At 35.9% G+C, this 57,671-nt stretch carries 57 protein-coding genes, 2 pseudogenes and 1 other annotated feature (1 of these 60 cut by a window edge); of the genes and pseudogenes, 9 read left to right on the top strand and 50 right to left on the bottom strand.

The features are described from left to right. From CYK55_RS01730 to CYK55_RS01620, 23 genes and pseudogenes are all read right to left on the bottom strand, one after another. Positions 1-165 carry the beginning of a hypothetical protein gene (locus tag CYK55_RS01730; RefSeq protein WP_034689937.1) on the bottom strand. It extends 228 nt beyond the left edge of the window, so only the first 165 of its 393 coding nucleotides appear in the window; the start codon lies at positions 163-165; its stop codon lies beyond the left edge, outside the window. Positions 166-184: 19 nt separating this feature from the next. Next, positions 185-1,404: pseudogene (locus tag CYK55_RS01725) on the bottom strand (PTS sugar transporter subunit IIC). Positions 1,405-1,498: 94 nt separating this feature from the next. Continuing rightward, positions 1,499-1,801, bottom strand: a complete 303-nt coding sequence (locus tag CYK55_RS01720) for a PTS sugar transporter subunit IIB (RefSeq protein ID WP_010736508.1) — start codon at positions 1,799-1,801, stop codon at positions 1,499-1,501. Between the two features lie 18 nt (positions 1,802-1,819). Then, positions 1,820-3,901 carry a BglG family transcription antiterminator gene (locus tag CYK55_RS01715; RefSeq protein WP_034689941.1) on the bottom strand — a complete coding sequence of 694 codons (2,082 nt, stop codon included), beginning with the start codon at positions 3,899-3,901 and terminating at the stop codon, positions 1,820-1,822. A gap of 276 nt (positions 3,902-4,177) precedes the next feature. Continuing rightward, complete coding sequence (locus CYK55_RS01710; protein ID WP_034689942.1) at positions 4,178-4,822, bottom strand: DUF998 domain-containing protein; 645 nt, start codon at positions 4,820-4,822, stop codon at positions 4,178-4,180. A 191-nt stretch (positions 4,823-5,013) separates the two neighbouring features. Further along, a pseudogene (locus CYK55_RS01705) lies at positions 5,014-5,226 on the bottom strand (hypothetical protein); the annotation flags it as partial. 23 nt (positions 5,227-5,249) lie between these two features. Then, positions 5,250-6,485 carry a serine/threonine transporter SstT gene (gene sstT, locus CYK55_RS01700; protein WP_034689946.1) on the bottom strand — a complete coding sequence of 412 codons (1,236 nt, stop codon included), beginning with the start codon at positions 6,483-6,485 and terminating at the stop codon, positions 5,250-5,252. Positions 6,486-6,750: 265 nt separating this feature from the next. Beyond that, positions 6,751-7,464, bottom strand: coding sequence for a TIM44-like domain-containing protein (locus tag CYK55_RS01695; protein WP_034689949.1), 714 nt, complete (start codon positions 7,462-7,464; stop codon positions 6,751-6,753). A 263-nt stretch (positions 7,465-7,727) separates the two neighbouring features. After that, complete coding sequence (locus CYK55_RS01690; RefSeq protein WP_235186362.1) at positions 7,728-8,453, bottom strand: hypothetical protein; 726 nt, start codon at positions 8,451-8,453, stop codon at positions 7,728-7,730. Between the two features lie 207 nt (positions 8,454-8,660). Next, positions 8,661-9,047 carry a DUF4176 domain-containing protein gene (locus tag CYK55_RS01685; RefSeq protein ID WP_051536270.1) on the bottom strand — a complete coding sequence of 129 codons (387 nt, stop codon included), beginning with the start codon at positions 9,045-9,047 and terminating at the stop codon, positions 8,661-8,663. A gap of 556 nt (positions 9,048-9,603) precedes the next feature. Continuing rightward, positions 9,604-9,834, bottom strand: coding sequence for a hypothetical protein (locus tag CYK55_RS13655; protein WP_235186364.1), 231 nt, complete (start codon positions 9,832-9,834; stop codon positions 9,604-9,606). Between the two features lie 81 nt (positions 9,835-9,915). Beyond that, positions 9,916-10,641: a hypothetical protein gene (locus tag CYK55_RS01675; protein WP_051536272.1), complete on the bottom strand. Its 726-nt coding sequence runs from the start codon at positions 10,639-10,641 to the stop codon at positions 9,916-9,918. Then, entirely contained in the window at positions 10,631-11,080 is a 450-nt protein-coding gene (locus CYK55_RS01670) for a hypothetical protein (protein ID WP_126133840.1), read from the bottom strand. Before CYK55_RS01670 ends, CYK55_RS01675 begins: the two co-directional genes overlap by 11 nt. 20 nt (positions 11,081-11,100) lie before the next feature. Continuing rightward, positions 11,101-11,628 carry a hypothetical protein gene (locus tag CYK55_RS01665; protein WP_126133839.1) on the bottom strand — a complete coding sequence of 176 codons (528 nt, stop codon included), beginning with the start codon at positions 11,626-11,628 and terminating at the stop codon, positions 11,101-11,103. Next, positions 11,629-11,916, bottom strand: a complete 288-nt coding sequence (locus CYK55_RS01660) for a hypothetical protein (protein WP_051536279.1) — start codon at positions 11,914-11,916, stop codon at positions 11,629-11,631. It lies immediately after the preceding gene. After that, positions 11,907-12,245 carry a hypothetical protein gene (locus tag CYK55_RS01655; protein ID WP_235186366.1) on the bottom strand — a complete coding sequence of 113 codons (339 nt, stop codon included), beginning with the start codon at positions 12,243-12,245 and terminating at the stop codon, positions 11,907-11,909. The genes CYK55_RS01660 and CYK55_RS01655 overlap by 10 nt, the downstream gene beginning before the upstream one ends. Before the next feature lie 503 nt (positions 12,246-12,748). After that, positions 12,749-14,140, bottom strand: a complete 1,392-nt coding sequence (locus CYK55_RS01650; protein WP_126133838.1) for a restriction endonuclease subunit S — start codon at positions 14,138-14,140, stop codon at positions 12,749-12,751. Further along, on the bottom strand, positions 14,137-15,576 hold the full coding sequence (locus CYK55_RS01645; protein WP_126133837.1) for an N-6 DNA methylase: 1,440 nt from the start codon (positions 15,574-15,576) through the stop codon (positions 14,137-14,139). Before CYK55_RS01645 ends, CYK55_RS01650 begins: the two co-directional genes overlap by 4 nt. 89 nt (positions 15,577-15,665) lie before the next feature. Beyond that, positions 15,666-18,884, bottom strand: coding sequence for a type I restriction-modification system endonuclease (hsdR, locus tag CYK55_RS01640; protein ID WP_241234785.1), 3,219 nt, complete (start codon positions 18,882-18,884; stop codon positions 15,666-15,668). Positions 18,885-19,342: 458 nt separating this feature from the next. Continuing rightward, complete coding sequence (locus CYK55_RS01635) at positions 19,343-20,980, bottom strand: recombinase family protein (RefSeq protein WP_126133835.1); 1,638 nt, start codon at positions 20,978-20,980, stop codon at positions 19,343-19,345. 3 nt (positions 20,981-20,983) lie between these two features. Next, positions 20,984-22,357, bottom strand: a complete 1,374-nt coding sequence (locus CYK55_RS01630) for a recombinase family protein (protein WP_126133834.1) — start codon at positions 22,355-22,357, stop codon at positions 20,984-20,986. A gap of 15 nt (positions 22,358-22,372) precedes the next feature. Beyond that, positions 22,373-22,612, bottom strand: a complete 240-nt coding sequence (locus CYK55_RS01625; protein WP_010721772.1) for a hypothetical protein — start codon at positions 22,610-22,612, stop codon at positions 22,373-22,375. A 181-nt stretch (positions 22,613-22,793) separates the two neighbouring features. Beyond that, positions 22,794-25,469 carry a DUF927 domain-containing protein gene (locus tag CYK55_RS01620; protein ID WP_010728029.1) on the bottom strand — a complete coding sequence of 892 codons (2,676 nt, stop codon included), beginning with the start codon at positions 25,467-25,469 and terminating at the stop codon, positions 22,794-22,796. A 240-nt stretch (positions 25,470-25,709) separates the two neighbouring features. On the opposite strand from CYK55_RS01620, the gene CYK55_RS01615 reads away from it, so the two are divergent. Beyond that, positions 25,710-27,155: an IS1182-like element ISEfa7 family transposase gene (locus CYK55_RS01615; protein ID WP_002288571.1), complete on the top strand. Its 1,446-nt coding sequence runs from the start codon at positions 25,710-25,712 to the stop codon at positions 27,153-27,155. A 57-nt stretch (positions 27,156-27,212) separates the two neighbouring features. Here the strand turns inward: CYK55_RS01615 and CYK55_RS01610 are convergent, their stop codons facing one another. The 12 genes from CYK55_RS01610 to rlmH all read right to left on the bottom strand — a co-directional run bounded on the left by CYK55_RS01610 (position 27,213) and on the right by rlmH (position 35,938). After that, the gene (locus CYK55_RS01610; RefSeq protein ID WP_126133833.1) at positions 27,213-28,136 is read right to left on the bottom strand and encodes a hypothetical protein; all 924 of its coding nucleotides are present in this window, start codon (positions 28,134-28,136) and stop codon (positions 27,213-27,215) included. Positions 28,137-28,657: 521 nt separating this feature from the next. Next, on the bottom strand, positions 28,658-29,665 hold the full coding sequence (locus tag CYK55_RS01605) for a DUF4767 domain-containing protein (protein WP_126133832.1): 1,008 nt from the start codon (positions 29,663-29,665) through the stop codon (positions 28,658-28,660). Positions 29,666-29,746: 81 nt separating this feature from the next. Next, on the bottom strand, positions 29,747-30,637 hold the full coding sequence (locus CYK55_RS01600) for an EcsC family protein (protein WP_126133831.1): 891 nt from the start codon (positions 30,635-30,637) through the stop codon (positions 29,747-29,749). 37 nt (positions 30,638-30,674) lie between these two features. After that, positions 30,675-30,926 (bottom strand): hypothetical protein, encoded by a 252-nt coding sequence (locus CYK55_RS01595; protein WP_126133830.1) that lies wholly within the window; start codon positions 30,924-30,926, stop codon positions 30,675-30,677. 145 nt (positions 30,927-31,071) lie between these two features. After that, a complete protein-coding gene (locus CYK55_RS01590; protein ID WP_126133829.1) occupies positions 31,072-31,623 on the bottom strand; it encodes a DUF1643 domain-containing protein in 552 nt (183 codons plus the stop codon). A 173-nt stretch (positions 31,624-31,796) separates the two neighbouring features. Continuing rightward, positions 31,797-32,096: a 4'-phosphopantetheinyl transferase gene (locus CYK55_RS01585; RefSeq protein WP_126133828.1), complete on the bottom strand. Its 300-nt coding sequence runs from the start codon at positions 32,094-32,096 to the stop codon at positions 31,797-31,799. 26 nt (positions 32,097-32,122) lie between these two features. Continuing rightward, on the bottom strand, positions 32,123-32,431 hold the full coding sequence (locus CYK55_RS01580; RefSeq protein WP_126134422.1) for a DUF960 domain-containing protein: 309 nt from the start codon (positions 32,429-32,431) through the stop codon (positions 32,123-32,125). 320 nt (positions 32,432-32,751) lie between these two features. Further along, entirely contained in the window at positions 32,752-32,982 is a 231-nt protein-coding gene (locus tag CYK55_RS01575; RefSeq protein ID WP_010728023.1) for a hypothetical protein, read from the bottom strand. A 310-nt stretch (positions 32,983-33,292) separates the two neighbouring features. Next, entirely contained in the window at positions 33,293-33,700 is a 408-nt protein-coding gene (locus tag CYK55_RS01570) for a hypothetical protein (protein WP_126133827.1), read from the bottom strand. 56 nt (positions 33,701-33,756) lie between these two features. Then, positions 33,757-33,879 carry a hypothetical protein gene (locus CYK55_RS13925; protein WP_277600565.1) on the bottom strand — a complete coding sequence of 41 codons (123 nt, stop codon included), beginning with the start codon at positions 33,877-33,879 and terminating at the stop codon, positions 33,757-33,759. Positions 33,880-34,047: 168 nt separating this feature from the next. Beyond that, positions 34,048-35,256 carry a PD-(D/E)XK nuclease family protein gene (locus tag CYK55_RS01565; RefSeq protein ID WP_241234784.1) on the bottom strand — a complete coding sequence of 403 codons (1,209 nt, stop codon included), beginning with the start codon at positions 35,254-35,256 and terminating at the stop codon, positions 34,048-34,050. A 202-nt stretch (positions 35,257-35,458) separates the two neighbouring features. Beyond that, positions 35,459-35,938 carry a 23S rRNA (pseudouridine(1915)-N(3))-methyltransferase RlmH gene (rlmH, locus tag CYK55_RS01560; protein WP_034689953.1) on the bottom strand — a complete coding sequence of 160 codons (480 nt, stop codon included), beginning with the start codon at positions 35,936-35,938 and terminating at the stop codon, positions 35,459-35,461. Between the two features lie 428 nt (positions 35,939-36,366). On the opposite strand from rlmH, the gene CYK55_RS01555 reads away from it, so the two are divergent. Beyond that, on the top strand, positions 36,367-37,671 hold the full coding sequence (locus CYK55_RS01555; RefSeq protein WP_034689954.1) for a S1C family serine protease: 1,305 nt from the start codon (positions 36,367-36,369) through the stop codon (positions 37,669-37,671). A 47-nt stretch (positions 37,672-37,718) separates the two neighbouring features. Here CYK55_RS01555 and ytpR read toward each other — a convergent pair whose 3' ends face one another. The 4 genes from ytpR to pepA all read right to left on the bottom strand — a co-directional run bounded on the left by ytpR (position 37,719) and on the right by pepA (position 40,595). Further along, positions 37,719-38,324 carry a YtpR family tRNA-binding protein gene (ytpR, locus tag CYK55_RS01550; protein WP_034689956.1) on the bottom strand — a complete coding sequence of 202 codons (606 nt, stop codon included), beginning with the start codon at positions 38,322-38,324 and terminating at the stop codon, positions 37,719-37,721. A gap of 270 nt (positions 38,325-38,594) precedes the next feature. Beyond that, positions 38,595-39,050: a universal stress protein gene (locus CYK55_RS01545; RefSeq protein WP_034689132.1), complete on the bottom strand. Its 456-nt coding sequence runs from the start codon at positions 39,048-39,050 to the stop codon at positions 38,595-38,597. A gap of 21 nt (positions 39,051-39,071) precedes the next feature. Further along, entirely contained in the window at positions 39,072-39,392 is a 321-nt protein-coding gene (locus CYK55_RS01540; protein WP_034689135.1) for a thioredoxin family protein, read from the bottom strand. 123 nt (positions 39,393-39,515) lie between these two features. Further along, on the bottom strand, positions 39,516-40,595 hold the full coding sequence (gene pepA / locus CYK55_RS01535; protein WP_034689137.1) for a glutamyl aminopeptidase: 1,080 nt from the start codon (positions 40,593-40,595) through the stop codon (positions 39,516-39,518). A 201-nt stretch (positions 40,596-40,796) separates the two neighbouring features. Between pepA and CYK55_RS01530 the strand changes: the two genes are divergently transcribed. Both CYK55_RS01530 and CYK55_RS01525 read left to right on the top strand, forming a co-directional pair. Next, positions 40,797-41,147 carry a PepSY domain-containing protein gene (locus tag CYK55_RS01530; RefSeq protein WP_034689140.1) on the top strand — a complete coding sequence of 117 codons (351 nt, stop codon included), beginning with the start codon at positions 40,797-40,799 and terminating at the stop codon, positions 41,145-41,147. Between the two features lie 138 nt (positions 41,148-41,285). After that, positions 41,286-42,245 carry a glycosyltransferase family 2 protein gene (locus CYK55_RS01525; RefSeq protein ID WP_034689143.1) on the top strand — a complete coding sequence of 320 codons (960 nt, stop codon included), beginning with the start codon at positions 41,286-41,288 and terminating at the stop codon, positions 42,243-42,245. Between the two features lie 37 nt (positions 42,246-42,282). Here the strand turns inward: CYK55_RS01525 and CYK55_RS01520 are convergent, their stop codons facing one another. Beyond that, entirely contained in the window at positions 42,283-43,740 is a 1,458-nt protein-coding gene (locus tag CYK55_RS01520) for an NAD-dependent succinate-semialdehyde dehydrogenase (RefSeq protein WP_126133826.1), read from the bottom strand. 213 nt (positions 43,741-43,953) lie between these two features. On the opposite strand from CYK55_RS01520, the gene CYK55_RS01515 reads away from it, so the two are divergent. After that, positions 43,954-44,334, top strand: coding sequence for a PH domain-containing protein (locus CYK55_RS01515; RefSeq protein WP_010736533.1), 381 nt, complete (start codon positions 43,954-43,956; stop codon positions 44,332-44,334). A 114-nt stretch (positions 44,335-44,448) separates the two neighbouring features. Here the strand turns inward: CYK55_RS01515 and CYK55_RS01510 are convergent, their stop codons facing one another. The 3 genes from CYK55_RS01510 to pepV all read right to left on the bottom strand — a co-directional run bounded on the left by CYK55_RS01510 (position 44,449) and on the right by pepV (position 46,760). Further along, entirely contained in the window at positions 44,449-44,634 is a 186-nt protein-coding gene (locus tag CYK55_RS01510; RefSeq protein WP_034689148.1) for a hypothetical protein, read from the bottom strand. Between the two features lie 135 nt (positions 44,635-44,769). Continuing rightward, positions 44,770-44,928 carry a hypothetical protein gene (locus tag CYK55_RS13415; RefSeq protein WP_164546235.1) on the bottom strand — a complete coding sequence of 53 codons (159 nt, stop codon included), beginning with the start codon at positions 44,926-44,928 and terminating at the stop codon, positions 44,770-44,772. A 413-nt stretch (positions 44,929-45,341) separates the two neighbouring features. Continuing rightward, positions 45,342-46,760, bottom strand: a complete 1,419-nt coding sequence (pepV, locus tag CYK55_RS01505; protein ID WP_034689150.1) for a dipeptidase PepV — start codon at positions 46,758-46,760, stop codon at positions 45,342-45,344. A gap of 142 nt (positions 46,761-46,902) precedes the next feature. On the opposite strand from pepV, the gene CYK55_RS01500 reads away from it, so the two are divergent. The 4 genes from CYK55_RS01500 (at position 46,903) to CYK55_RS01490 (ending at position 49,305) form a co-directional block, all read left to right on the top strand. Then, a complete protein-coding gene (locus CYK55_RS01500) occupies positions 46,903-47,727 on the top strand; it encodes an NAD(P)H-hydrate dehydratase (RefSeq protein ID WP_034689151.1) in 825 nt (274 codons plus the stop codon). 17 nt (positions 47,728-47,744) lie between these two features. Further along, entirely contained in the window at positions 47,745-48,215 is a 471-nt protein-coding gene (locus CYK55_RS01495; protein ID WP_034689153.1) for an acyl-CoA thioesterase, read from the top strand. A gap of 64 nt (positions 48,216-48,279) precedes the next feature. Beyond that, entirely contained in the window at positions 48,280-48,447 is a 168-nt protein-coding gene (locus CYK55_RS13410; protein WP_019723404.1) for a hypothetical protein, read from the top strand. A gap of 183 nt (positions 48,448-48,630) precedes the next feature. After that, entirely contained in the window at positions 48,631-49,305 is a 675-nt protein-coding gene (locus CYK55_RS01490; RefSeq protein ID WP_126133825.1) for a GntR family transcriptional regulator, read from the top strand. A gap of 70 nt (positions 49,306-49,375) precedes the next feature. On the opposite strand, the gene CYK55_RS01485 is transcribed toward CYK55_RS01490, so the two are convergent. From CYK55_RS01485 to infC, 7 genes are all read right to left on the bottom strand, one after another. Then, entirely contained in the window at positions 49,376-50,020 is a 645-nt protein-coding gene (locus CYK55_RS01485) for a hypothetical protein (protein ID WP_034689158.1), read from the bottom strand. Next, complete coding sequence (locus tag CYK55_RS01480) at positions 49,995-52,124, bottom strand: hydantoinase/oxoprolinase family protein (protein WP_034689161.1); 2,130 nt, start codon at positions 52,122-52,124, stop codon at positions 49,995-49,997. The genes CYK55_RS01485 and CYK55_RS01480 overlap by 26 nt, the downstream gene beginning before the upstream one ends. Positions 52,125-52,156: 32 nt before the next feature. After that, complete coding sequence (locus tag CYK55_RS01475) at positions 52,157-53,497, bottom strand: hypothetical protein (RefSeq protein ID WP_034689163.1); 1,341 nt, start codon at positions 53,495-53,497, stop codon at positions 52,157-52,159. A gap of 359 nt (positions 53,498-53,856) precedes the next feature. Next, on the bottom strand, positions 53,857-55,677 hold the full coding sequence (locus CYK55_RS01470; protein ID WP_034689165.1) for a DUF3329 domain-containing protein: 1,821 nt from the start codon (positions 55,675-55,677) through the stop codon (positions 53,857-53,859). 469 nt (positions 55,678-56,146) lie between these two features. Next, the gene (gene rplT / locus CYK55_RS01465) at positions 56,147-56,506 is read right to left on the bottom strand and encodes a 50S ribosomal protein L20 (RefSeq protein ID WP_019723984.1); all 360 of its coding nucleotides are present in this window, start codon (positions 56,504-56,506) and stop codon (positions 56,147-56,149) included. 53 nt (positions 56,507-56,559) lie between these two features. Continuing rightward, entirely contained in the window at positions 56,560-56,760 is a 201-nt protein-coding gene (rpmI, locus tag CYK55_RS01460; RefSeq protein WP_010736566.1) for a 50S ribosomal protein L35, read from the bottom strand. Positions 56,761-56,831: 71 nt separating this feature from the next. Next, positions 56,832-57,356 (bottom strand): translation initiation factor IF-3, encoded by a 525-nt coding sequence (gene infC, locus CYK55_RS01455; RefSeq protein WP_010736567.1) that lies wholly within the window; start codon positions 57,354-57,356, stop codon positions 56,832-56,834. A gap of 43 nt (positions 57,357-57,399) precedes the next feature. Beyond that, positions 57,400-57,529, bottom strand: a sequence feature (ribosomal protein L20 leader region). Positions 57,530-57,671: the final 142 nt, after the last annotated feature.

Below are 57,671 nucleotides of genomic sequence, written 5' to 3'. Positions count from 1 at the left end.
TAGTCCTACTTGTTCAAAAAGAACAGCTCGTTGGTCTGCTTCTTCTGTCTGGTCGATATCTTTCTTTAGTCGTTCGATCGCTGTTTGAAGTTCTTCTTTTTCTTCGATGGAAAGCGTCTGTATTACTTCATGTTGCTCTTTTTTCTTTTTCAAAAAACCAAACATTATGATCCCTACTTTCACATTAGAATGCTTTTAAAATCGGACTTAAGATCCAAGCGTACAGTAGCGCTACCACTACTGTATCGACATCTGTCGCTGTTGCACTAACAAATCCCATTGAATTGAAAATCGTTACTAGTAATGCTGGCAACAAGGTAATAAAGAAGCCATGAGCGATTCCACCAATGATTGCTCCTCGTCGTCCCCCAACTGCATTACCAAAAATACCCGCTGTCCCCCAGCAAAGAAATTCGTCAACATCCCTGGCAGAATCATCGCTAATCCAAACATCGGCAACGTAAACATCGCAATGACCGTACCGATCGTTGTTGTGATGAACCCTAAAATCACTGCATTGGGACTATAAGGGAAGAACACCGGACAGTCTAACGCTGGAATCGCATCAGGAACTAGTTTCATCGCAATCCCACGAAACGCAGGAACGATCTCGCCTAGTAATAAGCGTACCCCTGAAAGTAATACGTATACACCAACAACAAACTGGATGGCTTGTAAAAAGGCAAACATGATATAGTTTTGCCCCCCTGATAGCTCAGCCGCAAACGTCTCTCCTGCAAACAACACAGTCACAATATAAAGTGGTACCATCACCACCATGACTGATAAATACGTATCTTGTAAAAATTCAAAGTGAGCAGGCAACTTAATGTCTTCAATCGATTTCTTGTTCTCGCCTCTTTCACCAAAGATTTTTGCTACCCCAGCTTCAAATAAATAACCGATCGTACAAAAATGCCCTAAAGCAATATCGTTTGAACCGGTGACCTTACGGATGATTGGTTGCGCCATCGCTGGCATCGCAATAGCAAACACTGCCCCAATGAAACCACCAACTAAAATCAAAACAAACCCACGTAACCCAGCAAAGTACCCAAATACAGTGGTCATCGTCGCCATCCATAAGATTGCTTGACCAGTCAAGAAGATATATTTCCACTTCGTAAAACGGGCAAGTAAGATATTAAAGATAAAAATAGCTAAAAATGTTAACGCGATATCTCTACCTAGACCAAGTTCATTCATTGCTTGACCATTGATTGCTTCAATTGACGGGATGATCCCTTCCATTTGGAACCCTTCGGTAAAAATTTGTCCAAAATACGTCAAACTACCGACGATGATACTCGAACCCGCACTTAAAACTTGAAAGCCTAGCAATGTTTTCAATGTACCCGAAATAATTTGACCCGTTGATTTCTTTTGCAGGATCAGCCCTAGCATCGCAATCAAAGCAATCGTGATCGATGCTTGAGTCAAAATATTTTCGATAATAAAATTGATAACGACCATGTTTTCTCCCCCTATTTTTTCTTGATTAGATAGCTCCCTTACTTTGTAAAACTGGTGTTAACTTCTCTTCGATCTCAACTTTTGAGACGATATTTTTCAAGTAAATCATGGCTGTTGTCGGATCAATGGTAAATTTTTCAAATTGTGAACGAAAATTCTCTGCGGTAATGATCACATCTGGCTTCATCGAAACGGCCGAAGAGATATCGCAGTGATCCAGCTTAGCTGTTACGCCTAATTTATTCAATACATCCTCGGCTGACATTTGAGCGGCAAAACTACTTCCTAGTCCTGCGCCACATACAAATAAAATATTCAATTTGTTCATTCCATTCTCTCCTTTTAGCTACTTAAATAGTAGTTTTTTAAATGAATCTACATTTGGACTTTCGATCAAACGAGTCAATTTCGTTTCGTCATTGATCAACTCGATCAACTCCTTCATGATGGTTAAATGGGAATATGAATCCACTGCTGCTAAGCAGAAAATGATTTTTACTGGGTCCATCTCTTCATTGCCAAAATCAACTGGCTGACGAATTGTCGCGACACTCACGCCTAACTTATTGACGCCATCTTCTGGTCTGGCATGGGCTAATGCCAGATGCTTGCCAATAACGATATAGGCGCCATACTCTTCTACTGCACGGACCATCGCATCAACATAACTTGACTCAACGATATTTTCTTTCAACAATGGTTTAGCCACTCGTTCAATCGCTTCTTGCCAATTGTCTACGTGTTCTTGGATCAATATATGATTATCTGTCAAAATGTCTTTTAGCATTGGTTGGATCTCCCTTTTATTGATTTCTAAATGATTTTGCTCAAATAATGTTTCTAATTTGGTGTAGATTGGCCGATCAATCTTGCCTCCACTTTCTTCCACGATCCGCAAAACGTCGGTAAACAATTCTGTTTGCCCACTCTCTGTCGGAATCAGTCGTTGGACCTTTTGGTGAGCATTTAAAAAATCTGCAATGATCGGACGATTCGCATCGGTTAAAATAGGCTCCAACACGAGCAACGGCTTGTTCTGATCTGATAATTGGAACGTACTGAAAATCAAGTCGACATCCAACTTATCCACCAACTCTGCTTCTTTAGAACTCAATACCGCGACAACTTCAATTTGTGGGAACTTCTCTTTTAAATTTTCTGCTAATAGATTGCCTGTCGCCAGTCCATGGTGACAAACCACCACTGATTTATACATGTACGTAACATTCTGTTTGATCGTGCTAGCAATCGTCGAAAAATGGATCACTAGAAAAGCAAGTTCATCTTCGATTATCTCTCCACCAATGACTTCCTCGATCGTTGGGACAAACAACTCAACGGCTTCATAAATTGGACGGTAATTAGCCCGAATATTTTCTTTCAAAGGATTCGTGACTTGGATTCGATGTTTCATGCGGATAATCAAAGCGGTCATATGTTTATAAAGATTTTCACACAGGATTTCTTCTTTTAAGTGAAATGGGATACGGGTCTGTTCCTCGACGAATTGGATCAGTTGGATCGTCAACAGTTGGGCTTGGACCCATTCCAATGAATTACTGATATCTTTTGAACTGAATGTCTCAATCGTAAAACGAAGGTAGTTTTTTTCAACCGGTGGAACGTCTGTCAAGCGAAACTCAACGATGACTTTTTCAATAAAATCAGTGAAACAGTCTTTTTTTTCGTTATTATTTTTCCAATTGATTGCTGAAATAAGTTCATGCTTTCTGACTCGCTGGACCCAGATCATTGTAAACAGCAACAGTTGATTTTTGTAGATATCATCTTCTTGTCTGATCATAGTATCTGTATAGATGGCTTCGAGCTTTACAATCTCCGAAGGTGAAAAATACTGTTGGAAAATTCTTTGAGCCGCAGTGATTTTCGCACCGTTTCTTGCTGAAAAATCAATTCTCCCTAGATTTTTATTAATCAAGTCATAAATCATCGTGCGGATGGAGCGCTCCGCTCCTTTATAGACCAATCCCTGTCTGCCAAAACTCACGATCTCGATACCGTATTTGATCAAATCCGCTCGCAAACGACGCATATCTTCATCCATCGTACTTTTCGAGATCATGAATGCTTCTTCCTTACGATTCAAATAAACTGGCTGTTGCTCATAAGCAATTGATAACACTAAATCAAAGGTCCTCTCGTCACGATTCAACAACTCCTCTTGATAAGTCACCAATGCTTCTGTCAGTCTTTTTTCTTCCTCATCGCTTAAACGCAACAGAAACCCTTGCTTACGAACCGTTTGGATCTCTGCTAATTGATTGGCTCGCAACCAACTATTGACATCCAGCACATCTTGACGAATCGTTCGTTGACTGACTTGATACTCTAACGCTAATTGTTCTGCTTTGATTGGATAATGATATGCTCTAAATCTTTGAAGTAACTCAATCGTTCTCGTTTTCATATGATTGATTTTCCTTTCTGAACCAAGTATATGTTTGCGCTTCCAAAATAAAAAGTAGAGATTTCTGCCAATTAAGTTGGCAGAAAAGTAAGAACACCTGTACTAATTTTTCAAGCAAGAAAGTAGCAGAAGTACCTACTTTCGAGAAATGAGCCGCACAAGTCGAAAATAGTCTCTCCTATTTTTGGCTTGCGCGGCTCATTTCTCGAAAAAATCCTCTTCAGGAAGCTCGCTTATTCGATTGTTTAGAAATAACCATTTCGCTCACCCAAACAGCTATTTTGTCACTCGTTTTAGTTGGTTGGTACCTACTGATATGATCGTTAAATAATTGAAGAAGTAACTCAATCTTTGACAAAAACCTAGTTTATCTAATAGTGGAAGGTGATTCAGCACTGGGATCCTTGCCAGTCCGTAAATCATCGCACTCAGCAGACTCAAGCTGATTAAAACGATATACACTCGACGGATTGGTTGATTCGCTTCTTTTCGATAAAGCAATAAAGCAAAAACCGGAAATAAAAGAAAGCCACTATAACCTAAACTAGAACCAACATTATGTACCCACGTTGAGAAATCCCACGAAGTAGCTTGGGTGTTAAGACTAAACAATCCTGTAAAAAGGCAATCGCCTATCGCATAGAAACCTAGTGAAACAACCAACCATTTCGCTAAATGAGTAGATACTTTTTCAAACGAAGAATACAGTGCAGGTAAGGATAAGCTAAAAAAGATGCCTGAAAAAACAGAACAAACAAGAAAGAATGTTCTCACTGGACTTGTGACGTCACCGAATACACTGATTGGCAACCTCAATTGATCTAAGCCTGGATAGAACAAGCCCAAAATATAAGGTGTTGAAAAATCACTCAACACTCCTAGAAATAAAAAATAAAGCCCATAACGTCGTAAAAAAACCATGTACTCCTCCAAAACACTTTTATTCTTATATACAGAATAACATTTTCAATTTAATTGCAAAACAAAAAATCCTATTGATTCTGTCACACTCAGTGGTTTAGGATCAAAGGATTTTTTGCTTTGATAGAGCTTATTAACTATATTCTCAAAAAAGTTATCATTTTAAAATCAATGGTTCACGACGAGCTAGTTTAAATGAATGGATAATGAATGACCTCTTTGTACGTTTCAAATAATTCAGTATTCAATTGATCGCCACCGTCTATATTGGCAGAATAAAAAATCGGTGGGTGTTTCACTCCCTCAGAAATTAACTGTCCACAAACTTCTACGATGATCGTATTGAGAATGGTCCCTCCAAACACCGTAGAAGAAGGGCTGACCTTTTGTGATAGCCCTGTTAACAAATGACGATAGAAAGATTCCTCTATTGCAATTCACTCAAACGACTTTTGATCGAAACATCCTCGCCATTTCTTTTTCTAGCACCTAGTTCACCAATTGCAGTAAATAGTAAGTCACTGGAAGAATTTAAAGCTGTCTCAACTGAGTCTTGGATGACCCCAATAATAAACCCGATTCCTACCACTTGCATCGCAATATCATTTGAGATGCCAAATAAGCTACAAGCCAAAGGAATCAATAGTAATGAACCCCCAGCTACTCCAGATGCACCACAAGCAGCTAAAGCCGCCAAGATGCTTAAAATCAATTTCAAGCCAAAAGAAGCTTCGATACCTAGTGCCTGAACAGTCGTTAACGTCATCACTGTAATCGTCACTGCCGCTCCCCCCATATTGATCGTTGCTCCTAATGGAATCGAAATGGCATAAGATTCCTTTGTTAATTTCAGTTTTTCTGCCAACATCATATTGATCGGAATGTTCGCCGCAGAACTACGCGTAAAGAAAGCAGAGATTGCACTTTCTTTTAAACAAAAGAAAATTAATGGATAGGGATTTTCTTTGATAAACAAAAAAGTAAGTAATGGATAGATGATCAAAGCAACAAAGAGCATCGTACCTACTAACACAAGAACTAATTGGAGATACTCGGTCAGTCCAGAAAGACCAGTCGTTGCAATTGATTCATAGACTAACCCCAAAATACCGATCGGAGCGAAAGAAATAATCAATTGAACCACCTGTGACAATGCGACCGAAATCTGATCGATAACTTCTTTCGTTGCTTCCGTACGTGTCCGCAATGCCAATCCTAATAATACCGCCCAAAATAGCACACCTAAATAATTAGAGTCAATAATTGCTTGAATCGGATTTTGCGTGACATTGGTCAGCATCGTTGATAAAACAGTCCCAATATTTTGAGGCGCTTGTTCCGAAACAGTTTCCTGTAGAGTGATCGGTACCGTAAAAATCGAACTAGTGATCACCGCCACAAAAGCCGCTAAAAAAGTCCCACCTAAATACAATCCTAAAATCGGCTTTACGAATGTTTCATTCCCCATTTTATGTTTTGCAATTGAAGCTGCAGTCAAGAAAAACACTAACAGCGGCGCAATCGCTTTTAAACAACTAACAAACAACGTTCCCAATAAAGCAATAAATCCCCAGGTCGGTAAAAAAATACCTAATATTATACCAATTAAAATACCGCAACCAATACGTTGGACTAACGACATGTCCAAAAATTTCTCTAACAAACAATCACCCCTTTATAGATTAACAACTATTCTAACATCTTCATGAGAGAAACAAAAGATTAATTTTCAGAAAATTCTTGTTATTTCGCATATCTATGTGTCCCTTAAAAAAATAACGAACGATTTTGATTTGGAAAAATAAAAAACATCATTATAATCTTAGGCACAAATTGCAATGATGACTCCTATAAATATTTTTTATAAAAAGAATGAATTTAGTGATAGATTTATCCTAAGAGCTAGTTCTTCGCCTAAAGACACGCTATCAATCTAAAAATATCGGTTGAATAAAATCTGCTTGCCAAATTTTTTCTTTTTCAGAGTAGTTGAAATACCATACTTGCGAAAAATAAAGCCTTTCCCGCTTATCTCCTGAAATCAACTGCTGGTTCTTTCGATCGACTAAGTAATCGAAACAACTAAAATCGATTCGAATAGAGAAACTAGTATCATTGATCTGTCGGTAGTTAGCCAATTCTTGAATGGCTATTTTCGTTGTATGATTTCTTACACCTTCATCTTTATTTTTTTGTAATACTTGCTGGTGTTCTTCAAATAATCTTGAAGTATAACAATTTTTTACTTTTTCAGGTGCCTCTTCTTCCCAAGATTTTTGTATTGCATAAAAGATTGTGTTGATCTCAGAAAGCAATTTTTTCTTTTCACGCTTTGTTCCAGGCATTCTTGATAACAAATCATGGATATCCGTACTGTGCGTTTTCTTTTTTTTAACTAAAGAAAAAACAAATATACTTCCTAATGATAAGCCAACAAAGAGAAAATCTTCTGACGTACTGTTACTATTAGTCGTCCGACTCCTCCGATAATAGGAATTGGAACCTCCCCCTATCGAACCGCCACCAGAGCCACCACCGGTTGAACCACCACCATGCCCACCTGCTACGGCAAAAGTTTGAACAGGCATAAAAAACAAAAAAGCCATGATCAATAGACAAATCACTTGATAATTTTTCTTCATCTGAATCCTCTTTCTCAATCCCCCACGATGATACCTTATCAAATAATTATTACAAGATTCCTATGGAGCAATGAAGGATTCCCTAATTTTTCTTTATTTGGTAGGATTTTTTGATAGATACTCAAAGATACAGCACCTATGCTCCTAAATGCTTAAAGGTCGACTAAAAAATAAATACATATTCTATATAAACTTAAATTTTGGAAATTCTAGTAGTCATATTCTTTCTTTTCAAACATTCTTCTGTTTATTCCCGTAATAGATTAGAATAATGGTTTCAAATGTACAATCATTTCAATTGATAATCTTTCATGTGATTTTCTTCTTTTTTCAATTTGATATTTAGAAGATACATCTGGGACTTCTCTAAAATTTGATATGATTTTTCCAAATATTAATGAAATTGTAGGTGATACTAATGAAACAAAAATAACTTTCCAAAAGTCACCTGATAAAATTGCCGATATAAATAGGTAACCTACAAATATACCATATACACATGATAAAAAATTACTCAGAAATACATAAATTTTTGACCTTTTATTTTCAACAAGTACTAACTGTACAATTGTCGTATCTTTAACGATTTCTTTCACTTTCTTATTGTTATGTAATAGTCGACAGGTTGATATTATTCCATATGTACTAAGAACACTACCAATCAATAGAGCTAAATATATTGATTCAAGATAGCCCAAAAATATAAGAAAAGGACTAATTACAAAAACTCCGAAAATCCCATAAGATTCAGGAACATAAAATTGTATTTCAGGTATTTTTTTACCTTCAAAAATTTCTGCTGATCCAGTTACTTTATATGCAGTCCAACTTTTTTTTGGAGCGTTGTCGTAAAAGGTACTAAACGGAAAAAAGTTTCTCAGCCTCATTAACTTAAAATAATCAACAATGTACAATCCATCATTTAATTCCAGTAAATAATATCTGCCATTAATTCTTTTAATCTCTTGGGCACAGTTGTTTCCTATCATCTAAAGCCTCCTTCAAGTTTCTCAGTTGATTCTGGAAAATTTAGCATTATAAGCTATTACTTAATTAGTTTCAAAACAGTTCTATAGTATTTTATTTCTGTGATTTTTTCATAAAAAACCAACCAAAACGATCTTGCTCCTCATCTTTAAATTGTATTTGATGGGCTTAATAATCCTTGCTAGCATTCTCATTAACTCAATATAAAATTAAAAACCAAATGTTTCTTCTTCCAAGAAAGATTTTTTTCTTAAATCCCCGTATTCTTTTTTCTTAGAAGTTTGTTTTAGATCAATAACTTTACCTTTAGGGATATCCAAATTATTTTGCTTCCATTCTTCTAAGGCTGTTAAAACTGTTTTTTCATTTTTACTTATATATTCTTGATATAAAATTTCGCGAATGTCCTCGTTATTAAAATACGCTATTTCTTCAATATTATTTAAACCAGTTAGTTGATTTACTGCAGCATAATCTAAGTAATAAATTTCCTCTTGCATCTTCAAAATCGGTTGTCGCGCAACAATTAGTAATGGCATAATTCCTTCTTTCATGTACACAACACTACCCAAAGGCAATAAATTAGTTTGTTTCATATGTATTCTTCATTCTAGTTATTATAGCTGTTGCTATTAGTAGGCTCAATCTCTGTATTTCCGACTTCTATTCCATAAGAAATTTAATACAAAAAAGGATATACATATTTACCGATCATCTTTATCAAATATTATTTTATATTTCACTTTTTTTTGTTGAATATATTTTGCCATTATATATAGTACTTACAAGAATAAACACTGTAAGAACAAATAATAATCTTTCTTGTATCAAAAAAAGCAAGAACTAGCGTAAATATGCCATAAAATATAAGCAATCCTATCCCTACTATTAATACCTTTACGCAATGAATCATCTTCATTCTTCTCACCACCACTTTAAATTTTTTTGTGTAATGATCAATGGAGTAATTGCATATCCCTTACCTATACGTTTTAAAGAACTACCTCTTTTTTCTAATTCCTTTTTTAATCTATTTTTTCGCCAATAAGAGACAACAGAAAGACAAATGACTAATGTTAACCAGAAGAATAATAAATTGATGATTCCTTCCAACATATCTATTGGCAAATTACTTTTGCCCCAAGGCCAATTCTATGGAATAAAATTCCTTACTAAGTTACTTAAAGGAAGTCCAATGGCTACTCCTAAATGACTTTTTTCTGATTTTTTCTTAATTTCCTTTTCCATTTCTAAACCAGAAATACTGAATTCACTCAAAGAAATACTGGCTTGATAGATCTTTCTATTAACCCTATATTGCTTTAAACCTACCATGAAATTGTTTTGTCTTATTAAATATTCTTCATTATTATCTGAAATCAATAGACACCAACCTGGAATTACTCTTTTTTTATCAAAGCATAAATTTCTAATCTAACCATCTTCTATTTACATATCATTTACTCAAGATACACTTTCTAACATTATATATTTCACATCATTATTAACGAACCAAACTTTACCATTGAACAAAATAATTTTAACTATATAAAAACTCAACAAACTTAGCAATCTTGCTTGTACTAAAAAAGGTATTATAAACAAAAAAATGATTGTCAAACAAATAATCAAAGCTAGACCAACTAGATTATTTATTGTCCATACTTTTTTTGTATATTTAGAATTATTAATCAGATTTATCCTTCCTAAAAAACTTACATCAAAACCATTATTCATCATTTTAAAAAGAAAATTTCTTTTTCTAAAGAATGAACAAAAGTACAAGCAAACTATTATAGTTAGCCAAAAAAACAATAGATTTTTTATACCTATAGAAAAATTAAAAGATTGATCAGAATTACCCCATAACCATTCAACTGGAACTATTTTTCTTATTATTGGATATAATACTAAAGCAATCGCACTACCTATGTAATTACTGTTCGATTTTTTCTTATTCTCTTTTTCCGTCTCTTTGTAGTCAACAGAAAAACTCTTTAAGGAAGTATTAGATTTATATATTTCTCTTTTTAAATGATAGTTGCCTAATCTTAAGAAATTAGAGTTTTGTCGAACAACAAATTCCTCATTGTTTTCTGTTACTAATAACAACCAACCACGAATAATTTTATTTTTTTGAAATGCAATATTATATATTTTCCCACCAATAATGTTACGGTTATATTCCATCTGATAGGCCTCCAATAAAACCACTCACCCCTGCAGTGAAATCACCCCATCCAGATACTACTGCTTGTCCCACACTATCTTCAAAATCTCTAATAAATTTGAATTTTTCTCTTAAAATATCATTCGCAATACCTACACCTATACCTACAGCTATAGAACCTACTATACCAATACTTACAGGAGCAGAAATTAGTCCAACTGCAGCTAATGCTCCCGTACTAAGCTTTATACCACTTACTACTCCTGCACTCGCTAATCCTGTAATTATTCCTTTTCCCCAAGCCTCTTCAGCACTATCACCTGAAACTATATCTATCCCTACACCAATTAATAATCCTGCTCCTTCTGTTATTACCTTACCTCCATATTTAAATACCCCTTTTATTGCATTCTCAGCCGATTCTCTTGCAGCTAGAGTGGCTCCAGGAACTTCTCCCAAAATCTTTCCGTCTGGTAATTCTAATGAATATCGGTTTTTCCAGATATAGTCGGAAGCATCTTGACCATGCTGTATTCCTTTTTGTATAAATAGTTTCTCTGTTTTCTCACTAGCCAGAGTCCCCCTGTTGTTTGAAGTACTGAAATAACTTCATCATAATTTTCTATATCCATTTGATCAGAAGTAAACCACTTTTTATTTATCCCTTGTGGTAACAAATATGAACCATCTGTCCTCACTCGCGTATTCTTTAATACTAATACACCCTGCATTGCCAGTTTTAATTCATCCAAACTATGACTGAATAATCCACTAGTTTGAGTATTGAAATTATGTAATTTTTTTAGTTTATTTTGTAATTGATCAATATCTTGTTGAAAGCTTTCTGACATACGATCTAGATCTCGTTGGACATTTAGCAATGTTTCGAGAATGCCGATGAACGGATTACTTTGTGCTTGGGATCGGACAAAAGCATAAGTCGTGTCTACTGATGCTTTCATAACTCGTGTCGCCGCCAGTTGTTGGTTCAGTTTGTTTTCATCCAATTATCCTTCCATTGCTACAATCTGATCTGCGACTTTATACCTTTGTAGCTCCTGTTCAATTTTTTCAACCGCATTCGTTGTTCGTATAATTGTCGGAATGATCAATTCACTAAATAATCCTTTTGCTGCTGTATATGCTGCACCAGATAATTCGTTTCCGTTAACAGCTGACACGACTTTTTGACTTCCTCTCTTTAGTTGATTGATCGTTTCTTTACTACTTGCTAAGTTCTTCTTTAACGCTGACATAAATTCTGATGATTCCCCACTCACATATACTAACTCCACTCTAATGTTCTCCTTTCTGCAAACAACTCTTCTCTTTTTACTTCTAATCCTTGTAAAGTTTTCCTGTACGAAAAACCAAGTTCTTCATGTGCCTGATGAAATCGTTGTTGAAATGCTTGTTGCTTTGCTTCATACTCCTTCTGCATCCAATTTGCATTGGCCATACCTTGTTGGATATCTTCATGATTCAATTCAGATAATTGGCGAAAACCTCTTTGAAGTTCTTTTTCTAATTGAAGAAGCTGGTTTTCTACCCTAGGTTTCCCATTTGCTAATTCGTCTTGTTGCTGTTCCACTTTCCGAATTTCTTTTTGATTCTCATAGATCATTTCATTGTCTATTGACAGTCATTCACCTTCTTAGATATTTGATGGTTGATTTCTTGCAATATTCTTTTTCCTAAACGATAGCTTTGCTCTTTAGATACTGGCCTGCTTAAACTAAATACGCATTTTATCTGAATTATTTTCATATTTAAAACAATTAAAGCGATTTTTATTATTTCATAAAAAATTGAGCCCTTTGATCAAATAAAATAACTTATAAAATTAATTTTATACCTTCTATATATTTTCATTTTAATATAATAATCAGTTGAAAAATAAAAGATATCATAAAACATCGTTTTAGTCTCACAATCGTTAAAATAACAAAAAAGACCGCCATTTATTGACAGTCGATCTTGATATGGATAATTATTTCATTTGTGGTATGGAGCTGCGTATCATAAATAAATGATATTAAAAAACTAGAACAAATTAATTAACTTCCATGAAATCTAAATAATAGACCTATCACCATCGAGGATAAAATGATACTAGGTCTATTATATTCATTCAAAATCTATTCTTTGAATTGATTCTCTTATCATTTCGATTTTAGCGACAATCCGTTTTTGTTCCTTTGTTGGAGGAAGGGGAATTAATCTCGGTTTTATTTTAGGTATAGTTAACTGTTTTATACTGGTACCTTCACCGTTTTCAATAATATGCTCAAATAAACATTTTACAAATGTGAGATCTACGTACTCTTTTATAGGAATAACTACAATTAGACGTACAATGGGAACAAATGGTTCATTTCTTATCACGCTGTACCCAATCGTCCCTCTTGCTGAAATAGTTAATGCACGCTCTGTTACTTTAGCTATATTGGTGTAACCATATAGACCATTTTTAGTCATTCCATTTGCATATATAGGGATATTAAATTCATTAGTTTTTTCCTTAGCAAAATTTCTTGGTTTGTCACCACCAGCAAATAATTCTTTTGAAATATCGCTAAGTCTTGTCCACTTCCAATTTTCTGGTATATCATAAGGAATCTCTTCCTTACTAATTTTAGGTAATGGCTTTTCTTTCTTGATTTTTTTATCCTTTATTAACTGTTCTTTTTCTTCTTTTATTTTATCAAGCAATACTGATGCTGGTTCGTCTGTTGGATCTTGCGGAACAAGCTTTCCACGCATTGCTAAATCAAGAACCTTTTTGTCTAATTGTTCAGCTAATTGTTTGAATTCCAGTTGATTTGATTCGATTGTATCGATTAAAGCGAATAGTTCTTCAAGTTTAGCGACAATCCTTTTTTGTTCTTTTAAAGGAGGAAGAGGAACATTAATTGTTCTAACCGTTTGAGAGTTTATAGCTTTGAAAGTGGTTCCTGTCGATAAAGATAACAAATAACTTTTTTGTGTTTGTAAATAATTATATAAAAATAACAATTCTATGCCATTTCCAGGCACAAAGGCTGCTAAGCCTCTACCAATCACAATTTTTCGGTCTATAAGGTTCACATCACCTACTGGAGCCCTTACAGACATTATTATTGCTGGCGGATTAATAACTTTATTAGGTGACGTAGTATAAACCCCAGACTGCTCTACATACATAGAACTAAAAAAAGTTTTTCCCTGATGAAATTCAAATCCATTTCCCTCATTGTTTACATTTGAACTTTTAGGAGCTTGTCCCATAGTTATAGTACTAATATCTCTAATACTTAACCATTCCCAACTATCAGGAATTTCATAGGGAATTTCTTCTTTACTAATTTCAGGTAATGCCTTTTCTTTCTTGATTTTTTTATCCTTTATTAACTGTTCTTTTTCTTCTTTTATTTTATCAAGCAATACTGATGCTGGTTCATCTGTTGGATCTTGCGGAACAAGCTTTCCACGCATTGCTAAATCGAGTATTTTTTCCCGTAGTGCTTTTGTGTTAATCATTCCACTACATCTCCTAAAATTTCTTGTAACTTCGCAACTGATTCAGAAATAGCAACTGATTTTTGATCCATTAAATCTAAGAGTTCTGAAACAGAATAATCAGGACCTTCTTTTTCTTCTTCCATCCAGAAAATATCTAAGCTAGTATTTGCACGTTTTTCTATTTCTTCAATCGAGTATTTACGCCAACGTCCATTAGGATTATCTGCACTATATGTTTCTTTACGTTTCGAAAAATCGCCTATTTGATAACATTCAATAAATTCTTCAAAATCTTTTTCGCTCAGAGGATTACGTTTCCCAAATGAGCGCATATTACTACGCATATCGTAGATCCATGTTTCTTTCGTATTGTCTTGTTCTGTCGCACCACGTGTAAAGAATAGTACGTTTGTTTGTACTCCTTGAGCGTAGAAGATGCCAGTTGGCAAGCGTAAAATAGTATGCAAATTACATTTATTTAACAAATCTTTACGAATTGATTCACCCACACCATCAGCAAATAACACATTGTCCGGCACAACAACTGCTGCCCGAGCTTTTCCATTTGTCTTCAGCGAATTATATATTGTTTGTAAAAAATTTAATTGCTTATTAGAGGTTTCATACGTTAAATCATCCCTTGTAGCACGTTCACCGCCTTTTTTTGTCCCAAATGGTGGATTAGTCAACACAACATCAAAATCTTTCATCCACTTTCCATTCGAAGATAAAGAATCCCCTTGATCTAAACGTCCTTCAATATCATGTAAAAGTGCATTCATTAAAGCTAGTCTATGGGTATTTTGTACCAGTTCCATACCGGATAAGGCTTCTGTTTTTTGGAACTTAAATTGTTCTGGACTCAAATCAAAAAAGTCATCATATTTTTCTTTTAGATAATGGTCAGCAGCAATCATAAATCCAAAAGTTCCAGCTGCCGGATCATTTAATCGCTCACCAAGTTCTGGATGCATTAGTTTCACCATTACATCAATCAACACTCGAGGTGTAAAATATTGTCCAGCACCTGATTTGGTTTCATTGGCATTTTTCTCCAATAATCCTTCATACAAATCACCTAGACCTTCTTGTTTTGCTGAATACCAGTCTAGTTTATCAATATCCTTAATAATCTTTTCTAAATTAGCTGGCTCATCAATATGAGTCGCTGCATCTGCATAAATCATGTTTAACCGCTTATCCTTAGTAACCTTGGAATTACCTAAGTCTAATAACAATTGCTTGTAAAAAGTTTTTAGTTCAATCCCTTCTTTGCTAGTTAAATCATCCCAACGGTACCCATTAGGAATAACATCTTCTGTATTTTGTTCTTTCATCATTTTTAAAAATAGTAGATAGGTTAATTCTGTTACATAATTTTGATAACTGATCCCATCATCACGTAAAACATTTGCCATATTCCAAAGTTTGGCAACAATTTCTGTATTTGTCATTATTTTCCTCCTGAATATCCTAAAAAAGATACAAATTCAATAGTCCCATTATAACAAAAAGAGTCATCAATTAGATGACTCTAAGAAAATTAAGCATATAAATTTTCATTAATCGTTTCTACAATCGAATTGGTTTGATCACCAAACACGGCTTTCATTCGTTTGTATCCTCCGTTTTGTTGAAAAACTCCCGCATCATCAAAAGCAGTTTGAGCATCCGGTCCTAAGACAGGTTGCTGTAACAGTTGTGCTTCAATTCGCTTCAACCATTTTTCTTGCATCGGTGTCCAATCAGCTACTCCATAAACTTTATGCATTGCATTTTTGATTCTAGTCTCATGATCAACTAATGGACTGCCTAATGCCGCTTGTCGAATAAAGCTAATAATATCTGCAGCAATATATTCATTCTTTGCATTTTTCCAGGCGGTTTGTAAAGAGGTTTCATCATAGCGTTTTTCTCTGAGTTTTAACTCAATTGTACGCAAATCCTCTCTTGTTAGGTCTTTAGGACGATTAACCACAATTTGTAGTGCAGGTATCAAATTGATGTTTTCACGAACAAATGTATTAAAGCTATTTAAATAGTCACTCGGCTTTTCATTTCCTTCACCATATCCTCGTTCCACAAACAATAACTCATCCGGCGCTTCTGAAATATACATTGTTTGCTCACTTGTCTTATACTCTGCCATTCGCTGAATATTTTCTGATTGCATCTCAAGTTCTTTTTTGCTCATCATTTTAATACTTTGTAACCATTGATCAAGAGATTCAACATGATTCAACTCACTGATTTCCACTTTGGCTTTTTCTGATAAACATTGTTTTCTTCGTTGTAACTTGGCAATTAACTCTGCTTTATAGAAACCAAATGCTTCATCATTTTCCGCATTAATAGTTGCATCATAGATATCCATAGCCGCTTGATTTGGTTTAGCTACTAAAGGCTTCATATCAGTAATCTCTTGTAATGTATCATACAAATGTACCGCATCATAGACTTTAAAAGAGGTTTTCCCAATGTCTGGACATAAACGAGTTGCGCGCCCCAACATTTGATCGTACAAAATTCGTGACCGAACTCTTCGTAAAAATACTAAGTTACTAATTTCCGGCACATCAATTCCTGTTGTCAATAGATCAACTGTCACAACAATTTTGGGATATTTTTCGTTTTTGAATCGTTTAATCTCTTTATTAGGATGTCGAATATAACCTGTAATTTTCACGATTGCATCATCATCGACAGGAATACCAATTTTTTCATAAGCTTCTTTCAGCAAACGTACAACCATATCTGCATGACTATCGTTAGCCGCAAAAATTAATGTTTTCCCATTTTCTTCCGGATCTATATGTTCAGCTAAACTAGATAGAATCACTCTGTTAAAAGATTCTGTAATAACTTTTTTATTAAAAGCCGTCACATCAAAATTTAGTTCATCTTCCAACAAGGCTTTATCAATATTTTGTGTTTCTGGATCCCATAAAGTAACTTCTTGTCCTTCATTGAATCTTATTCCATTTTTTGAAAGCTCTGTTTCAAATTTATATGGAGGGTCATGATCTACTAAATAACCATCAACCACAGCGTCCGTATAAGTATACGTGTAAATTGGCTTCCCAAATATTTCAGTAGTATGAAGTGCTGGAGTAGCTGTTAAACCTAAAACAGATGCATCAAAGTAGTCAATAACTCTACGATATTGACTGATATATTCTTTTTCATTGAAATAAGTAATTTCTTCTTCAGATATGGTTTTATCTTCAGTATAACCTCGGTGTGCCTCATCAACAACAATAAAATCATAAGTACCAACTGACGGAATATTTTCTCCTTCCTCTTGATAAAACAAGCGTCGTACCATTCCTTGAACTGTTGCGATTTGAATTTTTGTAGTATCTTCAGGTTTAATATCAGAAACTTCTTTAACATCGTAAATATCGGATAATGATAGATTCTCAACTTTTGTATCTTTTAATGCATCTGCTACTTGTTTTCCAAGAGAGGTACGGTCTACTAAAAATAGAATTCGTCGTACTCGCTTTGATTTAATCAATCGATACATTAAAGACAATGCCGTTCTTGTTTTACCAGTTCCTGTCGCCATAGCTAACAACATTCGACGTTGATCACTTTCGATAGCTTTTTCAACTGCTTGAACAGCTTCGATCTGATAATAACGATTAGCAAAATCTGGATATTGCTTATCTTCACTTAACTCCTTATTCGCTGTAATTTCATCAACTTCAAGTTTTTTTCTTAAATCTTCTGGCGAATGCCAGCTCTCTAAAGCATAAGATGCTTTTTTCGGAGTTCTAGCATCCCAAAACCAAATACCTGATTTTTCAGCTAATTGTTTTAAGTAAGGACGTCCATTTGTTGAATAAACAAAGGGTGTTTTATACCCCGATTGTTCATTTACTAAATTAATTCCAGCTAATACTTGCACATCACGGGCGTATTCTTTGGACTGTACCAAGTCTCCTGCAATATCTTTTCCATAAGGCTTTGCTTCAACGATTCCCACCAACGTCAATCCGTCAAATAAAGCATAATCTGCATATCCAGTCCCACATTTCCACTCAGCAATTGCCATTTTTCTATTTTTTTCAGGCATTGTTTTTTTACATTTATAATTTAACTCATCTGTATTAGCTTCCCATCCTGCATTCCTAAGCTGTTCATCAATTAAAATGCGGGTTTGTTTTTCATTCGGTGGATAATTTTGCGCATATTTTCTAGAACGATATCGTCGCGCATTTCTATTCTCTTTATCGTCTTCAACTGGATAAATCACCACTTTTTCAAGTTGCTCTTTAAATCTTTTTTCTTGTTCTTGAAGTTGCTGTTCAAGTATACGAATTCTTTCGGCTTGTTCTTTTTCATTATCAATTGGAACACTAAACTTAGGTGAATTAAAATCGTATGAAACATAGACTTCCATAAACCAACAACTTATATAAAATGCCATCTGTAACATGTCGATTGCTTCACTAGTAGTTCCATAACTTCCATCATGAGCCGCTTTGTTTCCAGTCTTTCGAATCATGTGAAAAACATTCACCAACTCGTCAGGCAAAACATCTTTATTTTGCAAAGTATTTAATTTCTCAACTTGACTTTTTAGCCCCCAAGGATCAATACCCTCTAATTTAAAAATTGCATCTGTCATTTTTTCAGCTAGTGATCTTATCTTAACAATCGCAGCATTCGGATCACGATAAACGCTCTGTTCTGCACTTTCTCCTAGATTTTTAAATAGTTCCCATTCAACTGTAAAATATGAAAAATTTGTTTTCAACAACTACACCTCCACAAAAAAATTTTAATTATCTTGATACAATAATAGTTTCAAGTCTGAATATTGTATTCTATAAGGAAAGAAATTTTTAATTAATGATGATATCACTTGAATAAAACGTGTATCAAACAACTATCATTTGCTTTTTTTAGAACCAAACCCCTTCATCAGAAGTTTTTATGTTTAAATTACTAATTGTTACTCTATTCAAGAAAGTAACATTTGATAGGAAAGATTTTTAATGCTCATCCACTTTCTTGTTATTCAGTGAGTTTAAAAACTTCTTTTTCTTTATAAGCATAGTTTTCTTTATTTTAGCATATCAATTCATTAAGAAAAGATAAAAAAAGATTTATTTGTTATCTTTTGAGTTACGCACCTCCCTAACGACTCCTCTAACGATTTCAAATCGCTAGAGAAGCGTTAGCGCCCCTCTCAAGTTACTTGCTATAACTAGACTAGATTGTTAACGTAAAGGGTGTCTTTAACACAAAAATAGCCGTATCCTTTGATTTGGATACGGCTATTTGATATTGCTCATTTAATTGTTGTACCACGGCAGGCGTGAATTTCATCGTAATTTCCAACATCTCCTTCTGTTTAGGATCAAAGGTGATTTTCTCAATAAAAGTTCGATACAAGGCTTTGACTTGCTTCTTCTCACTCTGGACAAGAAAACGATCCAAACTAGTCAATATCCGTTGGACATCTTTGACTTGAATCGGCTCTCCTTGTTGTTGAAAGATCCCTAAGATTTCATTTTCTCGAATGTGCAACTGTCGTCGTTTTTCAGTCAATTCGTCTAAGCGGTCTTTTAACATCGGAAACAACTCGGGACTATCTTCCAAAGCAGCTTCCCATTTTTCAATTTTAGTCTTCAATTCTTCCTTTCGTTCCAGTAATACCACGAGTTCTTGTTCCAATGGTTGGCTTTGTCGCACCATTTCTTCATTCAACATTGCCACCAATCGCGGAAGAACTTCTGGTAGCTGAATGATTTCCTTTAATCGGTCGGCGACAAATGTTTCTGCTTGTTCAGCACGAATCGAATTGGCATGACACACGCTCGCTCCTTTATTTCGAAAGACTGAACAAGAATAATATCGAATCCGTTTCTTTGTGCCATCTTTTAGGGTATTTGTGACATTACTCGCTGCCATTGGTGACCCACATTCTGGACAACGTAACAACCCCGTCAATACATTTTCACCTATATGGTTCCATTTGGGTTGTTTTCCTTCTAAAGCAAGACGTTCTTGTACTTTTTGATAATCTGCTTCCGAAATAATCGGCTCATGGGTTCCTTTCACTAAAATCGGTTTCGGATTTTTTCCTTTCCGTCGTTTGGTTTCCCAATTGATATAGCGCGCATATTCTAAATACCCTGCATAAATTTTATTGCGTAAGATATCTTTGACTGCCGTAGTAGAAAAAGTATTCTTTTTGACTGTTTGATATCCTTGACGATTCAAAAAATTGGCAATCGCTCGATACCCTGCTCCACCTAAATATTTTGCATAGATCAGACGAACAATTTTCGCCTCTTCTGGTTCAATGACCAATTGTTTTTGACCATTCGCGTCAATACCACTGACATAGCCTAAACGTCGACCTCCTGCATAACGCTTTTTATCTTTCACTAAGCTTTGCATTGACATCTGAACATTCTCCGCAATTTGGTTGCGTTCAAATTCACCGAAACTCCCAAGGAGTTGTAACATTAGTTTTCCTGTCGAAGTAGTCACGTCAAATTGTTCCGAGATCGAATGTAACCCCACATCATATCGCAACAGTTCCTCGACGGTTTGTAAGACATCTAACATATTGCGTCCGAGACGGGTCAATTTCCAAATCACTAGTAGATCAAAACGATGGTTCCGAGCATCGTTCATCATTCGTTGATAGGCGAACCGATTTTTTGTGGATTTCCCACTGATTCCTTCATCGGCATAAACTTCTACCACTTCATAGCCCATCCGTTCGGCAAACTGTCGTCCATTTTGTTCTTGTGCTTGAATACTGTGTCCTTCTAAAGCTTGTTCTTGTGTACTCACTCGAATATATAATGCGACTCGTTTGGCTGGTGTCGTTTCCATAGATCATTCGTTCCCTTCTAAAATATTTTGTGTCAGTTGTCGGAAGTAAATCCCACAGACTGTTTTTTCCTTTGTTACCTCGATCCGACAAACATGGTCACATAACAATTGTCGACTAGAGAGGTCTTTTAGTTGAAGCCATTCTTTCACTTTTGCTTCACACTGTTGGAGTGAAAGAAACGAAGAAGTAGACCTCGGCTTTTGAAGAGCTTGCAGCTGTTGCTTGAGTTCTTCCAGTGAACAATTGCCCTCTTCAAATGCCTTGAGCCATTGTGCTTCTTGTTTCTTTTGTTGGATTACTTTGTGTTTTTCATCTTTTCGCTTTTCGGCTAACTGTTGCGTCAATTGGGCAATCAAAGCCTGATAGACGCCTTCGTGTTGAAAAAAAGCCTGTATCTTTTCCAATACTTCTGACTCAACCCTTTCTGCCCGAAGAAAGATTCCTTGGCAGCTTCGGTCGGTACAATGATAATAATGAAGCGTCTTCGTCTTCTTTGTATTCCATTGATACTTCGAACTCAGATGACGACCACAGAATGGACACTTAATTTTTTGACGTAATAAGTACGGATACGTATCTTTTTTAGCTGTACATCTTGATTGACGAATCTCTTGGACTTGTAAAAAGGTTGCTTTCGAGAGAATCGGTTCAAAGGTTCCTAGATACTTCCCCAAAGAGCCTCCTTTGATTTCGCCATAGTACAATGGATTTTTTAGAATACTATAAATGTGATAAGGCTGAAAAGGACGTTCACGGAAGAAGATCTTTTGTTGCGTCAATCGTTGACAAAGCTTTTTGTAGCCATATTTTTTGGTCAAATAGAGCTGAAAGATACGACAAACGACTTTTGCTTCGTGTGCTTCTTGTTGAATTTTCCCATTCACTAAACGATACCCATATGGAACAGCAGAAGACAAATATTGCCGTTGTTGCTTTTTATAGGAAAGTCCGGCACGAACATTCTCAATAATGACGTTTCGTTGTTGTTCTGCAAAAGTGAACAATAATTGCACAAATAGTTTATTCGTTGACGCGTGCGAGAAAGAAGCAGGAAGAGGTTCAGAAATCGAATAAACTTGAACCTGATGTTGTTGGCACAACTCAATAAATTCTAAGGCTATTTTGGCTTGACGTGCCAATCGATCATAACGCCAGACATAGATCACCCCCTCTTCTTCTGACGCACAAACCCAAGCTCTAAGCTGTCGAAAAGCTGGACGATCCGCTTTTCCCCCTGATTCTCCTTTGTCTGAAAATCGTTGAGGAATTTGTTCATATTTCTCTAAAACATACTCTTTCACTGCATCATATTGAGCGTCATTACTGATTTTCGCTTCTTCATAAACAGACGTTCGATCATAACAAGCCACACGCATGCTTGAATCACCTCTCTATGAATGAACTAAATACCATTCTTTCGCGACTCTTCCATTGAACGAAGGTTGCACAAAGTGATTTTCTAAATATCCTTCGTTCTTCAACGCTTGAAGAGTACCTCCAATGGATCCAGCAGATACCCCTCTTATTTCGAAAGCCAAGTAAATTGGTTTTGTAAAAAAGGCTTGATTAGAAAAATGTTCTTGAATATACAGAAGAACCTCTGCTTTTAGTGTCATTTTATTTTTAGTCATTAGAATTCCCCTTTCTTAAATGTTTGATTGAATGAAGTAAATGAATCATAGATCAAGCTTCATTTACTTCCGTTTGGGTTTGCTCGCTATCATACAGATAAGTAATCAGTTGTTTTGCTAAATCAATAAGAAATATTTCCATAACATGGTGCCTCACTTTCATACTTTGGTTTATTCTAAATTACAATCGAAAATACGATTTGAGTGAAGAAGGTAATAGAATCTCGTATGTTGGAAGAACTTGACGATTCATGTGAATACGTTTCGTTCTTCTCCCTTTTTCTGCACACATATTACCCGAATCAAGCAATTGTCTAAAAAGATAGGTTAGATCCTTTACTTGAAATTCTCGCCTTAACAAGTCCTCAAACGGGATAGGAAAAATATTTACCTTAATATCCCCATTTTTTTGAATTGATACTTTTCCCCAAATCGTACTGGGCGTATGTTTGTTGTCACTGTTTGTTAAAAATTTATGGCTATTCATCACCAACAATGTTTTCACTCGGTCAAATACCGTTTGCTCACTTCCTAAACTAGTATCTACAATTAACTGTTCGTACGAATTAATAAGCACCGTCTGTATATGCTCTAATCGTAAAGGATAGCCCAGTATATCTTGAATTAGGAGGGCTCCACTATAAATCAAAGCTAGATTATTACCAATGCGTTGCTTCAAAGAATGTTCAGGTAAAACAGCCCATAGTTTTTTTTGAGCTTCGACAAAAGTTGCTTCAATTTTTGTAATCCCTTGTTCAAAGAGTTTCAAAAGAAATAACTTTATACCCCAACCAAAAGTATTAGAAGAAAGACTTTTAACTTTCTCTGCGTGATTCGCATCCTTTGTAAACTTGATATCAGAAAATTCGATATATCGAACTTTCAAACCAGTTAATTTCTCATTGAAATAATTTTCCAAACGCTCTTCAGAAGAGGTAAGGGTCAAAACAGAAAAAGTCTCTTGTGGCATAAGCTGACAATTAGAATCTAATCTTAGCCTTTCTTCTCCTGAAGCTAATTGATAGATCAACGAGCTAAAGTTATTTTGAGTTGCTGCTCCTAACTCATCTAGTATTAGTGGAACACCTCCCTGATTGTTTGATGCTAGCTTTATAATGGCTTTATTGGTAGCATTCATATTTCTAAGAACCGTAGTTGGATTTCCAAATAAAGAAGCAATAAAGTGTAACGTAGTGGTTTTACCCGTTGTGCTCTTGCCCTGTAGGTTAATTAGTAAACTCAAAAAAGTATTAGCCTTCGTAACGTTTAAATAGCCTAACACAATAGAAGCAATACCAATCGACCAAGCAAGTTCTAAGTTCGTTCCTAAAACATACTTATGAACCAATGCGTCAAATTCCGCTTCTGTACCATTAGTTGTTAATTGGTAGCATGAGTTTTTAGTTAATACAGAAGGAATTTCACGTCCAAAAGAATCTTGTAACTGAAAAATCATTGCTTCATTTTCTTTTTTCCAGCCAAGAGATTCATGTTCAAAAAAGATTGGAGCATTCTCCCGTTGAATCTGTAAAAAGTCAACGACTTCAGCTTCTCTTCTAGCTTTAATGATTAAGCCATGTTTTGCTAATTGTTTAAAATTATTAGTTTGTAAACATCCACCTTCTATTTCTATTTCATCCCAACAATGATCGACATAATAGGCAAGAACAAGTGTAATGACTTTTTGTTCGATATTTTTGCGTATTTGCTTAATAAACATCGGACAAGCAACTTTTTCTTCTTGACCTTCTTTCACCAAAAATACTCCTTCTTGATTCAGTTTAAACTGGTCAAAATAATATTCTTGATTGGATTCTAATGATTCTACAGAAGGATTTACAGGTTTTGGCAACGGATATTTTTTTACAAAGTCTTGAATATCTTTATTTTTATCCGAAGCATGCAGACAATGAAATCGAATCTTATTATCAGCCGTAACAGACAAACAAGAACCATTAGAATTATTCGTGTGTTTTCTTAATGGACATTCGTCAAATATAAGTAAGGTAACTCCTTTATGATCGCCCTCTTTTATGGTATAAGTTAATTCAGGATAGTGAGCTAACCATTGTTTATAGTCTGCTTGAATAAAAGGTAACACTTCTCTAAAAGATGGATGGCTTTTTACTCTAGAAGTTGACATCATGGAATTTTCTTCAACTATCTGTTCAAGAATTTTAAAACAATTACTTCTATCTATGTTATCGGGAATAGAAAGGAAACTAGATAAACGATGCGGACGCTCTTTTGTGGACTTTCCTTTGACCGCTGGTGTACCAACTAATTTGCATAATCTTGAAGGATTATAAACAGAAGTATCAATATCAACTTCATCTTCTACTCCAAATCTTCGGTGAAGTAATTGAAGAAAATTCTGAATAGTAAGAATCGTCTCGTGATTATTTGGTTGTTCATTTATGGGAAGAAAAATATGGTAGCCATTCCCACTATCAACTTTTACAAATGATTCTATCCCCTGTTCTTTCAAATAACGTTCTACTTGTTCCATAACATTTTCTGCTTTTTTCTTTTCGCTATCTGTTGCACTTCCCTCTTTCCTTTTAGGGTCAATATCAATAAATACAAACCGAATTTTTTCAATATCATTGTCTCTCACAGAATGCTTTTTTTGTGTAATCACCTCTTGTTTAATAGGATTATAAGTTATGTTTACTGTACCTTCAGACAATTTCTGTTTTTCTAAATAGTTAATAATTGCTTGAGAATCTGCAGTAGAAAAAATATGAGAAACGGTTTTCTTGTTTAAGGTAGAAAAAGTTCTCAAATTAACATAAGAAATCCCCAGTGTATTTAACAGTTGTAAATGCTTCTGAATTGAAGTGTGATTCATTTTCATTAATTACCACTCACTTTCTAAAAAATTTTTATTTGTATAACTACATTACCTCCGACATCTCATAATTTCATGATCTTCAGTTCTACAAAAATATATCCCACTCAAAATCTTGACAAAAGAAAAAAGTTGTGATTTTGGAAATCACAACTCAGACTGTAGACAAAGTCCATTTTATGGATGATGTCTACAGTCTTTTCTTTTATAATAGATTTATGAAAACGAATGCAAGGAGTGATAGCTATGATGTCTAAAAACAATACGAATGGTAGAAATCAATTTGCGATGCTTACGATTGATGATCTAGTTCCTCAAGATCATCTCGTTCGAAAGATTGATGCCGCGCTTGATTTTGAATTTATTTATCCAATCGTCGAAGCCACTTACTCCGATTTAGGTCGCCCAAGTATCGATCCAGTGATTCTGATCAAATTGGTGTTTATTCAGTATTTATTCGGTATCCGTTCCATGCGACAAACCATTAAGGAAGTCGATACCAATGTCGCTTACCGCTGGTTTTTAGGCTACTCCTTCGAGGAGAAAATCCCCCATTTCTCAACTTTTGGAAAGAATTATGTTCGCCGATTTAGAGAAACGACGGTGTTTGAGGATATTTTTGCCTACATTTTAGAACAAGCAGTTAAAGCAGGTTTTGTAACAGAGGATAATTTGTATCTGGATTCTACCCACATCAAAGCTAACGCCAATAAACATAAGTTTACGAAAGAAATGACCCATGATGAAGCGAAAGCCTATCAGGATGAATTAGAAGATGAGATCAATCGTCAACGAATAGAGGCTGGAAAACGCCCTTTTACTTTGGACTTAGAAAAGGAAGTGAAGCTGAAAGAAAGAAAAATAAGTAAAGCTGATCCGGAAAGCGGCTACTACGTCAAAGGCGAACGAGAAAAACAATTTGCTTATTCTGCCCATACTTCATGCGACGACAATGGATTTATTCTTAGCACAATCATCACTCCTGGAAATATTCATGACAGTCAAGTCGCCTTTCAGCTCGTCAAACAATCGAAGAGACTTTTTCCTGAAATCAATTGTGTTGTCGCTGATGCTGGGTATAAGACACCTAAGTTTGTTCACTTTTTGACTCATTTAAACCTTCGACCTTGTTTGCCTTATTCAAGGCCCAAAGGGAAAAAGGGGCTATTATCAAAAAATGAGTTTCTCTATGACGAGTATTTTGATTGTTATATTTGTCCGCAAGATCAAATGCTCGCTTTTTCAACGGTTACTCGAGAAGGGTACCGAGAATACAAATCCAATCCAAAAGAATGTGTGAACTGTCCTCTGCTAAACCAATGTACCAAAAGTAAAAATCATCAACGAGTCATCACGAGACATGTTTGGGGAGATCTGATGGATGAAGTGGAACATCTTCGCCTAACAGATCTGAATAAATCAATTTACAAAAAACGGAAACAAACGATTGAACGAATATTTGCGGATGCAAAAGAAAAGCATGGGATGCGTTGGACCAAGTATCGAGGCTTGGAAAAAGTCGCGACGCATACGATGCTAGTGTTTGCTGCAATGAATTTAAAGAAATTAGCCACCTGGCTATGGAAAGGCAAGGAGCCTTTATTTTTTTGTTCAAAAATTCGAAACGAAGTAGATAAAAAGCTGTTCCAAGCTCGAGTTACGAGTTTGGAACAGCTTTTGTCTACAGTCTGAGTTGTGATTTTGGAAATCACAACTTTTTTCTTTTACGATAAATCAATCCTTATTAAATTATTTAGAAAAATATTGTTCAATTATTTCTTTATATATTTTCTCATAGTATGTTTCTGTCCATCCTAATGTTCCTATAAAATCAAGTCCTCTACATTTTAAAGGTCCACTTAAACTATTAATATAGTTAATAATGTTGGCTATCCTTTTCTCTTTATCTTCACCTTCAATCTGGGGAGCATATAGTCCAATTTCCTCCCAATAATATGAATCTCTTTCAATTCCCATGATGGTAGCTTTGGCTAATTTCAAATCAAATAACGATTTTAGAATTCTTAGTGTCTCAATAAAGTCTTCTCTCTTCAACTCTTTAATCCATTGTGAATTTTCTGGATTATCTAAAATTTCAAGTTCATCTTCATTATAAGTATATTTCAAATTTGACTTGCTTAACTCATAGATAAATAAAGTTTCTTGACTCATAATTCTTTTAAGTACTTGACTATAAGTTTCGTTTGACTTTGCCCATTTCGCTAATTCTACCACTGTATTCACTAATAAATCGAAATAATGATGTTCTCGTTCAATAGTCTCAGCATTTTGAAAATGAAAATCACCTTTATAAACTCCATTCTTTTCCACTGTTTCATTAATATTTTCTAAAAACCAGAATGAGTTTGCAAATTTAGTCGTACTTTTTCGATTAACTAAGTTAATAACTCTTCCATGTAATAATAAGACAAAAATACATAAATTTTTAGCTTCCTTATTATTAGATACTAATTGATCAATCATAGGGAGCCATTTTTTGATTTTCACTAATTGATTGCTCATAAATCTTTCACTGGACTTTTGTTCAATCTTAAATTGCAAAACTTCTAACTCATAATTCCCATCTTCTGATTTATTTTTGGGAACAACTATCAAACTTTTATAAAGTTTATCCACATCAAAATTTATCTTTTTTGCATAATTTGTAGCCATTAATACATCTCCTTATTCATAATAAATTTCATATGACGCTCCTCTCAAAATTTACCGGTAGACTAGAAAAAAGAATAAAAGATACGTCAATTCACACTTTATTCTTAAAAAAAAACTGGTCTCTCTACCGGTAATATCGATTGAGTCCGCCTTTATCGACTTTATCCTTTTTTTATATTAAATTTTTTCACCGGTAGACAGGGAGAGAAAGAATAAACTAAAAGCCCTTAATTCTTAATGTTTTCACCTCCTTACCGTTCCTACCGCTAAAATTTAATATAACTAAATTCTATAACATTAGAAGAAATTTTAAATACCTTTGATAAAAAATATTGATGTTTTTTCTCTCATTGTTTACAAACTAGATAGCTTATGTATTCTTATTAAAAATAATAGATATTTCGAACATCATCACTCTCATCTACTTAATTTCGCATTTTTACTTTATAAAAAAACTGATTCTAAGAAAATTAAATAATTTTTCTCAAAATCAGTTTTTCTTTGATAAATAATATTTTCAATTATTTAATCATTTGAAAATTGTTAGTCATTCCAATACGTTGAGAAATTCTTCCATCTGTATAAACACGAAATTGTTTTCCACCAGCCATAGTCGTGTTTCCATCATCATCCGTTACAATATTAATTGAATAGTAGCTTCCATTTTCATCTTGCATTAGATCTTTCATATATTCATTTGTGCTAATTAAATTAGTATTTGATGCATTTTTATCAGGAGAATCATACAACCATAAAGCTTTATTATTTAGCACAGATTCTTTAGCAGCTTCCCAACTTGAAATTGCTGAGCTACTTGCAGATTGTGTCGTTGTAGTTGTTGCTTGTTGAGTAGATTCTTCTACTACTGGAGTTTGAGGAGTTTGTCCATTCACAATATCACTGAAACCTTGTTTTAACTGTTGATTTTGAGTTTCGTTAAAGTACATATAATTATTTTCATTACCCTGATTTTGTTGCGTTAAATAAACTTTAGGTTGTCCATTTTGAAAACCGAAAAAGTAAACATGCTGCCCTAAATATTCTCCAGTTTCTACATCAGAATAAACTGCTACTAAATTGAAATCTGCTTGACCAGTTCCATCTTCTGACCATTGTACGGTAACTGGTGCTTCGTTGATTGCCATTTTCCAATTGCCATTAATCACGGCTTGTGGTAAAGGAGTGCCATACAGACTTACATTATTCTGAGGATTGTAGCTTTTATATTCTTGCCCTAATGTCTTTCCCCATTGTGTGACAAAAGTTTCTAATTGAGATGCTTTATTTGTATCCCATAATTCTTGTTTTATTTGAGAATCACTCGTATCTGAACTCGTTGCCTTACTAGACTCTGTTGTGTTAGTTTCTAGAGTAGTTGTTTCTATTTCTTTTGTAGAAGATTCCTTTCTTGTTGTTTCAGTTTCATAAGTTGTTGAATCCACTTGTTTCTTTTGTTCATCTTGAGAGACAGTAGAACATCCTCCAAGTAAAAGAATCGTGCCTAATAGGAATAATCGTTTTGCTTTCATCCTTTTTCTTCTCCTAATAATAAATTTGAATTCATTCAAGAAAAAGAACCACCCGTATAAGTGGTTGCTTTTTCTAAATAATTATTTCTTTAACAGCTCTTGCTTCAATTGTTGAAACTCTTCTTCTGTAATCATATTCGTTTCCAACAAGTGAGAAAGTCTTTCTAATTGAGAAAGAACTGTATCAGAAGATACGATATCAGAAGATACTTCTTCAAATTCACCTTCTAAAATATCTAAATCTTGTTGGAGACTTTCTTCTGTATACATTACATTTTTCCCTAACTCTGTTTGAAGCTTTGTTGCCATTGGTTTCATAGACAAGTAATTGATGCCTCCTGAAACAACGCCTCCCACAACTGGTACTGCTTTAGAAATACCTTTCGCAAAGGTATTTTTAGTCAACTTTGTACCAAAAATGCCTAGTACTCGTTTGATTACTGGATAATACAACGTTTGTGTCAATGCTTTTTGAGGAATCTTTTTCAATGCTTGTGTAGATAGCTTTCCAGACATCGCTCGTACGGCAGAACCTGCAGAAGTTACTCCAAGCATAATTCCCAAATACAATATCAGCGTATTCTTTGCTTCTTCACTGAGCTCTCCAGTCTCTCCCATTAAATCCTTAAATCCATAAATATACGAAATTTCCTGTGCTAATCGTAATGAATAACCAAAGAACTGAAGGAGATCCGCTGGAATAGTTGCTGCCATAGCGATACCTCCTGGGAGTCCAGTTGCTAACGATACCGCACTTGATTTCAAGGTAATCGATTGAATACATTTTTGTGCTTCACGATCTAGCATTTCTTTGGATAAAAATACTTGTGGTCCCTTTTCTATGAGTCCTTCAATATCAGAAACTTTTCCTTGAAATGTTTGAATCAAAAATGCTCGACGATCAACTTTGACCATTGGTAATTTGAATGCTTCTTCTATGATTCTCAAACCTACTGTTTCTTCATTAGCCATGTACATGTTGCTCCTTTTGTTGTTGTCTGATAATACTTTAAATCCATCTTGCAGAGAAACCATAAATTTCTGTCAATTGACGGATATCCACATTTTTTTCCTGTTCTATCATGTTTTCGATTCTTTTTCTAACTAACTCGCGATCGTACATTTTCATTGGAAAAGAAATCTGTTGCCCTCGAAAAGCAAGATAAAATTGATAGAGCAATTCTGAATCCAGTTCCATTTCCTCAAAAAAGTCATTCATACTTTTATAAGAGTTACTCAAACAAGTTTTATCAATCTCCATCTACACACCTCCTGTTATTTTTTACATAATGAAAATAGCATATTACTGAGTACATTGATAATTCATATAACATGTATCATCACATGTATTTTTAAAGTCAAAAAACATGTAAAACTACTTATAAGTAACACGAGAAAATAAAACGTTATTTTTCTTGAAATAATAATTGACTATCTGCCAACTGCCATTCATTACGAACATGAATACTTAATGGATGGGATAACTTGCCTTCTGCATTTATCAATACTTTGGTCATCTTCTTTTGTTTCGCACTCAATTGATCGTAAATGGTCTTCGCTTGTTCATAAGCAACTTGACTCGTTGCTGTAATCGAACCACAAGCAAAAATAATGGTATTGATTTTTTTTTCTGTAAAAACGGTCGTTAATATTTCCAAAGATTGTTCATCATTGCCACGAGGAAATACCCGAGGGCTTTTCGCTTTTGTATACGAAAAAAGATTCACAGCAACAAAACCAGTAAATCCCAATTGTCGGATATTCTTTTCGATTAATAACATACTCAAATCATTCGTAAATGGTTCTGTATCTGTTGGACGAATGGTAATGACTACTGCTAATTTTTCTTTTGCTTCTTTTCCTTTGATTGCCCATTGTCGTTTGAAAACATAGCGATGGGTATGATGAGGATCTCGCCAAACTTCTGTTTGTGTGGTCACTAATTCTTTTTCAATCATCTCTTTTTCTCCTATGCCAAATTTTGTTCAAGCAATTCAATTACCATTGCCGTTATAAGTGTCAATACTAGTTGAAAATATTTCATATTCTTTCTCCTTTTTTCTTCAGAATTTGATGAATCGCGGTAAGGATATCTTCTAAACATTTCGCAATCATTCTCAAATAATCGATCTTATTCATTCGTTCCTCCAATCTGACTCCAAACCAATCGTCCTTCTACCAGTAACCCACGAACAAATTCTCGCTGGCTGGTAATATCTGTAATGAAATAAACCACATAGTCTTTCCCATCTTCTGGTGCGCAATAAATATAAAGATGTGTCATCACTAAACGTGGTAGATGGATAGCTTCAGGAAGCATACCCATTTCAATTTCCTCTTTTTCCATCGTAACAGATTCATAGCCCCACTCTTCAGGAGTAGTGACTAGCTGTGCACACTTCTCCAGTACTTCGATAGCCTTTTCTAACAAGTTATTTCGCTCCTTTCTTTTAGATACTAGTATTCTTCTGGTAATAACATCGTTTGATACTCACCCGAATCAATAACCCATATTTTTTGAGACACTGAGTTCAAACGAAGCTTAGGTGAAATCAGATACTCTTTTCTTTCTTCCGGTTCTTCTTGACGATGAACCAACTTTTGATTTCCTTTTTCTATAGAAAATTCAAAGATTTGAAGATAGTCTAAAGGAAGTTGCTTTTGAACCTTTTGATCGATTAGGTTCCAACATAAAGCTTGTAATTCCACTGGTAAACTGTCCATTACTCCCTTTGTGACATAACGTTGTCCTTTATTTTGAAACATTTCTTTTCCCTCCTTTGCCATAAAAATAGCCCAATCTTCTATTAAAGAAGATTGGGCTTCATGGATATAATATATATTTGATATTCAATTTGATTCATTTTTATTTATCGCCGATTGTAAAATTAAGCTAGACAACTAAAAAAGTCATTTGTGCTACACTCAAAATAGTTCCGACCAAAGAATTATAAGGAGTGAGTACAAATGACCTATACCCATCTTACAACGGATGAACTTGTAATAATAGAGTCTTATTTCAAAATTAATCAATCTGTTGCGCTTGAATCAAGTTAACATTACTTTGAAGGGGTATACTAATATTCTCACACTTTTTTCTTTAATTCTTCTACATCTTCTGAATCCCTAATATGGATATTAATAATAGTTTCTTGTTCTTGCTTCTTCAAAAGAGAAAGTTTATTCGGACTAGGAACAAAAATGACGAGTAATACAACATAACCACTATGGTTGTTAGGTGTTTGAATAGATACCTTTTTATCTGTTTTCGTCCATAGCTGTTTCAACAGTCTTCGGGAGACTTCCTTTTTTACCATGAGACTCATAACCTAAATGGTGATTGAGTGCACCCTGTAAAATTGTCTTAAACATGGGGGAAAAATATATTTTTAAAGCATTTTATATGTCTTTTGCACCTTTTGGTTGGTAAATATCAATAATGAATTGGACTAATTCCACAGATTTTTTGCCTTGTTTTTTCTTCTCATGGTCGTGACCATTCCTCATCTTATCTTATCCAAATACGGATGAAACCAAAAAGAAAAACTGCGAAGCTGCTTTATCTAGAATGAGCAACTTACACAGTTTATTTTATATTCCCAAATTTTAAAACATCCTGTTTATTTTTTAATTTATATTTTTCAAGTGTATATTTTTTTTGAAAATCTCAGACATTTTTTCTGGTTTTGAGATATATTCTAAACTACCAGGGTCAGTTGTATAAACAATTAAATCAAATTTTAAATCTCCCTTTAAGTCTCCTGGCCTTTTTCTATTTTCAGTACTTTCATATTTATAAATTATACTATCTTCAGAATGAGAATCATCATATTTTGCAGGTTCCAAAGCTAAAGAATAACCAAATACACCAAAACTAGGATTAGATAGCAATGCTTGTCCCGTGTTTCCGTTCAAGTTATTAGCAAGTTCTTCAGAAATATTTTCAGAAATTAAATTTTGTTTTTGATCATTTATAGCCAAGTTTTCAACTTTTAATACCACAGATTTATCAGTATAATTTTCTACATTAAACATTAAAAAACCATCTACAGAAGAATCCCTATCGACACTCACTTTAACTTTCTTTTCATCTACAATAAGGGATTGTTCAGTTCTTCAGATTTTTTTTCTTTAGACATAAAAATATTAGCAAATACACCAAATAAAATAAAAACAAGAATAATCCCAACAAAAATTTTACCTATTTTTTTCATGTTTAAACTCCTAACTACTTCAGCACTATTTCTAAACATTATTCTAACAAAAAGTCCTGGTATAAAAGCAACAACTCTTGTGCAAAACGAAGATCTAAAAATAAATCACGAACAATTTTTAGGAGAAATTAATTTCTATTTACACTTTACTTGACACTATCTTATTTTTTATCTTTTCGTATTCACTGGCTTTTCTTTTATATCCTTTAAAATTTTTTCAAGCGATTTCTTGATTTCTTTTACAACTTGATCCCTTCCTTCATTCTCTAACTTTGTATAAAGTTCTTCAATAAATCTCATATTCACTTTGTTAATTTTCCATTCGGCAACGTTCCACCATTCCCAATTTTCCTTCTTCTTTTTTACTCCTGTCGTTAACATTAATTCTTCAACAAATTTTTTATTTTCTTCTGGAATCTTACCAGTAAATACAAGCTTTATCTTTCCGACACTATTTCCTCCTTTATTTAATATTTCGAAAGCATACATTTTGTGGTTACTCCATCCACCTGGGTGAGACAAAGGCAAATCTGGAAATAAATCAGTGAATTCTGGTATTTGGAATCTCACTATAGATTTTCCGCTATACTTGGGATCAAAAATTATTTCATTTTCTTTAGCAATCTGTTCCAAAGCTTCAATGTATAATTCACTCATTAAACTTAAATTATCTGGTATATTTTCAAATATTAGATCCAATGCTTCTTTATGTTGTTGATAAATTTTTCTAACGATTTCTTTGATTTCATCATCCATTCCGACATCTCTCCTTAAAATATCAACATAGTCTTTTATCAAATAATATACTTTCTTTTCCATACTATTTTTTTGCATTAATTGCTCCAGTATTTCAACGATATCCTTGTAAGTGATTATGCCCCAACTAGGATTTGTGGGTTCATTTCCATCTGGAGTTAAAAAAACAAAAATTTTTTTATAGTTAGAATAATTGCGTTCTATATATCTTTGGTATTTATTAAGTTGCCCTCCAGACTCCGAAGACAGAATTTTATTTTCGATGCACACCACTATTTTATTTTTTTCCGATACCAATAAAATATCAATATTCTTATTTTCTCTGTAAACAATTAAATCTTCATAGCTATTAAGTAAAGCATCAAAATAATTGATAGCAGCTTTGGTATCATCATTAGAATCTATATACCTTTTCAAAAACATTTTAAAAAACTCATCAGATAAATTGTGGGTTTCATTTGGAGCAAACAAAAAAGCTAAAAAATTACTATGTCTTATTTCATTTTTAGATAGCTTAAGTATCTGAAATATATTTGTTTTCCCAGTCCATTTAGATAGTTTTTCTTCAATATCATCCATATCCTCCAATAGATTTTTTAAACACTTTTTTTCATCTATCATGTTTTTTCTCCTTGCCATTATTCTAACTAAAATTTTACGTATTTGTTTCTATGTCTACATTATCTTTTTAACAGTATCTATTTTTCTTTTGCAACTTACTTGGCTACCAAAGCAAATAAAAAAGTTATTTATAAATTTCTCCCTACCACTACCTATTGCTATTATTTAAAATAGGGATAATTTTTTCTCTTAAAAAATATCATTATTTGTGGTATGGAGCCCCAGTATTGATCCGAAATGCACGATAAATTTGTTCAACTAGGATCAGGCGCATCAGTTGATGAGGGTAGGTCATTTTGCCGAAAGAGATTTGGGCATTGCTGCGTTGCATGACATCATCGCTTAATCCTAACGAGCCACCGATGACAAAGACGAGCTGGCTTTTCCCTTGGATGCCTAATTGATCAATTTGCTTGGCAAAGGCTTCACTAGTAGGATTTTCGCCTTGGATCGCTAAAGCGTAGACAAATTCATGATCTTTGATTTTTGCGAGTATACGCTCGCCTTCTTTTTCTTTGACTTGGCGCATTTGAGCTTCGCTAAGATTTTCTGGTGCTTTTTCGTCAGGTACTTCTATTAGTTCGATTTTTCCGTAGGCTTTAAGACGCTTAACGTACTCATTGATTCCTTGAATCAGATATTTCTCTTTTAATTTTCCTACTGAGATGATTTTTATATTCATAATTATTTCCTTTCCTCATTCTTCCATGTCGATTTATTCCTTCCTTATTATAATTGAGGATGCTTATTCAAGAAAGTGATTTAAAAAAGTTTTCCCACATAGTTATACACATCTTCCACAGGTTTATCCACAGTTTATCGTGGTTTTATTACTTATTTCATAAGTATTTCTTAAGCAAACATATGTTTCGCACAGATTTTTCCACTTTTTCCACAAGTTGTTGATAACTTTTATGGACAATTATACGCATTTTTTACAAATACTTTTCCACAATTTCTGTGTATAAGTTTGTATTTAATTTTTTCATCTGAAAACAATTATTTTTCCTAATGTTTTTCATAAAAAGTTCACAGTCTGGAAGTAGACTAAATCTAGTAAATAAGTCTATACTTAACTTATCTAGAAAATAATAAATGGAGGCAGATCACATGGACAGAAGAGATGTGACACCAAAAATGAAAAAAAGAAAATCTAATGGCATTTGGCGAAAGCTAGGTCTTGGCGTAGTTGGTGGCGTGATTGGCGGATTACTGACTTTCGGTATTTTTTATGCAGCAACTGGAGGTGGTAACTCAGTAACGACTTCTTCTAGCAGTGGGACACAAAATGCATCAGGCGAAACAGTTGTCGAAAATGTAAAAGTCAATGTAGATTCAGATATCACTTCTGCAGTAGATAAAGTACAAGGAGCAGTTGTTTCTGTTATCAACCTACAAAAACAAAGTTCATCATCTGACCCGTTTGGTTCATTATTTGGCCAACAACAAGAAAGTAGTGGCGAAGATGGCGAATTGCAAGCTTACAGTGAAGGTAGCGGTGTGATCTATAAAAAAGAGGGCGGTTCCGCTTATATCGTGACGAATAATCACGTGGTCGATGGACAACAAGGGTTAGAAGTTTTATTAAAAGATGGAACAAAAGTGAAAGCAGAATTAGTCGGTACAGATGCTTACACTGATTTAGCTGTATTGAAAATCAGTGCTGACAAAGTCGACACTGTTGCTTCATTTGGCGATTCTGCTTCATTGAAAGTCGGCGAACCTGCAATTGCGATTGGTTCTCCTCTAGGTTCTCAATACGCGAATTCCGTAACATCAGGGATCATTTCTTCCTTGAATCGCCAAGTGACAAGTACCAATGAATCTAATGAAACGGTCAATATCAACGCGATCCAAACAGATGCAGCGATCAACCCGGGGAACTCTGGTGGTCCACTAGTTAATATCGAAGGACAAGTCATTGGTATCAATTCAAGTAAAATTGCATCGACTTCTGATTCTTCAAGTGTAAGTGTTGAAGGAATGGGCTTTGCGATTCCAAGTAATGATGTCGTAAATATCATCAATCAACTTGAAAGAGATGGAAAAGTAACACGCCCTGCACTGGGTATCACAATGACCGATCTTTCAGCCGTTTCTACACAACAACAGGAACAGATCTTAAAATTACCATCTTCTGTAACAAATGGCGTGATCATTCGTTCTGTTCAACCAGCAACGCCTGCGGAAAAAGCTGGCTTAGAACAATATGATGTCATCACAAAAATCGATGATACAGAAGTCTCATCTGGTGTTGAATTACAGTCTGTGCTTTATGGTAAAAAAGTTGGTGACACTGTGAAGATCACTTATTACCGTGGCGAAGAAGAAAAAACTGTAGATATCAAATTGACAATTGATAATACTGCATTAAACCAAGGAAATTCAAATAGTTCCAATGGCTCAAATAATTAATAAAAAAGACGACTACCTCAGTGGAGGTAGTCGTTTTTTTATTATTGCTAGTTTTTGAATGCTTCGCCAACTATCGCATCTTCAGGTAAAACTAAGATGCCTTTTTTCTCTGGGGCGTTAGGTACGTGAAGTTCCTTTGCAGAGCAAATCATTCCGTCACTTTTGACCCCTCTTAATTCTCCAGGCCAAATCATCATACCATCTGGCATCATTGCACCTGGTTTGGCAACGACTACTTTTTGCCCTGCTTCGATATTTGGTGCACCACAAACGATTTGTAAAACTTCGCCACCATCTACTTCTGTTTCAGTTACTGATAAGTGGTCTGAATCTGGATGAGGTTCACAAGTTTTAACAAAACCAACAACGATTTTCGGTTGATTGTCTTTTTCGAGTGTTTCTCCAAAGCCAGCTTCCTTGATCAAACGGTTCAATTCAGCTAATTGTTCTTCAGAAATCGTTACTTGCCCGTTGCCTTCAATTGTTAGATGATCTGAGATATGGAAAAAGTTCCATGCAACGATTTGGCCAGATTCATCTTTGATCTGCGCAACATTCCATTTGCGAATAGCGGTATTTTCTGTTCCTTTATCGTCGGCTACGATCACCATTAGTGTGTCGCCCACATGTGCGCGATTATAAGCAAAAATCATTTTGTTTCCTCCAATATCATTTGTTGAAGTTGTTTTTTATTTATGGCAACTGAAGACATCGTACTTTCGGGAAACCCAACGTAGTCTAGCGCCAAACTCTCTTGCTTTATCTTAACAAAAAAAGGCGGTTCTTGCATGATAAATTCTCTTAGGAAACCTTGCCGGAATAAAAAGAAAGCACGGATCACAAAAAAAGACGAGGAAACGAAATGCACCATCTTTCGTTTCCTCGTCTTTTTTTGTTCAAGGATCTGCCTATTGAATCAAAAACTATGCTTCTCTTGGTTCTGAAACGACTAAGACATCACACGGAGCTTGTCGAATCACATAGCTTGCCACACTACCAGTCATAAAACGTTCAACGGCATTTAACCCTGATTGACCAATCATGATCAAGTCGATTTGATATTTCTTTGGTAGTTTTACTGCCATAGATTCTCTGACCGAACCGTAAGCCACAATACCTTCTATTTTTTGGTAATCAACGGATTTTCCGTAATTTTTACATTCTTCAATCAATTCTTTTGCTGATTCAGTCTGTTGATCGATCAAGGATTGGTCAATAGGCGTATACCCCATAAATTGATAAAATTGTTGGTCGATCACATTCGTCACATATACTGTGCCGTCATTTCTACGAGCTACCTCAACGGCTTTTTTGAATGCAGCAAACGCTTGCTCGCTTCCGTCAATTCCAACTAAGATTTTCTTATATGCTTGTTCCATTTTTCCCACTCCTCTCGTTTCTCACTGCTGAATCGTTTTTGTTAAAAACTGTTCGATTTCTTCTTTTGTTTTACGATCTTTATTGACCAGACGACCTAGCTCTTTCCCATCTTTAATGACAATAAAACTTGGAATACCGAAAATATTCCATTCTGCTGCTAAGTCGATATACGCATCACGATCCATTTCGACAAATGTCCAATCTGAAAAGCTGCGCTCGATCTCTGGCATTTGTGGTTTGATGAAGCGACAATCGCCACACCAATCGGCAGTAAAGAAAAAGATATGATTGCCTTTTTCAACATAACCGGCTACTTCTTCAAGACTTTTAGGAGTAATCATAGGTTCACACTTCTTTCTTATTCTATATTCTACTTAAATTATACACCTTTACAAAAAACTGACCAAACTATATCTAAAAAATAAAAAACGAGCAAAAGCGGATAGCCTTCACTCGTTGATTACTTATTTTCCGTAAACGATCGTATTCACCGTTGATTTATCTAAGCCCTTCAATGTTTGGATCAACATTTCTCTGGCTGCTTCAAAGTCACGGATACTAAACATCGTTTGATGCGTATGGATATAGCGCCCAACCACACCGATAACGGTACTTGGGATTCCTTCATTTTGTGTATGAGCAGCACCCGCGTCGGTACCACCTTTTGATACAAAGTATTGATATGGAATATTGTTTGTTTCAGCAATATCTAGTAAATATTCACGTAAACGTGGCAACATGATCAATCCTGGATCTTGGATACGCATCAAGGTGCCTTCTCCTAGATGACCAAATGTGCCTTTTTTCGTTACTGTATCATCCGCTGCAGAGCAGTCTACCGCAAAGAATAGATCAGGTTTGAATTTGTTCACTGAAGCTTTTGATCCACGTAAACCAACTTCTTCCTGGACGTTAGCACCGGCGATCAGCGTATGACCTAATGTTTCTTTTTCTAGGGCTTCTAATGCTTCCAAGACCATCGTACAACCGTAACGGTTATCCCATGACTTACTGATGATATTTTTGCCATTTGCTGTTTTGATCGTTTCTGCAAAAGGTACGATCGTATCTCCTGGTAGGACACCAAAACTCATTGCTTCTTCTTTTGATTCAAAACCAGCATCAAATAAAATATCTGTTACTTCGACTGACTTTTGACCACTTGTACCACGTAATAAATGTGGTGGAACGGAAGAAGAAATACATGGGTAATTTTCCCCTGTTGATGTCTTCAATGTAAAGCGTTGAGCCGATACTACATAAGGATTCCAACCACCTAGCGGTACCACTTTGAACAATCCGTTATCTTGGATTTGTGTCAACATAAAACCAACTTCGTCCATGTGTGCTGCCACCATCACACGAGGGGCATCCGCTTCTTGGTGATGACGCAATCCAAAGATCCCACCTAATCCATCTAATTGTAATTCATCAACTAGTGGCTCCATGTGTTGTTCCATGTACGCGCGGATATCTTGTTCAAAACCGCTTGTTCCTTGTAATTCTGTTAATTCTTTGATACGTTGAAATGTTTTTTCATCCATAATAATGATCGTCTATAATTCAGACTTGTCTCCTTTCAATCTCAGCTTTGATTTGTCTTAAAAAAATAGCATCTGGACAAATCTATCGTGATCATTATACCGTATTTTATTTCAAAACGGTTATTTATTTCAAAGAAAATCCGATAGTGTGGTAAAATAAAGCCAAAGAAACTTGTGTAATTGTAAAGGAGGGCAAGCAGTATGTATGAAGAAAGTGAACAGGCCTATTTCAAAGGTGGTTTAGCTGTCGGACTTGGTTTAGGATTATTAAGTGGCGTGGCAACTGCACTATGGTACAACCGTAACAAAACGATGTCCGCTGATGAAGTCTTAGCTACCATCAAAGAAGCATTTTTAGACGAAGGCTCGATTGAAGGTTCCTGGATCTCTTTTGAGAAAGAACCGACACGTAAATTTGCAATCCATTCAAAAGCTTATCGTGGTGGGATTTCTCGCATAGAAGATGGGGAAATCGTCTATTATGAATTTTTAGCAGATGCCTATACTGGTACTGTTTTAGATATTTCTAGAAAAAAAGGAACAGATGCTTGATTTCATTTTTAAAAGATTCTCTTAGAAATAGGCTTTCCTATGGATAAGAGCTTCTTTTTTTGTGTAAAAACTGGTATAAACGTACATGATAGGTTATGCTTAGTTTAAACTTTTTCAATTTATTTAGGAGAGTGAAAAATGAATCACACAGAAAAAATTGCTGTCCTGATTCCTTGTTATAATGAAGAAGCAACGATTCCCACAGTCATTGCCGACTTTAAACGAGAGTTACCAGAAGCAGATATTTATGTATACGACAATAACTCAACGGATCACACCTACGATTTAGCAGTTGCAGCGGGTGCTATTGTAAAAAAAGAACCTCGTCAAGGTAAAGGAAATGTTATACGTCAAATGTTTTTTGACATTGATGCTGATTATTATTTGATGGTAGACGGAGATGATACATATCCAGCCGAAGCCGTACATGGACTTTTAGAAAAATTACGTTCTGGCGAAGCGGATATGGTTATTGGCGATCGTCTTTCTAATGGCACTTACTTTGAAGAAAATAAACGCGCCTTCCATGATTTTGGCAATAATTTAGTTAAAAATACGATCACTCGTTTATATAAAACAAAAATAAGAGACGTGATGACTGGCTATCGCGGATTTAATCGTATTTTTGTCAAAAGTTTTCCGATTATGAGTGCGGGATTCCAAATCGAAACGGAATTGACCATTCATGCCTTAGATAAAAAATTCAAATTAGTTGAGCTCCCTATTGATTACCGTGATCGCCCAGAAGGTAGCGAATCAAAATTGAATACCTTTTCTGATGGCTTTAAAGTCATTATGATGATTATTAAAATGTGTAAAGATTATAAACCTATCCTATTTTTCAATATCTGGACAGTCATTTTCTTTTTAGCTGGTCTGTTCACTGGGATTCCTGTCATTCGGGAGTTTATGTTGACCAGCTTTATTACTAAAGTCCCTTCAGCCATATTAAGTACAGGATTGATGATCCTAGCTTTACTTTCACTAGTTACCGGTATGATTTTAGATACAGTCGTTACAAATGCAAAGAAAGAGTACGAACTGAACCTCTATCATGTTTATCATGAGTATCACCAAAATAAAAAAGAAGAGAGATGATTTTATGCAATCATCCCTCTTCTTTTTATCTTATCATTTATTTCTCTGATGCAATCGTCACAAACTTCACTTCGACATATTCCTCTACCCCAAAAGTTCCGTTCTCACGGCCAAATCCTGAATGTTTGACTCCCCCAAATGGCGTCGCAGAATTTGAAATGGTCGTGTCATTGACGCCTACCATGCCATATTGCAATTTATTGCTTACATTGTTGATCGTATGGATATTTGTCGCAAAGAAATACGATGCTAAACCAAAAATCGTATCATTGGCATCTTTGATTACTTGTTCTTCGTCTTCAAACGTAATGATTGGAATCACTGGTCCAAATGTTTCATTGTAGAAAATATCCATTTCCTTTTTCACGCCATCTAATACTGTCGGTTCAAAGAAGAAGCCATTTGCATATTCTCCGTCCGTTAGACGATGACCGCCAGCCAAAATTTCTGCTCCTTTAGCTACTGCATCTTCTAGTTGTTCTTCAACTTTTTTTACGCCTTCTTCATTGATCAATGGCCCCGTAGTTGGATCGTCTAATCCATTTCCAACAGTCACTTCTCTGATTTTTTCCACAATCAATTTTGTTGCTTGTTCTTTGATTTCTTTATGGATAAAAATTCGATTTGGTGACGTACATACTTGTCCATTGTTGATAAATTTCGTTTTGATCAATGTATCGACTGCTAATTCTACATCAGCATCTGGAAAAATAATAAATGGCGCATGTCCACCTAGCTCCATGGATACTTTTTTCAAGGTAGGTGCTGCTTGTTCATTTAGAATTTGTCCGACTTCTGTTGAGCCTGTGAATGTGATTTTTTGAATATCATCCGATTCAGATAAAATCTTCCCGATTGTGGAGGAATCACCCATGACGATATTTACGACACCATCTGGAAAGCCAGCTTTGTGGAATAGTTCCATCAGCGCAAGTGCTGATAAAGGTGTTGATTTTGCTGGTTTTAAAATAACCGTACATCCTGCGGCGATTGCTGGTGAGATTTTACGAATGATCATGTTAGAAGGAAAATTCCATGGTGTGATGGCACCGACGACACCGATTGGTTGTTTACGTGCTTGCCATTGTTTCCCTTCAGGTGAAGGAATGATTTCTCCCATGATCCGTTGACCTTGCGCTGCATTCCAGCGAAGGTTCTCGACATTTGTTTGGATTTCTGCAGTTGCTTGAGCGAGCGGTTTCCCTTGTTCCATCGTCATGATTTTTGCTAAACGTTCACTGTCTTCTTCTACAAGATCAGCCATTTTATTCATTAATTTTGCTCGTTCGCTTGGTGCTGTTCTTGACCAATCCACGAATGCCTTATTGGCAGCTTTGATTGCTTCTTTTGTCTCTTTTTCGCCACCTTGTTGAACGCTTGCTAATGTTTCCCCAGTTGCTGGATTGACGACATCAAGTGTTCCTTCAGAGCCTTCAAGCCATTTGCCATTAATATAAAGATGAGTTTCTACTTGCGGTAAATCATATTTCCCCATAGTTTTCCTCCTCTATTCTTAATTACATAACAACCGTAACACTAATAAAGTCAAAGCTCAAACCATCTGTTTAGCGTGAATCTATCCCACTCAGACCTACATCTTCAATTTTTTCGTTCTTTTGAAGAATAAATTGATCGTTCATTCAAAACCTTTGTTACAATGAAATAGAGTATCACTATAATTTTATCCTACGACTAAAGGAGTGTTTTTATGGGACTATTTGATGGCTTGATGGGAAATGCTACCCAAAAAGATACAACCAATATCACAAGAGAAGTTCAAGAAATCCTGATTCCAATGGAACAGGTAGAGTTAGCGTTCAAATTAGTACGTGATTTGATTATTTTTACCGACCGTCGGATGATTATCGTCGATAAACAAGGAATGACCGGTAAAAAAAGCGAATATAAATCGATCCCTTACCGTTCGATTTCACGTTTTTCGATTGAAACAAGTGGGCATTTTGATTTAGATGCCGAATTGAAAATTTGGATCTCTAGCGCAGAATTGCCCGCTGAATCGTTACAATTTAGAAAAGATAAGAATATCATCGCCGTACAACAGGCACTTGCAGCAGCTGTTTTATCTTAAACTTACAATCATCACAAAGAACCTCCATATCCAAAACTTGAATAAATTTGGGTGTGGAGGCTGATTTTTCATTGTTGACGACTTATGCAAAACTCTTCCTAAAGATTTAAAATTTTATAGTACACGGCCTTCATTTTTTTGATGATTCGCTCTTTTTTCTTTAAAATCCATTTTGTCTGGTTTAAATTTCTTCATATTTTTCTCTTTGATTTTATTGATTTCTGTAAAAGAACGTTGTTTGATATCCTCGATTTTTTGTCTTCTTTTCTCTTTTAACTTTTCTAGATCTTTTTCTCTCATCACGCTCTCCTTTCTTTTGAAGAAGTTTGATTTCTAAGATTCACTGTAACCATACAAACCTAGAAAGTAGTATCAATCGAATAGGATGGTGGGACGTTCAAGTATCTTCTATTCATATTCTAGATTTTTGAAAATTTATCGCTCTTTATTTTTTTCGCTTTGCCCAATAGTCTGAGAATCACCACTGTGTAATACTTCTTTACTTCTATCGACTTCATTTAATGCTTGCTCTTTAACTGATGCTAATTTACGTTCTTTTCTTTCTCTAAGCCCTTCCAATGTTTCGTGTGCCATCGTAATTCCCTCCTTTAGTAATTATTCTATTGGATAAATGTCGAAAAAATGAACGAATTTTTTTTTGAAAATAAAAAAAGTATTTCCTCCACACTATAAAGAGAAAAATTACTGTTGGATAGTCGCTTGTAAACATTAATAAAATGAAATAATATTACTCTTTACAAATAAAAAAAGTACTAAAAACTACATATATCCACTTAATCACGCAAATACACTCAGCTTATCATCTTGTTTGTTGGTAACGGATCCGTCCACAAAAAAGCCTTCAGAGAAGCCCAATTCTCTGAAGGCCAGGTATCACTCAAGTCTTTGTCATTTGTTACCTATTGATTTTATCATGTTATATCTAAGATAGGCGTACAACTATTTCTGACTTTTGCAATGAATGTTGCAGTAAGAATAAAGATGATTTATTTTGCCAAACGATAGATAGCATCTGCATAAATCGCTGTAGCACGGAACAAGTCATCTAGACTCATAAATTCATTTGCTTGGTGCATTGTATCAGTGTAGCCTGGGAACATTGCGCCATACGCAACACCGCGTTTTAATAAGCGTCCGTATGTCCCACCACCGATGATTTGTTCGTAGCCTTTTTCGCCGGTATGATCTTCGTAGACTTGTAATAATGTTTCGACCAACGGATCATCCATTGGTACATAATGTGGTTCCATTACACGGGCACCACGAGTAACTGATGCACCTTCGTCTGCTACTGTTTTGTTCAGTTTACTTTCTAGTTCATCTGTGGTTGTGCCTTTAGGAAAACGGAAGTTCATGTTGATATAGTTATCGTCTTCTGAACCATTTTCTTTAAACGCAAACAATCCAGCATTCATTGTTAGTTTACCCATTTTTTCATCTTCGTGGGCAACGCCTAATTTCTCACCATAAAAGTCTTCATGGACGTAAGTAGCTGCCACATGGATGAATTGTTTAGCTGCACCAATAAATTCATAATCATCAAGGAAGCTCGCTAAGAAAGAGCCGGCATTGATCCCAGATTGTGGGCTTGCGCCATGTGCCCCTTTTCCGACTACGTTGAGCGTAACAAATGTATGCTCTGCTTCGATCGAACCGTTGATTGGGTTTGCTTCAATAAATTCATAGAATGCCTTTTCTAAAGCAACTGCTGCATCTGCGCTTGGTACTTCAATTTTTGCAGTCGCTGTTCCTGGCACCATGTTTTCACGTAAACCTGACGTAAATGATTTCAATACATAGTCACCGGCATTATCGCCTTTAAAACGGAATGCGAAAGAAACATTACCTTTTTCTCCGTTGATGATCGGGAATTCCGCATCTGGTGAGAAACCGAAATCAGGTTCTTCTTCATGTTCAAAGTAGTAAGCCATATCTGCCCAACCACTTTCTTCGTCACTACCTACGACAAAGCGAACTTTTTTCGATAATTCTAAATCTAGATCTTTGATGATTTTCATCGCATAGTAGGCAGCCATACTTGGTCCTTTGTCATCACTTGACCCACGAGCAAAGATTTTTCCGTCTTTGATCACTGGTTCGTAAGGATCAGTATCCCAACCATCGCCAGCAGGCACCACATCCATATGCCCAAAGATTCCTAAGGTTTCGTCTCCTTCACCTAGATCGATGTGTCCTGCGTAATTGTCCACGTTTTTTACAACGAAGCCATCACGTTCACCATAAGCAAGCATGTGTTTCAATGCGTCACGAGGCCCAGGTCCAAATGGTGCATCTGAAGTTGCTTGTGAATCATCACGTTCACTACTTACGCGTAAAAGATTTTTTAAGTCTTCAAGCAAGTCTTCTTTACGTGCTTCGACTTCTTTTTGCCAATTGATTGTCATAAAGTTACTCCTCCACTCATTCAGTCTACGAGTTCATCATAACATAAATCAGACAAATTGTTTAAAAAATCAGACAACAGATAAACGAAACAGTTTTTTCCCTAAATATTATGGGCTATAATGAAATAAAGGAGGTTTTCTCATGGAATTAAATGAACGATTACTCCCACAAGTCATTACTCCTCGTTCTGTGAAATCCCATAAAGGTACGTATGGAAAAGTCGTACTGATTGGCGGAAATGAACAGTTTGGCGGTGCGATCATCATGAGCGCTTTAGCAGCTGTCCATAGTGGGGCTGGCTTGACAACTGTTGTAACAGATCCTAATAATCATGTGGCCGTCCATAGTCATTTACCAGAGGCAATGGTGGGGGATTGGACAAACAAAGAAACATGGCATTCGGCTTTTGAAGAGGCCGATGTCTTACTGATTGGTCCGGGATTAGGAACTAACCAACAAAGCCTTGAACTTCTGCAATTTGTCGTGACAAATCAAACAGAAAAACAATGGTTAGTCATTGATGGTTCTGCCCTGACACTACTTGCTACGCATTCACTGGAGCTTCCCTACCCAGAGCATACCGTTCTCACACCCCATCAAATAGAATGGCAACGCGTCAGTGGATTGCATTTAGATGAGCAATCTGAAGAGAATAATCAGCAGAAGCAACAAGCATTAGGGGCATCTCTTGTTTTAAAAAGTCATCAAACAACGATCTATGGGCAAAATGGCATCTATTACAATACAGCAGGTTCACCAGCTATGGCAACAGGTGGTATGGGCGATACGTTAGCTGGCATGATTGCTGGTTTTTTAGCTCAGTTTCCCAAAAATGACCAAACGATCAGTGCTGCTGTCTATTTGCATAGCTTTATCGGCGACCAATTAGCAAAAGAGCAGTATGTCGTTTTACCGACTCAAATCAGTCAGTACATCCCAAAATGGATGCATTATTTTAGTCAATGATAAGAAGGAGCATAACAATGGAAAAATATACTGGCTACCTTAGAGAGCCTTTTTATTATGAAACCGATCAAATGGGTATCATTCACCACAGCAACTATATCCGCTGGTTCGAAGAAGCACGTGTTGCGTTGTTAGAACACTTGGATTTTAGTTACAAGAAAATAGAAGAACAAGGCATCATCATCCCTGTACTAGGTGTAAGTTGCGAATACAAAGAGATGATCCGTTATGGGGACAAAATTTTGATCCAACCGATTATTGAAAGTTACACAGGCACACGCTTGAATTTCCGTTATGAGATTTACGACACAGACGATCAGCGTTTACGGACGACCGGTACAAGCCAGCACTGTTTCTTACTGGCAGAAAATCAACGTTTAGTCAAACTAAGCCGTGTCAACCCTAGCTTGGATAGTCTGTTTAAAACTTATGCAAACATCGACGCAGCCCCTGATTCTGCAACAGAAAGAAAAGAAAAGAAAAAATAAGTGTTTATTCTTGCCTTTTAACCCCCGATTTGTATAATGGAAAGAAAAAAAGCAGGTGATTATGATGTATGTCGTGAAAGTACTACACGGTTATATTGATAAAACTGGCTGTCGCACACGTGAAAAAAACCCGGAAAACTTGCTTGTCTTCAAAGACAAAAAAGAATCAGAAACCTTTGCCAATCAAATCGGTGGTCGTGTCAAACAACTACAGGAAGTTCGCCCAGATTGACTGTTGCTTTCGTGAAAGGATGAGATGTTCGCACTATGGATATGTATTGAAAAGAGTCGACAAACCAATTGTTTGCGGCTCTATTTTTGTGTTTCCGTTCGCTGTTCATATTGCTTCCTCCCTTATTCTGTTCCCAGTAAAGGATATGCTATACTGGATATAACTTTTTGAAAGGGGTGTTCTATGGGGAACAATTTGCAACAACAAGCATACGAATCCATCAGACAACAAATCATCTATTCTGAATTAGCTCCAGGGAGTAAGATTTCCGACAGAATCTTAGAAGAACAACTAACGATTGGACGCACGCCGATTCGAGAAGCATTGATCCAACTTAGAAATCAGGAATTGATCAAAACAATTCCTCAATCCGGTACATATATCTCAAAAATCGACATACGTTCCGCAGACTTGGCACGTTACATGCGAGAAAAATTAGAACAACCAATTTTACAAGAGTGCAGTGCTAAAATGAACGATACCGCTCAGCAACGTTTGGAGATGATTTTAGAACAGACGGATCAAGCCATCTTGGCACAAGACAAAAAAACCTTTTTTCTTTTGGATAAAGCCTTTCACCAAATGTGTTACAAAGTCGCGGGGAAAGAAGAAATATGGCCTTGGCTTGAAAGCTATAGCACTCACTTAGATCGTTTCCGTTGGTTGCGTTTGACGATTTCTGAATTAGATTGGGGCCGTGTATTAGATGAACATCAAATCTTATTGAGAGCCATGAAAGAACACGCACTTGATGAAGTGGGCTTTCTTTGTAACCTTCACCTCCATATGATCATTGAGGAACAAGAACAAGTGATCCTTCATTATCCGAATTATTTTGAAGCATCCTCTGAAGGATGATTCAAAAGAGGCGGAACGCTCCGCAATTTTTAGGAACGTTTGCGCCTTCTTTTGCCTTATTCAAATAGATTTACAATGACTGAACAAGTCGCTCACAGAATAGGGGATCATACGGCCAAATCATAGCGACTTCTAACACATATGGTGAAAATCCTACGTTATTCAACTTCTCCGAAAAGCTCATCGCTGCAATCTCACTCAATGTTCGGATCTTAGACTGATGACGATACCCAAAAAATCGCCATAGTTCTACAGTTTTCTGTTGGGTATACAATGTAGGATCGCATGTTTCAAGATGATGATATAATTCATGAGCTAAAATCAAAGAAGCCACTTGTTCCAGTGGGAGAGCAGTGATCTTTTCCTGTTCAAACTTCTGGATTGGTTCTGTCATTAAACAGATTCCCGTTGTTTCATCGTAAGTGGCGAGTGTCAAACGATCATCCCGCCATGCTGTTTCTCCATAGGAGATAGCGACATTTAATGTACGACAAAGCGCATGAATATTTTTTGTACGGTACTTTCGATAAATCACTTCTGCTAACCTTTCTCCACATTGTCTCGCCAGTTCTCCCCACGCTCGTTGCTCAGAAAGTGAGAGTTTCCCTACTAAAATCTCTCGTTTAAATTGATAATCACACCACTGTTGATCAGAAATCGTCATTAATTCTAAAATCAACTCATCTAGTTTACTTTTGCTTGATATTTCCCGCAATCACGATCACTTCTTCCGCTGGATCCAACATCGCGATTTCTAACTCCATCAAGAGTTGTAGTTGTTCAAATTCTGTCGCTGAAAAATCTGCGACACGCGCGCCGATACATAGATAAAATTCCGGTCGAGCAATCAGCTCAGTCTGATAGACCGCAAGTTCTTCCCATAATTGTTGGACAGCGGAGAGATACTGTTCAGCTGTAGTTTTCAGACATTTTGCATACCCTCTTTGAACTTTGATGAATCCTTTTTGGTTGATGATCCGTAATGCGCCGATTGAATGTTCTGGACTATTTTCCCCAACCACATAGAAGTAGTCAGTATTCGCTAATAAACGAACATCTTTGAGAGACATCCGTAAATCTTCTGCAGCTAATGTCAACGCCTCTGTTTCACTGATCTGCTTTGTTAAATCAGTCGCTTTGACTTCCGTTGAACCTGTAGCAATTGCCGTCACTTTCGACGTCTGTGGATCAATTTCAACATGGACTTCTATCGATTCTGGTGTAGCGCCAGATTCGATTGCTTTATTCATCGCTTCATTTTTCAATCCTCGAATCTCTTCTTTACTTGGAGAAGGAATGATCCGTTCCACCACATCTCTCACCATCGCTAATGCCACACCGATAGATGAGATCACTTCCGCATTTTCTGGTATTGAATACTTAACACCCATGTTCTGACTAAAATAAGTAATCAAGGACGCTGCTCCACCTCCTACCCCAACCAAGGAGATTTGCTCTTTTTCCAATTGATATTTTTCTGCCAGTTCCAAAATCACTGGTTCGATTTTGGCATAAGCTTTTGCCATGATTTGCTCAGCGATATCTTCCACAGAAGTCTGACAATAAGCTGCTAAAGCTTCTATGGCTTTTCTTGCGGCTTGTGGATCACCATAAGAAAAGTGTTCTTCTTGGACAAGCCCAAGAACATTTGCTGCACATGTATTGGTAATAGTGACCTCTTTTCCGTCTGCCAAAATCACTTTGACATAATCAGCCGGATCTCCCTCAATGGGTGAGAAAAAAACGATTTTCGGTTGATCGATTTTTTCAATCGGTGTGAATACAGCATAATCCAATCCAGCAATATGGGCTGAACGTGGTCCCACGTCAAGGATCCCTGTGCGATCTGCCCGAACCATTGAACCACCAGCCACACCTAAGACACGAACATCTAACGATGAAATATAGGTCGCATGACCGCCGACCACTGAGTAATCGATGGCTGGGCGCCCATTTCTAATAACACCAATATTTGTCGTTGTCCCTCCGACTTCAAAATACACACCATTCGAGGCACGTAAATACATCAAAGAACCCATGACAGAGGCAGCTGGACCTGAAAGCATCGTTAATACTGGTCGCTTCTTCATTTCAGCAATTTCCATTACACCACCATCACCACGCATAATCATCAAAGAAACATTGACACCGGCAGCTCGAACGGAACGTTCAGTTAATGTCGCTGTTTCTAACATTTTAGGCAAAATCGAGGCATTGATCGCTGCCGTTCGTGTGCGTCTCGTCAAACCATAAAGCTTTGTGATTTCAGAAGCCATCGTTGTTGGTATCCCTTGTTCCGAAGCAAGTGAATAGATGACTTGTTCTGGTTCACTATTATCTACGCCAAAAGCCATGGAAGAAACTAAAACTTCCGCCTGTTCTTTTTTAAGTGTAGCAATCGTCTCTAACACTCGTTCATTTGTCAATTGTTTGATTGGCAAGAACACATTTGCAATGTCTATTTTTCGATTATTCCCTAAATCAATCGGTGCTAATCGAGTTTGTCTTTTTGCCAAAAAACCTTCGAACCCTCCCTTAGCCATTCCGATCACTCCTACTTTTGCCACATCTCCTTCAATCAAGGCATTCGTTGCTTGAGTTGTAGAATGCGCGACAAAAACAACATCCTCGGGGCTGATCTGATTTTCTTGCAAACAATTTTGGAACGATTGTACGACCCCTGCAGCTACACCCTCTGGATGGTGATGCGTTGTTTTAACAGATGATTTACCGATGATTTCATGTGTCGCATTGTCGATTGCGACTGCTTTTGTATGGGTACCGCCTACATCAATGCCCATTCTTACTGCACGTTTCATTTTGCATCCTCCAAATTTTTTACTTGCTATATCTATCGAAAATTACCATAAAGGATCAACGTCAAGATACAGACGATCACACCGATCGCCCACCCTGTCGGAATCGATTTTTTCATGAATTCACGAGAGGAAACCTTTGTATACCCTAATCCCCATGCGATCCAGGATTGCGTGATATCTAAATGCTGTGGCGCAATGGTCGTCGTCGCAAATAGCGGAAATAAGAAGGCCACGGGCATTGTCGGATTAACTGCTAAAACGACTGCCAAAATCGCTGATCCCGAACCGACTAGACTCAACGGACCACGGAAAAAACCTAGAGGCGTCAACCATGCAAAGGCAATTGCCAACACAACAGGTGTCTGGGGAATAAAGTCTCCCAAAATCGCAGAGAAATAAGAAGAAGCATATACCGCCGAATTATTGAACATTGCTAAAGTCATCAAAAAGCCAACCATCGGTGCTACATCTGTTGCTCCATCTGTAAATAATTTTGCGAATTGTCGGCAGATATCCTTGTATCCACCACGTAATTTCCCAGTAAACAGCAACGCCCAGATCCCTGCCAACATGAAACCAAGAATAATCGGAATTTCTAATAACACTACTCCCAACACAGGGATAACGACTGTCAACCAAGAAATCATTGGCGCTTCCCCACCTTCTCGCGGAAGTTCAGCTGCCATTGCATAGCGTTTCTTTGGGTTCATTGATATATTAGCTACAAGTAGAACGATCACTAAACTTACGATCATGCCAATCATTCCGATTTGAAAGTAATCATTGTATGTATAATTTTCAGCCGCAGCATTAAACCCTGCATAGATCGTTTGGTATTGCTTGAAATTGACAATATTTGCAAAGATCCCTGCCATAATCGAACCCATGAATGCAAATAGAGCAACAGGTGCAGCAATTCCTAACGACATCAAAATCGGTAAAACGATCACCGCAATTGAAATCACTGGGCCAATCCCAGTCATCGACATAAAAATAATTGACGTTACAAGACATAAAAGGCTCATCGTGATCCGCGGTTTATCACCGCCCAGCTCTACGACTTTTCGAATCAATGTAGCTGCTATCCCACTATCTACCAATACTCGTCCAAAAAAAGCACCAAAAAATACATTCACTAAAATCGATTTCGCATATTCCGCTGGACCAGTAGCATATACATGGGTCAACACATCAATGACTGACTGTCCTTCCATTGCGGCATTCGGTGAGAAAAAATTACCAATCAGCGCCAATCCCATCCAAATTGTCGCCATGATCGCTAAACCAACCATCAAATTAAGTCCTTTGACACAATACCAAACCATAAAAAAGAACGACAAAATCAACAACATGCCAATAATCATTTCGCTCATAGACTCACTCCATTCTATTTCATCTCACTGATATATCAGTTGATTCATTCTACCTTACAGAGAAATCGCTTTCATTAAATGTTAACGACAGAATAAGTACATATGATTAAAAAAGATTCATTACGAGCTACTGAAATGTCTTTTCAAAAAACATTTCAGTCAGATAACTATATACACAGATTCATTATCTAAGATAAAAAATGAGCTATGGTCACCTTTCTTTTCAAAAAAATATCATGCACTTTATCTATTTGGTTATTTCAATTTATTTGTACATAACAGAAATTTTATTGAAGTTTGATAGATATAAAAAAACACATCTAAGCAAGCTTAGATGTATTTTGCTTCGAATCTTATATTTATCTTGAAACGGTCACTCCTTGTTCATTTGAAGCGATGTTTACCGCATCCATGATCTGACCGTTTTTGGATAGCACAATAATGTTGACACCTGTTTTATTTCTTGATACCTCGACGCCGTCGATTTTAATTCTAGAAAATTGTTGCTCCTCATAAGGCGTAAAACTAGAAAGCATTGAGATGTTCTTATCAGTAAGTTTTTGATTAACTTCATTATAATTTTCATTTTGCGAAAGAATAGGAGTCTGATTCTCTTGACGAATACCAGTAAAATTCCAATTATGAGTAAACTTCTGTAAATCAAGATCCGGTAAAAGTTTTGCTATTTTCACTGCTAAAGCTTCACTCATTTGTTGGGACTTGCCTGAACCAGCAATCAGAACTGTATAATCTGAGTCTTCTAATTCTTTTAGATATTCCTGATAATCCCAAATATTCATCAACGTTGGATCACCATTTTTATAAATCGAATTCCAAGCATTTTTAGAAACCAATCGAATCGTCTCTAAGCCAAAATATTTAGCATTTGAACGGTTGATCTGAGAGTCTATGTTCGCTCCAACGTGTGACAGTGCGCTAGAATATGCTGGATAGGGCATCCCTTCATTTGCATTGAAATCAGCGATCAAAGGATTTAGATTCCCTTGCTTTTTCTGGTTCTCTACATACCTATATTGTTCGTTGATATCACGATAAGACTGAACGATCCCTTGCACACCTAAGACAAAGGAAAATAAAAATTGAACAATGAGAATTGAGCTGATCACACTATAAAAATTTCCAGCTATTGTCTTCGTTAATTTGTTTGGCCATTCGATTAACATCGCAATAATAATATACAATGCGCCACCAAAGAATGACCGCCCCCAGTTAAGTCCAGTTGGAGAAAGAGATAACACATAGATAGTTGCTAGTCCGGCAAGAATATATAAATATGAAAGTCGGAACCAGTTTTTATGATGGTTAAAAATAATACCTAATGCAATTAAAATAGCCGCTAAAACAAATAATTGCAAACTGTTTTCATAAAGAGTTCGTGTAATCCCAAAAACACCAGTATATAACTTACGAGCAAATGACCATGTACTACGGTCAAAGTACGTAGCTCGTATCGCATTCCCAGGAGCCGCAACCATCATTAATAATCCAAAGATTGCTCCACCTAAACCTGAAAGCAACCATACCTTGATCGGTCTTTTCTCTTTATAGATAAAATAGATATATCCTAAAACAACAAGAATCGCTCCACCAGATGTATTTTCATTACACCATCCGGCAAGTATCCCTAAAACTGTCATAATAATAATTTGCAATGGTTGACTGAATGGTAGTTCTCGACCTTTTGTATAATAGCGGTGATACATAGAAAGGAAACTAATAATGATGATGCCACCCCATAGATAATTCGAAGCTCCAGTCTCCCATAAGATCGTTTGTCCGAAAGTTGGGACAAATAGCCAAATCAACAAATTGATTATTAAATATTTAAACACATAAAAATTCTCATTATCTTTAGTTGATATTTTATAGATCAAAATGGTTAGTAAAACATAAATCAATGGATTCATAAAATTGAATACGATTTTTGGCATCAATAAAAATAAACGCGCAATGATATGGACCACTGACCGACCTGTCCAATTCATATATTGCATATATTCGTCATGGAGAATAGTTGAAAAACTGGTTGTTTTGTACATGTATTCAATATCATCTGCAATCAATGGCGTTAAAAAATTCAAGATGACCATGACTACGTAAACAGAAACTATCACAATCATCTTTTTATGCTTACAGATACTATCGATTATTCGATTCATTTTGTTCTTCCCTTCCAACAGTTATTTAAGTGATTACTTATGGATATTATTATAACATTATTACAAGATTTCAAATCATTGGATGCCCTCGAATCAAATTATACTATTCATCATTTTTTTATATTGATATCAAAATCCTTTTATACCTTTAAATAAAAATGTAATTTACCATGAAAGTAATATTTATTGACAATAAAGAAAATTTACGAGGAATCAACAGGAACAAATCTACGCGAATCTTTTTACTTGATTCTACAAGGAATTTATCAAAACCACTGGATTATTCAAGATAAATCCTAATTAAAATTTAGTATTAAAATCAAATCATACAATAATGAAGATCCCACAGCTGAAAAAAAGAAAAGTCTTTTACTATTTGATAGATACAAGGAGAGTACAAATATGTTAGGACAATTTCCGAAACAAAATAAAAAACCCACACAATAAAGGTGGGTTTTACGCTAGTTGCTTATTTAGCTAAAGCGTCTTTTGCTTGGTCAGCTAATGCAGTAAATGCTGCTGCATCATGGACAGCCAAGTCAGCTAACATTTTGCGGTTGATGTCGATTTCAGCTAATTTCAAACCGTGCATCAATTTTGAGTAGCTTAAGCCATTCATACGAGCCGCTGCGTTGATACGAGCGATCCACAATTTGCGGAAGTCGCGTTTCTTTTGACGACGATCGCGATATGCGTAGTTGTATGAATTCATTACTTGTTCTTTTGCTGTTTTAAATAAAGTGTGTTTTGAACCGTAGTAACCTTTTGCTAATTTCAGCATTTTTTTGCGACGTTTACGAGTTACTGTTCCACCTTTTACACGTGCCATGTATAATTCCTCCTAATAAAAATAAATCTTTAAATTTCAGTTATTTTACGTTCTTATTTCATTTTTGCTAGTTGTTGACGAATACGTTTGAAATCGCCACTAGAAACCATGCGCGCTTTACGTAATTGACGGCGTTGTTTTTTAGTTTTGCCGTGGAAACGGTGACTTGTAAACGCACGGAAGCGTTTCAATCCGCCTTTACCAGTACGTTTGAAACGTTTTGCTGATCCGCGGTGTGTTTTTTGTTTTGGCATGACTATATTTCCTCCTCAAAATCTTTCGTTATCCGACTATTGACTGTCCAACAATCAGTTAGTCATTCAAATTACTTACTGTCGTTTTTCGGTGCCAGCGTCAAGAACATGCTGCGTCCGTCCATTTTCGCTTTTTGTTCCACTGTTGCAATATCAGCAGTTTCTTCAGCTAAGCGATCCAAGACTTTTTGACCAATTTCTTTGTGGGTAATGGCACGGCCTTTGAAACGGATAGAAGCTTTCACTTTATCGCCTTTCTCTAAGAACTTACGTGCATTACGAAGTTTTGTATTGAAGTCATTCAAATCAATTGTTGGACTTAAACGAACTTCTTTTACATTGATCACTTTTTGTTTTTTACGCGCTTCGCGGTCTTTCTTTTGTTGCTCGAAACGGTATTTTCCGTAGTCCATGATTCGCGCTACTGGTGGTTTCGCACCTGGAGCAACTAACACAAGATCCAAGTTTGATTGTTCTGCAATTTGCAATGCTTCTGCTTTTGACTTAACTCCTAATTGCTCACCATCTGAACCGATCAATCGTAATTCACGTGCACGAATGCCGTCGTTAACCATCATATCCTTTGCTATGGTCATTCACCTCCAAATATTATGAGAGAAAGAAAAGCTTACCGAATGAACGGCAATAAAAAAACGAGTTCTTTTGATAGAACCCGCACGTACTCCACCTATACTACATATAGATGAAAACTATCTAGCCCAGTGACTGCATCAACTAAGGCGAGAAGCGGGTGCTTCTGCTTTTATTTCTCAACTTAATTATCATACCAAATCCATTTCTTTTTGTCAATCATTTTTCCACTTTTTTCTATTTGCTCATAGCGGTGATTCATCTCATGCAACTCAGCAATTGGACATTTTTGTTGCTCTGCTTCTCACCAATCGAATACG

It is taken from the genome of Enterococcus mundtii (assembly GCF_003957375.1).
GTDB lineage: Bacteria > Bacillota > Bacilli > Lactobacillales > Enterococcaceae > Enterococcus_B > Enterococcus_B spodopteracolus.
This window is presented reverse-complemented; position numbering and strand designations above follow the sequence as displayed.

Bases quoted from the DNA above. Each gene is read 5' to 3' on its own strand.
- CYK55_RS01720 (WP_010736508.1), bottom strand. From the start codon at position 1,801: ATGAACAAATTGAATATTTTATTTGTATGTGGCGCAGGACTAGGAAGT.
- CYK55_RS01715 (WP_034689941.1), bottom strand. From the start codon at position 3,901: ATGAAAACGAGAACGATTGAGTTACTTCAAAGATTTAGAGCATATCAT.
- CYK55_RS01710 (WP_034689942.1), bottom strand. From the start codon at position 4,822: ATGGTTTTTTTACGACGTTATGGGCTTTATTTTTTATTTCTAGGAGTG.
- CYK55_RS01695 (WP_034689949.1), bottom strand. From the start codon at position 7,464: ATGAAGAAAAATTATCAAGTGATTTGTCTATTGATCATGGCTTTTTTG.
- CYK55_RS01690 (WP_235186362.1), bottom strand. From the start codon at position 8,453: ATGATAGGAAACAACTGTGCCCAAGAGATTAAAAGAATTAATGGCAGA.
- CYK55_RS01685 (WP_051536270.1), bottom strand. From the start codon at position 9,047: ATGAAACAAACTAATTTATTGCCTTTGGGTAGTGTTGTGTACATGAAA.
- CYK55_RS01675 (WP_051536272.1), bottom strand. From the start codon at position 10,641: ATGGAATATAACCGTAACATTATTGGTGGGAAAATATATAATATTGCA.
- CYK55_RS01655 (WP_235186366.1), bottom strand. From the start codon at position 12,245: ATGATCTATGAGAATCAAAAAGAAATTCGGAAAGTGGAACAGCAACAA.
- CYK55_RS01650 (WP_126133838.1), bottom strand. From the start codon at position 14,140: ATGATTAACACAAAAGCACTACGGGAAAAAATACTCGATTTAGCAATG.
- CYK55_RS01645 (WP_126133837.1), bottom strand. From the start codon at position 15,576: ATGACAAATACAGAAATTGTTGCCAAACTTTGGAATATGGCAAATGTT.
- CYK55_RS01635 (WP_126133835.1), bottom strand. From the start codon at position 20,980: ATGGAAACGACACCAGCCAAACGAGTCGCATTATATATTCGAGTGAGT.
- CYK55_RS01630 (WP_126133834.1), bottom strand. From the start codon at position 22,357: ATGCGTGTGGCTTGTTATGATCGAACGTCTGTTTATGAAGAAGCGAAA.
- CYK55_RS01625 (WP_010721772.1), bottom strand. From the start codon at position 22,612: ATGACTAAAAATAAAATGACACTAAAAGCAGAGGTTCTTCTGTATATT.
- CYK55_RS01620 (WP_010728029.1), bottom strand. From the start codon at position 25,469: ATGAAAATGAATCACACTTCAATTCAGAAGCATTTACAACTGTTAAAT.
- CYK55_RS01615 (WP_002288571.1), top strand. From the start codon at position 25,710: ATGATGTCTAAAAACAATACGAATGGTAGAAATCAATTTGCGATGCTT.
- CYK55_RS01610 (WP_126133833.1), bottom strand. From the start codon at position 28,136: ATGGCTACAAATTATGCAAAAAAGATAAATTTTGATGTGGATAAACTT.
- CYK55_RS01605 (WP_126133832.1), bottom strand. From the start codon at position 29,665: ATGAAAGCAAAACGATTATTCCTATTAGGCACGATTCTTTTACTTGGA.
- CYK55_RS01600 (WP_126133831.1), bottom strand. From the start codon at position 30,637: ATGGCTAATGAAGAAACAGTAGGTTTGAGAATCATAGAAGAAGCATTC.
- CYK55_RS01595 (WP_126133830.1), bottom strand. From the start codon at position 30,926: ATGGAGATTGATAAAACTTGTTTGAGTAACTCTTATAAAAGTATGAAT.
- CYK55_RS01590 (WP_126133829.1), bottom strand. From the start codon at position 31,623: ATGATTGAAAAAGAATTAGTGACCACACAAACAGAAGTTTGGCGAGAT.
- CYK55_RS01580 (WP_126134422.1), bottom strand. From the start codon at position 32,431: ATGTTTCAAAATAAAGGACAACGTTATGTCACAAAGGGAGTAATGGAC.
- CYK55_RS01575 (WP_010728023.1), bottom strand. From the start codon at position 32,982: ATGGTAAAAAAGGAAGTCTCCCGAAGACTGTTGAAACAGCTATGGACG.
- CYK55_RS01570 (WP_126133827.1), bottom strand. From the start codon at position 33,700: ATGTTTAATGTAGAAAATTATACTGATAAATCTGTGGTATTAAAAGTT.
- CYK55_RS13925 (WP_277600565.1), bottom strand. From the start codon at position 33,879: ATGAAAAAAATAGGTAAAATTTTTGTTGGGATTATTCTTGTTTTTATT.
- CYK55_RS01565 (WP_241234784.1), bottom strand. From the start codon at position 35,256: ATGATAGATGAAAAAAAGTGTTTAAAAAATCTATTGGAGGATATGGAT.
- rlmH (WP_034689953.1), bottom strand. From the start codon at position 35,938: ATGAATATAAAAATCATCTCAGTAGGAAAATTAAAAGAGAAATATCTG.
- CYK55_RS01555 (WP_034689954.1), top strand. From the start codon at position 36,367: ATGGACAGAAGAGATGTGACACCAAAAATGAAAAAAAGAAAATCTAAT.
- ytpR (WP_034689956.1), bottom strand. From the start codon at position 38,324: ATGATTTTTGCTTATAATCGCGCACATGTGGGCGACACACTAATGGTG.
- CYK55_RS01545 (WP_034689132.1), bottom strand. From the start codon at position 39,050: ATGGAACAAGCATATAAGAAAATCTTAGTTGGAATTGACGGAAGCGAG.
- CYK55_RS01540 (WP_034689135.1), bottom strand. From the start codon at position 39,392: ATGATTACTCCTAAAAGTCTTGAAGAAGTAGCCGGTTATGTTGAAAAA.
- pepA (WP_034689137.1), bottom strand. From the start codon at position 40,595: ATGGATGAAAAAACATTTCAACGTATCAAAGAATTAACAGAATTACAA.
- CYK55_RS01530 (WP_034689140.1), top strand. From the start codon at position 40,797: ATGTATGAAGAAAGTGAACAGGCCTATTTCAAAGGTGGTTTAGCTGTC.
- CYK55_RS01525 (WP_034689143.1), top strand. From the start codon at position 41,286: ATGAATCACACAGAAAAAATTGCTGTCCTGATTCCTTGTTATAATGAA.
- CYK55_RS01520 (WP_126133826.1), bottom strand. From the start codon at position 43,740: ATGGGGAAATATGATTTACCGCAAGTAGAAACTCATCTTTATATTAAT.
- CYK55_RS01515 (WP_010736533.1), top strand. From the start codon at position 43,954: ATGGGACTATTTGATGGCTTGATGGGAAATGCTACCCAAAAAGATACA.
- CYK55_RS01510 (WP_034689148.1), bottom strand. From the start codon at position 44,634: ATGAGAGAAAAAGATCTAGAAAAGTTAAAAGAGAAAAGAAGACAAAAA.
- CYK55_RS13415 (WP_164546235.1), bottom strand. From the start codon at position 44,928: ATGGCACACGAAACATTGGAAGGGCTTAGAGAAAGAAAAGAACGTAAA.
- pepV (WP_034689150.1), bottom strand. From the start codon at position 46,760: ATGACAATCAATTGGCAAAAAGAAGTCGAAGCACGTAAAGAAGACTTG.
- CYK55_RS01500 (WP_034689151.1), top strand. From the start codon at position 46,903: ATGGAATTAAATGAACGATTACTCCCACAAGTCATTACTCCTCGTTCT.
- CYK55_RS01495 (WP_034689153.1), top strand. From the start codon at position 47,745: ATGGAAAAATATACTGGCTACCTTAGAGAGCCTTTTTATTATGAAACC.
- CYK55_RS13410 (WP_019723404.1), top strand. From the start codon at position 48,280: ATGTATGTCGTGAAAGTACTACACGGTTATATTGATAAAACTGGCTGT.
- CYK55_RS01490 (WP_126133825.1), top strand. From the start codon at position 48,631: ATGGGGAACAATTTGCAACAACAAGCATACGAATCCATCAGACAACAA.
- CYK55_RS01480 (WP_034689161.1), bottom strand. From the start codon at position 52,124: ATGAAACGTGCAGTAAGAATGGGCATTGATGTAGGCGGTACCCATACA.
- CYK55_RS01475 (WP_034689163.1), bottom strand. From the start codon at position 53,497: ATGAGCGAAATGATTATTGGCATGTTGTTGATTTTGTCGTTCTTTTTT.
- CYK55_RS01470 (WP_034689165.1), bottom strand. From the start codon at position 55,677: ATGAATCGAATAATCGATAGTATCTGTAAGCATAAAAAGATGATTGTG.
- rplT (WP_019723984.1), bottom strand. From the start codon at position 56,506: ATGGCACGTGTAAAAGGTGGAACAGTAACTCGTAAACGTCGCAAAAAA.
- rpmI (WP_010736566.1), bottom strand. From the start codon at position 56,760: ATGCCAAAACAAAAAACACACCGCGGATCAGCAAAACGTTTCAAACGT.
- infC (WP_010736567.1), bottom strand. From the start codon at position 57,356: ATGACCATAGCAAAGGATATGATGGTTAACGACGGCATTCGTGCACGT.